The sequence below is a fragment of the Actinoplanes missouriensis 431 genome (assembly GCF_000284295.1).
GTDB lineage: Bacteria > Actinomycetota > Actinomycetes > Mycobacteriales > Micromonosporaceae > Actinoplanes > Actinoplanes missouriensis.
Map to the genome: position 1 here is coordinate 4,811,343 of NC_017093.1, position 57,033 is coordinate 4,868,375.

Below are 57,033 nucleotides of genomic sequence, written 5' to 3' on the forward strand. Positions count from 1 at the left end.
CTTCTTCGCCGGTTTCCTGCCGACGCCGGTGACGCCGGGGCCGCACGAGCGGATGTTCGCGGCCCGGTTCGGCGGCAGCGAGTCCAGCGGCCCGGACACGTTCGTCTTCGACGCCGCGGATCTGCCGTCCGGGCTGGCCGCCGCCGGCTATCACACGGTCTGCCTGGGCGGGGTGGGCTTCTTCAACCCGGCGACGCCGCTCGGGCGGGTGCTGCCGGGCCTATTCACCGAGTCGCACTGGTCGCCGGAGTTCGGGGTGACGGCGCCGGACTGTCTCGGCGCTCAGCTCGATCGCCTCGACGAGATCGTCCGGCGAACTGATGGACCGTTGTTCACCTTCGTCAACGTGGCGGCTCTGCACCAGCCGAACCGGCACTACGTGCCCGGCGCCGTCGCGGACGGTGTGGCGACCCACGCCGCCGCCCTGGAGTATGTCGACGGACAGCTCGATCGGCTGTTCACCCTGGTCGCCGGCCGGGGCCGCCCCTGCCAAGTGATCATCTGCTCGGACCACGGGACGCTCTACGGCGAGGATGGTCATGTCGGCCATCGGGTCGCCCATGAGACGGTGTGGACCGTTCCCTACGCTGACTTCATCCTGGATCCACGGTGACTTCTCCTTATCAAGGATATCTGTACGCTTATCCCCATAAAACGGCCTATAGGCGTCTGGAGCCTCGGCCGCTGTTGCGTGACGTATGGGCAGATCAGGATCAGAGCTCGCTCTTCGGGTACGTGCACCTGCCGTTCTGTGAGATGCGATGCGGCTTCTGCAACCTGTTCACCCGCTCCAACCCGCCCGCAGCCCAGGTCACTGCCTATCTCGACCAGTTGCGGATCCAGGCGCGGGAGATCCGGGAGAGCCTTGCGGACGACGCCGCGTTCTCCCGGATCGCGATCGGCGGCGGCACCCCCACCTATCTGACCGCGCCGGAGCTGACCTCCCTGTTCGCGATCGTCTCCTCGGTCTTCGGCGCCCGCGGGGTGCCGCTGTCGGTGGAGACGTCCCCGGCCACCGCCACCCCCGACCGGCTCGCGGTCCTGGCCGAGCACGGCGCCACCCGGATCAGCATGGGCGTGCAGAGCTTCCTGGACAGCGAAGCCCGCGCCGCCGGACGCCCGCAGCGCCTGACCGAGGTGCAGGCGGCCCTGCAGGCGATCCGGGACAGCCGGATCCCGGTGCTCAACGTCGACCTGATCTACGGCATCGACGGCCAGACACCCGAGACCTGGCAGCACTCGCTGACCGCCGCGCTGGCGTGGCGGCCCGAGGAGCTCTACCTCTATCCGCTCTACGTCCGGCCGCTGACCGGGCTCGGGCGCCGGCACGTCAGCCGCGACGACTGGGACCGGCAGCGGCTCGACCTGTACCGGCAGGCCGTTGAGGTGCTCACCGCCGCCGGGTACGTGCAGCACTCGATGCGCCAGTTCCGGCGCGCCGACGCCCCGGTCCCGGACGGGCCGGACTACTGCTGCCAGGACGACGGCATGGTGGGGCTGGGGTGCGGCGCCCGGTCGTACACGACCGAGCTGCACTACTCGTTCGACTATGCGGTGTCCGTCACCGAGGTCCGCGCGGTCATCGACGACTACCTGTCCCGCCCGGCGAGCGACTTCCGGTACGCCGAGATCGGCTTCCACCTCGACGCGGTCGAGCAGCGCCGCCGCTGGCTGCTGAAGTCCCTGCTGCGCGCCGAAGGGGTGGACGCTGCCGCTTACTCGTCCCGGTTCGGCAGCTCCTTCCCGGCCGACTTCCCGCAGCTCACGTCACTGGTGGACCGCGGATGGCTGGAACCCTCGCTCACCCGGCTGACCCCCGAAGGGCTCGCCCACTCGGACGCGGTCGGCCCGTGGCTGGTGTCCGGCCCGGTCCGCGCGGCGATGGAGTCCTATGTCGTCCGATGACCTCTACGTGCTCTACCGGGGGCCGCTCGCCAGCTGCAACTACGACTGCCCGTACTGCCCGTTCGCCAAGCGCGTCGACCCGCCGGAGCTGCTGCGCGCCGACCGGGCCGACCTGGAACGGTTCCTGGGCTGGGTGCGGGAGACCACCGACCGGCGGCTGTCGGTGCTGTTCACCCCGTGGGGCGAGGGCCTGACCCGGTCCTGGTACCGCGACGCCATCGTCGAACTGTCCCACCTGCCGCACGTGGCACGCGTCGCCATCCAGACGAACCTGGCCGCCCGCACCACCTGGCTCAGCGACGCCAACCCGCAGGTGGCGGCGCTGTGGGCGACCTATCACCCGGGTCAGGTGACTCCCGAACGGTTCCTGTCACGGTGCAGCGCGCTCTCCGAAGCCGGCATCCGCTACTCGGTCGGCGTCGTCGGCCTGCCCGATCACTACGCGCCGGCGCTGGCTCTGCGCGCCGCCCTGCCGTCCGACGTGTACCTCTGGGTGAACGCCGCCGACGGGCACGTCTACACCGCCGAGGAGGAACGGCGGTGGACGGCACTCGACCCCCGCTTCGGTGACAGCGTCCGGCCGCACCTGTCACTCGGCCGGCCCTGCCACGCCGGGGAGACGGCGATCTCGGTGATCGGCGACGGGACGGTCCGGCGGTGCCACTTCATCCCGGCGCCGATCGGCAACCTCTACGACGGCACGTGGCGGGCGGCCTTGCGGCCGCGGGCGTGCAGCAACGCGATGTGCGATTGCCACATCGGCTATGTGCACCTCAAGCCCTTGAAACTGCGCGACGTGTACGGGGACGGCCTCCTCGAACGCATTCCCACAGGCTGGCCGTCGTAGGGGTCGGCGGCCGCTCTCCGAGCCCGCGTGCCCCCGTGGCCGCGTGGCGCCTGGCCGCGTAGCGCCTGGCCGCGTAGCCCGCGCCCCCGTGGTCGCTTCGCTCCTGGCCGCGTGGCGCGTGGCCGCATAGCCCGTGGCGCGTGGCCGCGTCAGCTGGCCGACGCAGATGTGCTCGTGGGATTCAGCCAGCAGACAGCACCAGGAACCAGCCGGCTCCCAGCGTTACTGCACTCACCACCAGCCGGACCGGCCGGCTCCCAGCGTTACTGCACTCACCACCAGCCGGACCGGCCGGCTCCCAGTGACCGGCTGGTTCCTAGTGCGGTGACATGCCCGCGCCGACGACACTGAGGGCCAGCCGGCCCGCGCCGTTCCACGATCCACAGCCGGCGGAGCCACATCGGCGTCGAACGCAGCCAGCCATCGAGCGCGGTCCGACGTGGAGCGCCGCCGGACGTCGAGCGCGGCCGGACGTCGAGCGCGGCCGGACGTCGAGCGCGGCCGGACAGTGAACGGATCACCCCGGCGAACCCGTCGCACCGCCGGCAGCACGGCGCCGCAGCGTGTCTAAACGGGAGCCGGAGCGCGCCGGAAGTTCACACGCTCGCCCGCCGGGCGGAGGGGTCAGGTCTGGATCAGCGGGTGGTACTCCTCGGCGGTCAGGCCGAACGTCCATGCCACGCCCTCGCGTGCCGTCCGGGTCTCGGGTGGGACGCGGAGCCAGTAGACGCGGCTTGTGCCGTCCGGCTCGGGGGTGGAGTTGACCACCTCGACCATGACGAGGGGCTCGTCGCCGGGGAGGTCGAGCCACCACAGGGTGCCCGTCTCGTCGGTGCCGAGCCGGCGAGCACCGGCCTCGCGGAGGTAACGCTCGTAGCCGAAGTGCTCGAGCACCACGCGGCGGATCTCGGCGTTCTTCTCGCTGCGGATGCGGTCCAGCGTCAGGTGGGGCAGCTCGGCGGCGAGGCCGGGTGGGATCGGCATGCCGCGCCAGGCCCACAGACCGTACCCATCGGGGAACTGCATGGCTGCGCCCTCACCGCGGTGCAGGCGGCCGACGTTGTCGCGTTCCAGCAGGCCGGGGCGCTCGGTGAGCACGGCGACCCGCTCGAACGCCCACCACCAGCCGCTGTGCCGGGCCACCTCGGCGAGGCCGGTCAGACGCGTCATCAGACCCGCGTCGGGGCAGAGCCGGTCGGCGGCCTCGAACGTCGCCAGCCACGTGCCGTCGTGCTGGCCGTAGATCGCGTCGAGCACCGGCATCCGCACGGCCGGGGCGGCGTCTCCGAGGTCGGCGGTGATGTCCTCGCCGAGCCGCAACCGCAGCCGGCCGGCGATCAGGTCCATGACCAGTCCCCAGGAGCGGCGGCCGGCCGCCGCGCTGAGCTGCGCCCAGCCGTCGGCGCCGAGCGCTGCCAGGGCCGCCTTGCGCGCGGCAGCCCACGGCTCGGTCCGCACCTGCCGGCGCACCGCGGCGCCGCCGCTCTCCCCCGGCGCCCAGCCCTGCCGCCGCAGCTCGGCATGCACCCCGGCAACCCACTCCGGCCCCGCAACAGAAGCAGCCGGGCCCGACCCGGCCGCCGCATCCGAAGCCGCGCCGGCAGCCGGCGAAACAGGCCCGGCGTCAAGAGCCGCAACAGGCGAACCAGGGGTGGGTGCGCGGAGCAGGGACGCGGCCAGCGCGCCGGCTCGGGGGGAGCCGAGCCAGTAGATCCGCTCGGGCTCGGGGAGGCCGGCCAGCCGGTACGCCGCCCGTACCCCCGCCTCGGCCTCCTTGCGCCCCGCCGGGCCGGTCTGGACCGCCGCGGCCAGCCATTGGTCCTCGATGGCCGCGGCCATCGCCTCCTGAGCATGCGTGAGTCGCATCGGAACGCCCCCTCAGTCCGCGACCGGCCGGAAGGCGCCCGGCACATACTCCCGCTGGCGGACCACCCGGTAGTGCCCGGCCGGCAGCGAGATCGGTCCGTGCTCCTCGTGGGTGACCCGGCCGTGGGTGGGCACGTCGATGAACATCCGCTCCGGGTCGTCGAGGTCGGCGACGAGCGCGAGGCCCGGCCCGCCGACCACGTGGGCGTGGCCGGTCGCCTCGCCGCGGGCCAGGATCATCCGGCCGCGGCGGTCGCGGGGCACCGGGGCACAGGCCGGCACCTGCTCCTTCTCCACCGGAATCATCAGCACATCGCCCTGCCGGTACATCGGCCCTCCACCCTCTCGGCTCCAGTGGAAGGCACGCTACAACCGGGGTACGACACTTTTCAGGACGTGACCGCGACCAGCACGCCGACGGCATAGAGGACGGCGAAGAAGACCGGCAGCGCCTGTTGGACCGCCGACAGCGGGACGCCACGCAGGACCGGGTACTCCGCCCGCCAGAACGCCGCGTCCGGCAGCCGCTGCTCCAGCTCGCCGATCACCCGGGTCATCCACAGCCCCCCACACAGCGAGTCAGATTCTGATGACCTATGTCGAATGGTGTCTATGCTCTAGGCATCCGCGTGTCCGGACCGGACGAGCGTGCGTGCCGACTGCTAATCCCCGGGGAGACAGAGCGCCGTGGAAGAACCCACTATGCCCCTGCCCGTTCCGCTCGATCGTGGGGCTGGGCGGAACGTCACTGCGATCGTCGATCGGATTCTGCGCTCGGTCGTGCCGGACAAACCGGAGACCATGCCGGGGGAACCGGAAGAGCAGCGGCGGGAGCGGCCTTCTGAGGTCTCCGCTTTCCAGTCGGCCATCTGAGATCGCTGGCGCACCGGCTTCGGCACGACCGCTGCGCCAGTTCGTGCTCAAGGTACATGAGCTGTGCAATCTCGCCTGCGATCACTGCTATGTGTACGAGCACGCCGATCAGAGCTGGCGCCGCAAACCGCCGATCATGTCGGCGGCCGTCGCGCTGCGCACGGCCGAGCGGATCGCCGAGCACGCCGTCCGGCATCGCCTCGCCGGCGTCGGCGTGGTGCTGCACGGCGGTGAGCCGCTGCTGCTCGGCACGGCCCGGCTCGGCGAGCTTCTCACGATCCTGCGCGGGGCCATCCCCGTACCCGTTGATCTGCGGATGCAGACGAACGCGGTCCGCCTGACCGAGGCGACCGCCGAGATGCTGGAGACCTTCGGGGTACGCACCGGAGTGTCGCTGGACGGTGACCGGTCCGCCAACGACCGGCATCGGCGGTACCGCAACGGCGCGAGCAGCCACGAGCGGACCCTGCGCGGGCTGGCGATCCTGCGCTCGCATCCGGAGATCTACGCCGGGATCCTCTGCACGATCGACGTCCGCAACGACCCGATCGCGGTCTACGAGGCGCTGCTGGCCGAGGCGCCGCCCCGCATCGACCTGCTGCTCCCCCACGCCACCTGGGACAACCCACCGCTGCCGGGTCACGCGGACTGGCTGATCCGGCTGCACCGCCGGTGGCTGGCGGACGGCCGGCCGGTCCCGATCCGGCTCTTCGACGGGTTGCGCGACATCGCGGCGGGCGGGCACAGCGGCACCGAGGCAGTCGGCATCGACCGTGGTGAGGTGGCGGTCGTGGAGACCGACGGGTCGTGGGAGCAGCCGGACTCGATGAAGACGGCGTTCGACGGCGCGGCGGCGACCGGCCTGACCGTCTTCACGGCGTCCGCCGACGACCTGCTCACCACGCCGGTGATGCGGCACCGGCAAAGCGGGCTGGCCGCCCTCTCGGCGACCTGCCGCGCCTGTCCGGTCGTCACGCAGTGTGGTGGCGGGCTCTATGCGCACCGGTTCCGCACCGGGTCCGGGTTCGACAATCCGTCGGTGTACTGCGCCGAGCTGAAAGGACTGATCACCGCAATGGACGACGAGGTCACCGCGATGAGAGAAGCCCTTCCCGACCGGGTCTTCGACGATCTGGCGACCGGTGCGGGCGGCGCGTCGAGCGTCGCGTACCTGACCTCGGCCCAGGAGTCGATCACCCGGGCGTTGCTGGTGGCGGTCGCCGACCGGCTTTCCGGCACGGAGAGTCAGCCCTGGTCGGTGCTGAGCGCTCTGGACAAGCACGATCCCGGCGCGGTGCGCCGCATTCTGACCCACCCCTTCGTACGGGTCTGGGCAGTCAGGTTCCTGAGCGGGACGGACGGCCCGCACCGTCTGGCCGACCTGGCCGCCGCGGCCGTGATCGCCGGTGGCGCCGACGTCGACGTGCCGGTGACCGCCCGCGACGGCCGCGTGCACCTGCCCACCCTGGGCACACTCGCGGGCGGTGTGACAAGCGTGAACGGCGTCCGGCCGCCCGCCCTGGACCCGGCTCGGCGGATCGGCCCGGGACTGCTGCTCGAGGACGCCGACCCGTACCGGGACTGCCACGACTGGCCGGCGACCGGCCGGCTGACGCCGGAGCAGGTGCGCGCCTGGGACGAGGCGGTCACCGCGGCCTGGCGGGTGGTGGAGCGCGACGCCCCGGACCACGCCGCCGGGCTGACCGCCGGGCTCAGCACGATCACCCCGCTGACGCCGGACCCGGTGACGCTGCGCAGCGCCACGGCCCGGCAGGCGTCCGGCGCGCTGGGCATCGCGCTCACCCCGGACCCGGAAGCGCTCGCGGTGCTGCTGGTGCACGAGTACCAGCACACCAAGCTGGGCGCCGTCCTCGACCTGATCGACCTGGTGGACCCGGACTCCGGGGCGCTGCTGCGGGTCGGCTGGCGACCGGATCCGCGACCGGTGGAGAGCGCGTTGCAGGGCACTTACGCGCATCTGGCCGTCGCCGAGATCTGGCGGCAGCGCGCCGAGCGGGGTGTGCCGGGCGCAGCCGGGCACTACGCCCGCTACCGGGATTGGACCGTGGACGCGATCGGCGCCCTGACCGCCACCGGATCACTGACCGCGGCGGGCCGGCGGTTCACCGACGGCCTGGCCGCCACCGCCGCGAAATGGCCGGTGTGACGACAGCGGCCGCCCTCGACCTGCCCACAGTGGATTTTGCGGTTCGGTGGTTGACTGAGAATCGCAGGGAGAGGAGGACGCCCGGTGACCGACATGACCGCGGAGGATCCGGGCGCCCCGATGCTCTGGACGCCCGTCGACATCGACAAGCTGCCGGAGCCGATCGCCCGGGTCAACCTCTTCCAGCCGACCAGATCGCGATCTACAAGTCGATCGTCTGGAAACTGACACTGCACATCCGCAGCAATACCACGTCGAACCGGGTATCCCGGAGAGCATCGAGGGCCTGCGCACGAGCTTCACGGAGGGCACGTCATGAGCCGTTTCTTCCTCAGCTACGCGCACTCCGCGCCCCTGGCCACCTCCGGGCGGCGCGACACGGACACCGACGTGTGGGTGCGCCGCTGCTTCGAGAACCTGTCCCGGGCGGTCGCCGACCGGACCGGCGCCGAGCCGGCCGACGTGGGTTTCGCCGACTACCTGCTGGAGCCCGGGACCGACTGGAAAGCGCTGATCACCGAGCAGCTCGCCCGGTCCGCCGTGTTCGTGCCGCTCTACTCCCCCGGCTACTTCAACAAGTCCTGGCCGATGCGCGAGCGGGCCGTCTTCCTGGACCGGCTCGGCCGCGCGTTCCCCGGCCGGCCGGACCGGGCCCGCGCGCACATCATCGAGGTGCTCTGGATCCCGCTGCCCGCCGGCGACCGGATGGCCGAGGTGAGTGCCGCGCTTCCGCTCGGCGCCGGCATCGAGGAGTACGCCGAGAACGGTCTCCGCGTCCTCGGGATGCTCGCGTCCTACCAGCATCACTACCACCGGATCATCGACAAGCTCGCCCAGCAGATCGTCCACGTGGGCGCGCACAGTCAGCTGCCGCCGTCCCGGGCGGTGCCGATCGACGAGATCCCCGTGCCGGACACGCGCTCACCGGACACCCCGTTCGTGGTGGCGGTGCTCAGCGGGCGCGGCACACTGTGGAAACCGTACGGCGGGGTGCTCGATCCGCCGGTCGCCGAGTTCGCCGCCACCGTCGCGGAACGTCTCGGGCTGCCCACCCGGACCGTCGACCAGTCCGGCGACCTGAAATCCCTGGACGACTCGCCGGCGGTGGTCCTGGTCGAGCCGCGGCGCGAGGACCGGCTCGGGGCGCTGCGCGGTCACCTGCACCGGTGGGTGACCCCGATCGTGGTGACCGGCGCGCAGGACTCGGGCTGTAACGAGGTGACGGCGTCCCGGTTGGAGGCGCTCGGCGCGGCCCGGGTCTATCAGGTGTCCGACGTCGGGCAACTCGCTGATCTGATGCCGTCGGCGGTGAGCGAGGCCCGCCGCCACTATCTTCGGCGGGCTGCCGTGCACAGCCGGGACGCGGCAGCGCGGCCCACGCTGCACGGGTCCGTGATCCCCGCCACCGTCACGACCGGGAGAAGCAGCAGCGATGACTGAGCATCAGCACGGCAAAGTGGTGACGTTCTACTCGTTCAAGGGCGGCACCGGGCGCACCATGGCGCTGGCGAACGTCGCCTGGATCCTGGCCGCCAACGGCAAACGGGTGCTGGTCGCCGACTGGGACCTGGAGTCGCCCGCCCTGCACCGCTTCTTCGAGCCGTTCATGAAACCCGAGGCGCTGGAGACCACCGGCGGGATCATCGACATGATCCGGACGTACGAGATGAAGGCGGACCAGGCCGCCCAGCGCAAGGCCGGCTGGCACCGGGATTTCGCCAAGGTCCATCGGTACGCGTTCTCGCTGGAGTGGGAGAACTTCCCCGGCGAGGGCCAGCTCGACTTCATCTCGGCCGGCCGGCAGAACCAGGACTACGCGACCACGCTGACCGGGATGAACTGGGACGACTTCTACGGCCGGCTGGAGGGGGGCGAGTTCCTCGACGCGCTCGGCGAGGACATGCGCGCCCACTACGACTACACGCTGATCGACAGCCGGACCGGGCTCAGCGACGTCGCCGACATCTGCACGATCCAGCTCCCGGACACCCTCGTCGACTGCTTCACCTTCGCCGAGCAGGGCATCGACGGCGCCGCGAAGGTCGCCGCGTCCATCGAGCACAAACACGCCCGGCGCGGCATCCGGATCCTGCCGGTGCCGATGCGCGTCGACCCGGCGGAGAAGGAGAAGGCGGACGCCGGGCGGGCCTTCGCGATGCAGCGGTTCCCGGGTCTGCCGGCCGGGATGGGGAACACCGAGCGGCGGCGGTACTGGAATGCGGTGGAGGTGCCCTATCGGCCCTTCTACGCGTACGAGGAGATCCTCGCGACGTTCGGCGACTCCCCCGGTCAGGCCACGTCGCTGCTGGCCGCCTACGAGAGGCTGACCGCGGAGATCACCCGGGGCGAGGTCACCGCCCTGCCCGAGCTGGACGAGACGCTGCGCGCCCGGACCGTGGCCCGGTTCGTCCGCCAGGTCTCGCACACCGCGGAGAAGGTGACGCTGCACTACGCGCCGGAGGACTCCGCCTGGGCCGAGTGGGTCGCCGGCGCGCTGGCCGCGGCCGGGCTGCACGTGCACGAGCCGGACAGCCCGGAGGCCGCCGACGACGGCGGCACCCGGATCACGCTGATCTCGCACAGCAATCCGACCGGCCCGCCCGAGCTGGTGCCCCGCGACCGCAGCCGCCCGCGACCGGCGCGTGCCGTCTACGTCGACGACCTGTCGCCGCTGCCGAACTACCCGGCCGCGTCCTCGGCGTTCCTCAGCAACAAGACCGCCGAACAGGCCCTCGATCGGGTGTTGCGCCTGGTCGGGCGCACCCTGCACGACGTGGATCCGCAGGAGATCGGGGCCCGTTACCCGGGCAGCCCGCCGGTCGAGTTCCAGGCCCTGGCTCGCAACGCCCGGTTCACCGGGCGCGAGGCCGACCTGCGTGACCTGCGCTCCCAGCTGCGCGGCGAGAAGAAGGTGGTGCTCTCCGGCCCGAAACCGGTCGCGCTGCAGGGCATGGGCGGCATCGGGAAGACCCAGGTCGCGCTGGAGTACGCGCACCGTTTCAAGAACGCCTACGACGTGGTGTGGTGGATCGACGCCGAGCAGGCCACCTTCATCGACATCTCGCTCGCCGACCTCGGTGAGCGCCTGCAGCTGCCGCTGCCGCAGTCCAGCGTCACCGACAAGGCGATGTCCGTGATCAGCGCGTTGGAGCAGGGCGCGCCGCACCCGCGCTGGCTGCTCATCTTCGACAACGCCGAAGAGATCGAGCAGGTGCAGCGGTTCGTCCCGGACGGCACCGGCCACGTGCTGATCACCTCCCGGAACACGCAGTGGGGCGACTACGCCCGGCCGGTGCAGATCGACGTCTTCCAGCGCCGAGAGAGCATCGCCCACCTGCGGCAACGTGTCACCACGATCCGGCCGGACCAGGCCGACCAGGTCGCCGAGGCGCTCGGGGACCTGCCGATCGCGGTGGCGGCCACCGGTGCGTGGCTCGCCGAGACCGGCGAGGACGTCACCGGGTACCTGCGGCGGGTCGAGCAGGCCGGCCCGGACAGGGCGGTCGACGAGGTGTGGAACCTCTCGCTGGAGCTGCTGGCGAAGCGGTCCAAGGCCGCGTACCGGCTGTTGCAGCTCTGCTCGGTGCTGGCGCCGGAGATCTCCCTCGACCTGATCCAGAGCGACGAGCTGGCCGGCCTGCTCAGCAGGTACGACCGGCTGGTGTCCGAGCGCGCCTACCGGTTCACGCTGGTGCAGCACATCAACAAGCTGGCGCTGCTCAAACTGGACCGCAGCCGCAGCCAGATCCAGGTGCACCGGCTGCTGCAGCACGTGGTCCGCAAGCGGATGAGCGCGGCCGAACTCAGCGAGGCCCGGCACGACGTGCACCTGGTGCTGACCGGGCTGCGCCCGCGCTACGAGATCGACGACTCGCGGTCGTGGGAACGGTTCCGGATGCTCTGGCCGCACCTGGAGGTCTCCCAGGCGGCCACCTGCGGCGAGGAACTGGTCCGCCAGCTGATAATCGACCGGGTGCGCTACCTCTGGTACAACGGCGGCCTCCAGGAGGGCCGGGACCTCGGCGACCAGATCGACGAGCGCTGGACCCGGATGCTCACGACGATCACCGAGCCGGACACCCGGGAGACGCTGCACCGGCAGATCCTGCACCTGCGCTTCAACGTCGCGAACATCCTGCGGCAGATGGCCCACTTCGAGGAGTCGCTGGCCCTCGACGGCGAGGTGCTCGACGAGCAGCTCCGCCTGCTCGGCCCCACCCATCCGCACACCCTGATGACCGCCGGTGGTCTCGCCGCCGACCTGCGCGCCGTCGGACGCTACGCCGAGGCCCGAGACCGGGACGAGCAGACGTACGCGACGTGGATGGAGAACTTCGGCGACGACGCGCCGCGCACCCTGATGGCGCTGAGCAACCTGGCCGCCACTCATCGGCTCGCCGGTGACTTCCGGGCGGCCCGGGCGCTCGACCAGGATCTGTGGGAGCGCAACAAGGAGATCAGCGGCGAGACCCACCCGGTCACCCTGGGCAACGGCTCGGACCTCGGCCGGGACCTGCGCGAGGCCGGCGAATACCAGCGGTCCGTGGAGGTGCTCGAACAGATCGCCGGCCAGTACACCGAGGTGTTCGGGCCGACCACCTACCGGACCCTCAGCGCCCAGGCGAACCTGGCCGTCTCGCTGCGCAGCGCCGGCCGCCCGGAACAGGCCGCCAGACTGCTCGACGAAGTGTACGAGCAGCTCAACGAGGTGGTCGGGCCGTCCAACCCGGACACCCTGGCGTGCCGGCTGAGCCGCGCGGTCAGCCTGCTCGCGGTCGGGGCGGTGCCCAGCGCGATCAGCGAGTTCGAGGAGGTACGCCGCAACTACGGCGAAAGCCTCGGCCGGCGGCACCCGCACACGCTGATCTGCCTCAACAACCTGGCGGCCGCCCACCGCGCCGCCGGTGACCTGGCCACCGCGCTGGGGTTCGCCCGGGACGCCACCCGTGATCTCGGCGAGGTGCTCGGGGCGGATCACCCGTACACCCTGGCGGCCGGCCTCAACCTGGCGATCCTGTACGCCGAGACCGGCGAGATCCGCACCGCGCTGAACACCGTCGAACCGACCATGCGGGCGCACCGTGACGTGCTCGGCCCGGAGCATCCGGACACCCTGCGCTGCGCGGTGAACCAGGCGATGATGCGGCGCGCGGTCGGCGAGCAGGCGTCCGCCGAGGACGGTTACGCCGGTGAGCGGTTGATCGCCGCACTCGGCGCGCACCACCCGGCGGTCGTCGCGATGCAGGAAGGCAGGTACCTGCACCGCATGCTCGACCCGCACCCGTTCTGACCGCGTCCTACACCCATTCAGTGGTTCGCCCCTCTCTGGAGGGTCACACCGATCCGAAATCGCAGAATCTACCGGCGGGGTAGTCAACTGAGCGCTATCATGCGTGCGACGTGGCGGCGACCGTCATGAACGTCCGTTGCGTTGGCGCGACCGCGAGTCCGTGCCCGTAACCTTGTTCTGCCAGCGTTTCGTTGTATGATCGTGCACCGCCGGAACCCTGATGAACGTGCCGCCGGCATTGGCTCGCATTGACTTTATGGCTATTATCCCGGTCAACCTGATTTTGAGATTCGGTTACGTGAGTCACTCGTTGTGGGCACACGACGCCTGCGGCGATCCGGATTGGCAATGCCGTCGAGCAAGTCACGATCTGTCTACCTCGCCGGCACACTCGAATGCTTCTGCAGAAAGCTGATTAAATGGAAAGAATCGTTCGCCGGCTGGGTGTCGTGCCCAGGCAACGATGCGACCGGAATTATGCTTGCCCGGACGTCCTTCTTCTGGAGAGTGGTAACGTCTATGTGATCGGGCGCCGGGTGGATTCGGCCGCATACCGTGATCTGCTGTCCTGGGATGCGCGGGTCGGCGCTGACGAGGAAGTCGTCCTGCTACCCCGTGAGGTCTACCGCGCCGCGCTGCTCGCGGATGTCCGGAGTCGACCCCTGGAGCTGGCGAAAGATCTCGTTCGCGATTGGATGCTGTCAATCCGTCGCCTGATCCGGCAGTGGACGCTGTATAGCGAGGCCGTCTTCAGGTTCGGATAGCGAATGCCGGTCGGTCCGGCTCACGGACGCCGGTCCGACCGGACTTGAAACCGCCGATTCGGCATCGGCCGTGCCCGGAGATGCGATGCCCTCGGCCGGTGCGGCCGCAGAGTCCCGGAAGCTTTTCCAGGCTATTGCGAGGAAACGGTCGCGCCGGCGAGTTCGGTGACCGATCCAGAAGGCACCCACGTCGTGCCACCAATCACGTGCTATCTCATCCGCGAAGAGCTCGTCGAATGCGATTTTCAAGGATGACTCATCCAATTCCCCGAGATCCCAGAGTAAAAGCCAGTGGGAGCTCCAGAGATTGCAGGTCAGCCTGCGTCGCCAGCGCTGGCTCCCCGCACGGCCGGGCTCTCTCCTCTGATAGCTGAGGTCCGGCTCCGCGAGCATCAGTTTGATCAGCTCGAAGTGCCGTTCACGGGCGCTGGCGGTCCTCGCCCACATTACTTGACGCCACTGGAAGGTCACGGAAACCACTACTCCGCAGAGCGCCAGTCCGGATAGGACCGTCGATATCACGCCATAGGATTGCCCCATGTCGGAGAGGGTTTTCCAATCCTGTCCCGCCACCCCCCGGAGCAGGAACGGGAACGCCAGGATGACGGAAAGGAAGAGCGTCACCGTCACTGTGATCAGGAGCCCGATGGTCCATCGGGAACGCGGCAGCCGAGAATACATACGCTCAGTGTCGCATTGACTACACAGTGTTCCCTCGATCCGTTAGCCGGGTGCCAGGAACCCCGTGAGGGCGTCGGCCGTGTGCGCAGCGCCCTTGTCGGTCATGTGGATGAGGTCGTCGCAGTACAGGCCGAGCCGGTTGTCCGCGGACGGCGCGGGCTGCCGGGCCGACAGGTCGAAGTAGCTGACCGCGTCGTCCTCGGCGGCGACCTCCGCCCATGCCTGCGCCACCCGGCTGAAACCCCGGTCCCGCGCCGGGCCGACCCGTGGCGACCCGTAGATCACGAACGACGGATCCGTGCCGGCGTGCGCGCGGACCGCTTTGACGATCATTTGCAGGTTGCGCTTCACGGTGGCGGCCGGCACCCCGGTACGCCAGTCGTTCACGCCGAGCTGCAGGATCACCAGGTGCGGGCGGATCGTGGCCAGGCTCGGGGCCCACGCGTCGATGCGTGCGGCGAAACTGCCGGTGGTCCGGCCGCCGTGGCCGCCGTTCCAGACCTGGATGCCACGGCTCTCGTCGCCGTCGAACGTGACGAAGCCGGTGACCCGGCCACGCCCGGTGACCGTCACGGTGTGGCGGCCGGCCTCGAGCGGTCCGGACCCGGCCGGTGGCATCGGGCGGCCGTCGACGGTCACGGTCAGCGTGGCGCCGGGAGCGTGCCACACCCGTACGCTGGTGCCGGTGAACTCGTGGGTGAGCGAGCCGCCGTCCAGGTCGTACCCTTTCAGCGCCCAGCCGTCCTCGGGCGGCGCCGGCCGGCCGCCGGTCGCCGCCACCGGCCACTGCGGCGGGCGACCCCAGGCCGCCACGAAGTTCGCGCCGCCGGGCGCGCCGGCCACCGGGAAGGCGGACCGCAGGTTCTCCGCGAGCATCGTGACGTATCCACGGCCGTAGACCGAGCCCACGCCCTCCGTGCTGGACGAGCCGATCACGGCGACGACGGCGGGCTCGTACCGCCGGTTCGCCAGCGCGGCGTGCCAGGACAGCAGCGCCAGCCGGTCGGTCGGCGGGTCCGCCGCGCGGGCGGCCGGCGCGGTGGCCGCGCCCGCGGCGATCCCGGCCGCCACCGAGCCCCCGGCGACCGCCGCCGCGCGTATGAAGTTCCGTCGATCCGGCATGTCAGTCGCCCCCCGATCTACATGCGACTTGTCCGCAGTGTGGGCGAGGATGCCTCATCGGAGCAATAGACGGATCGGTTGGTTTGGGTGCGTTTGTTCTCATACATCCGGGTGTCTGCGGCGGCCAGCAGGACGTCCGGGGCGACGGTCTCCCGCTGGGTCCAGACGGTGGTGCCCAACGCGGTCGAGACGCGGAGCGTCTCGCCACGCCAGCTGATCGGCTCGGCCAGGGCGCGCACGATCCGGGAGCCCAGCGCGTACGCGGTGTCACTGTCCGCATCCGGACAGAAGATGAGGAACTCGTCACCACCGATACGGGCGACAACGTCACCCTCCCGGACCGCACCTGCGATCCGCCGTGCGGTGGCACGCAGCACCGCGTCGCCGGCCTCGTGACCGTACCGGTCGTTGATCGGCTTGAACTCGTTGAGGTCGCAGTAGAGCAGCGCGAGATCACCCCCGCGCCCGTCGGCGTGCCGCTCGATCGCCCGTTCCATCAGCGTGAACAGCTCGCGGCGGTTGATCAGCCCGGTCAGCTCGTCGTGCGCGGCCTGATGCGCCAGAGCCCGCTGGTCGCGGCTGCGCTGCACGTTGAGCCGCCCGATCCGGATCAGCACGAGCGGAATCGTCAGCATCGGGGCCAGGGTGAGCAGCAGGCCGTCGGGCGGTGAGCCGGTCAGCTGACCGATCGCGCCCACCACCGGGATCAGCAGCATGGCCGCGCCGAACATGCTCAGCTGCATCTTCGGCGTGCCGCCGGTGGCGCATCGCTGCGGGCTCATCAGGCGGACCGCGCTCGGGTGCAGCCCGGCCGCGCCGAGGCTGAGGTACCCGAGCGCGAACAGCAGCGCCGGCACCGACCCCTGCGAGCCCGAGCCGGCCGGCAGCATGTGCACCGCCGCCGTGCCGAGCAGGGTCATGCCCAGCGCGCCGAACAGGTACCAGAGGCTGACCTGTCCCCGGCCGCTGGTCCGGGCGACGCGCAGCAGGGCGCCGCAGATGCCGAAGAGCACCAGCAGCTGGGTCAGCACGAACAGTTGCGTCGCGGTGTCCTGACCGGCGGCCAGCAGCCGGGGACGGAACAGGAACTCCCAGACCGGCGTGGCGAGCGCGACGCCCCAGACCGCGGCGTCGATCGTGCCGCTCGCGTCCCGCGGGGTGTGCCGGAGCACGATCATCAGGCTGGCGGCGAGGAAGAAGACGTACCCCGCCATCTGCGGCGGCACGGCCATCCAGTCCGGCGGAGTCTGCGCGCCACCGGCGATCGCGGCGGGCAGGTACCAGGCCGCGTTGGCGATGCTGAGCATCGCCAGCGCGAGCACGGTGAGCATCCAGGGACGCCGGTCCGGCAGGGCGTTGATGCGTACGCCCAGCGCGATCGCGATCGCCGCGATGACCCCGGAGAGCAGGAGGAGCACCAGGCGTACCGGCTCGGGGCCGGTCAGATAGGCGCCGGCGAAGACCGCGGACAGCACGAGGAAACCGACCGGCATGCCGAGCCGGGCCCACCGGCCGTCAGGTTTCACGGCCGCCACCATCGCCCGGCACTGCGCGATCTTGAGGTTTTCCGAATATGACGGAACCTGTCATCTCCCTGTTAGCGCCGCTGCCATACCCTGTGGCTCCCGGTCGATGACCGGCGCGAATCCTTGAGGAGGGCCTGCGTGGCGACGGCGACAGTGGTGTTCCTGGTGATCGGCGGCGTGGGGCTGGCGATCCTGGCGTTCGCCCTGCTCGGCGGCGAGATCGCGCATCTCGGCAGCTTCGGGGCGGACGGCCTGGTCTCGCTCGAGGCGGTCGCCGGTTTCCTGGGCGCCCTCGGGTTCGCCGGCGCGATCACCGTGGAGCTGCTCGATGCCCGTACCCCCGGGTTGATCGCCGCATCCGCGCTGGTCGCGCTCATCGCCGCGTTTGTGGCCGCCTGGCTCGCGCTGCGCTTCTCGCGCGCCGCCCGGGACATGCCCACCGACGCCACACCCACCCGGGCCCACCTGGTCGGCACGATGGGCGTCGTGGTCACCGCGGTGCCCGCCGGCGGTGGTTACGGCGAGGTGCGCGTGCGCCTCGGCGGACAGCCGGTCAAGCTCAACGCCCGCGCCGAGCAGGCCCTGCCGGCCGGCACCCCGATCTTCGTGGTGGAAGCACCCACGGACACCAGCGTCGTCGTCGAAGCGACCCCGCACACCGGAAAGGCATAGATGTCACCCCTTCTCATCTCCATCGCAGGCGTGGTCCTGCTGGTCGTTCTGCTGGTTTTGTTCGTCCTGTCCCGGATCAAGGTCGCCGGGCCGAACGAGGCGTTCATCATCACCGGCCGCAAGGGCCGGGTCACCCAGTCCGCCGACGGCACCAGCAGCACCGACCTGTCCGGGCAGAAAGTCGTGATGGGCGCCTCGGTGTTCGTCATGCCGGTCGTCCAGCGGCTGCAGTCGCTCGACCTCTCCAGCCGCCGCATCGACGTCAGCATCAAGGGCGCCGTCTCCAAGCAGGGCATCCGGGCCGAGCTGCACGGCGTGGCGATCGTCAAGGTCGGCGGCACCGAGGACGCGATCCGCGCCGCCGCCCAGCGGTTCCTGCACCAGCAGGACGAGATCGAGGACTTCACCCGTGAGGTGCTGGCCGGCGCGCTGCGCTCGATCGTCGGCCGGCTCACCGTCGAGGAGATCATCCGTGACCGGGCGGCGTTCGCCAGCGCGGTCGCCGAGGAAGCCGAGCACTCGATGACCAATCAGGGTCTGGTGCTCGACACCTTCCAGCTGCAGGACATCCTGGCCGAGGGGTCGTACCTTCAGGACCTGGGCCGTCCCGAGGCCGCGCGCGTGCTCAAGGACGCGGCGATCGCCGAGGCCCGCGCCCGGCAGGCCGCCGAGCAGGAGCGGCTGCTCGCCGAGGAGGCGATCGCCGAGGCCGAGCGGAACCTCGCGCTCAAGAAGGCCGGCATCCAGGCCGAGATCGACGCCGCGAAGGCGAAGTCCGACGCGGCCGGCCCGCTCGCCCAGGCCGAGCGCGACCAGGCGATCCTCGCCGAGCAGCAGAAGGTCGCCGAGCGCAACGCCGAGCTCAAGCAGCGCCAGCTCGACACCGAGGTGCGCAAGCCCGCCGACGCCGCACGGTACAAGGTGGAGCAGGAGGCCGAGGCCGCCCGCAACGCGTCGGTCATCGGCGCCGACGCGCAGCGGCAGGCCACGATCGCGGCCGCGCAGGCCTCCGCCGAGCAGGCCCGCCTGACCGGTGAGGGTGAGCGGGCCCGCCGTGCCGCACTCGCCGAGGCGCACGCCATCGAGGGCGCCAAGGAGGGTGAGGCGGAGCAGCGCCGCCGGACCGCTATCGCCGAGGCGATCGAGCGCGAGGGTGCCGCCGAGGCTGCGGCCATCCTGGCCCGCGGTCAGGCCGAGGCCGAGGCGATGGCCCGCAAGGCCGACGCCTTCGCGGCGTACGGTGAGGCTGCCGTCCTCGACCTGCTGGTCAAGGTCCTCCCCCAGGTCGTCGAGGCCGCCGCCGCTCCGATGGGCGCCATCGACAAGATGACGGTCATCTCGACGGACGGCGCCTCGTCACTGACCAAGTCGGTGGCGAACAACGTGGCCCAGGGACTTCAGCTGGGCACCGACCTGACCGGGGTCGACCTGGCGGGGCTGCTCGCCAAGCTTGGCTCCGCCGGTGTGGCTGCCAAGTCCGGGGCTGCCATGTCCGGGGCTGCCACGTCTGTGGCTGACGAGAACGGGCGGACGTTGGATTCTGAGGTGCGCTAGCGAGACGGTTGTGGGGCGGGGAGTGCCCACTCCGGGCGGTCAGGCTTGATCCCTGCGTGGGCCCTCCCCGCCCCAAAACCTTGCCTGGTCGGCCTGGTTGCCGCGTGGTGCGATTCGGATTCGGATCCGCCATCCTGCTCGGCCGGGGGCAGCTCCGGCTTCGGCGGCCGACCAGGTGCCGACGGGAATTTGCCGGCGGTCCGCGCCGTCCGGAGCGGCGTCGTGCAGCCGGGTGGTGGCGGCGGTCCGTCCGGTAGGGCCGCGCCAGCGGGGACCAGCCAGCTGGGTGCGCGGGGTCGGTCACGTCGTCCAGCACGATGAGCCAGTTCGGATCGGTGGCCCGCAACCACTCCAGCAGCGCAAATCACATCAGCTCGCAGATACACATCGCCCGAGTCAAAAGCACCGCCACCCGAGCCGACGCGCCACCCGAGCCGGAAGCGCCACCCGAGCCGACGCGCCACCCGAGACTGAAGCGCCACCCGAGCCGACGCGCCACCCGAGACTGAAGCGCCGCGCAAGCCGACGCGCCGCGTGGTCCGTGTGTCGGTGGGGATGGTCTGCTCCGGGGAGTGCGCGGTCACCCCGGTGGCGAGATCCAGAGCGGCTGCCCCGGTGGGCGAATCGGGGGCCGGCTGCGGTTTCCTGACGCCACCGTCGGTGGTCGTTGCCGCGGTGGCGGGGGTCGGCGTCGCGGCGGTAGCGGCGGGCGGCGTAGCGGCGGGCGGCGTAGCGGCGGCGGCGAGCGGTGCCGCGGCGGCGAGCGATGCCGCGGCGGCGGGGGCGGCGGGCGGCGTAGCGGCGGCGGCGAGCGGTGCCGCGGCGGCGGGGCGGCGGTCGGGCAGGTTAGGCGAGCATGCGGGCGAACTCCTCCGGGTCCAGGACCGGGATGCCGAGCTGGGCTGCCTTCTTCGCCTTGCTGGTGCCGGTCTCGGCGGTGACCAGCGCCGTCGTCTTCGCGGAGACGCTGCCGCTGGCGGTGCCGCCCAGGGCCTCGATGCGCTCGCTCACCGTGGTGCGGGTGTAGCCGGGGACGCTGCCGCTCACCACGTAGACCTGGCCGGCCAGCGGTTTCGCGGCGCCGTCGTCGGCGACCGCCATGGCCAGGCCGGCGGCTGCCAGGCGGTCGATCACGCCGGACATCGCGGCCAGGCCGTCCACCACGTGCTGCGCTTTGATCAGGCCCATCTTGTCGATCTCGGCGATCTCCTCGACGGTGGCGGCGCGCAGGGCGTCCATCGTCTTGAAGCGGGACGCCAGCCAGCGGCCGACCGAACGGCCGGTCATCCGGATGCCGAGGGCGGTGATGACGCGGTTGAACGGCTGCTGGCGGGCGTGCTCCAGACCGGCCATGATGCGGGCCGCGGTGGAGGCGCCGACCTGGCGGTTGCCCTCGCCGGTGCGGGTGGTCGCGAACTGCTCGGCGGTCAGCGTGAAGAGGTCGGCCAGGTCACGGACGAGACCGGACTCGACCAGGGCGATCACGATCTCCTCGCCGAGGCCGTCGACGTCGAGGCAGTCCCGGCCGGCGGCGTAGGTCACGGCGCCGACCAGGGAGCAGGACGGCGTGTGACAGCGCCACAGCAGGCTCGACTTGTCCCACGCCTCGCCGCACTGCGGGCACACCTCGGGCGGCGCCCACGGGAGCAGGTCGTGAGGCTGCTCGCCGATCGGGGTGGTGACCCGCGGGATCACGTCACCGGCCCGCCACACCGCGACGGTCTGGCCGATCGCCAGACCCTGGTCGAGCACCCACTGCGGGTTGTGCAGGGTCGCGCGGGTCACCGTGGTGCCGGCGACGTAGACCGGGTCGATGACGGCGCGCAGCGTGATCCGCCCGGTCCGGCCGACCCGCACCTCGATGTCCCGCAGCACGGTGGCGGCGGTGTCCGGCGGGTACTTGAAAGCGGCCGCCCAGTAGGGCGTGCGGCTCGCCAGGCCGAGCCGGCGGCGGGTGCTGTCCCGGTTCGCCTTGATCACCGCGCCGTCGATCGGGAAGTCGAGGTCGTCGCGGTGGGCGCCGATCTCCTCGATCGCGGCGGTGACCTCCTCGGCGGTGTGGCGTTCGCCGGCGACCGACGGGATCAGGCCGCAGGCGGCCGGGAAGCCGAGCGTGCCGGCGAACGCCATCCGCTCCAGGTGGGTGTCGAACTCGCCGCTGATCTCGTAGGCCGCGAAGGTCATCGGGCACTCGTAGACCCGGTCGACGCTGCGGATCGCGCCGGCGACCGCGCCCCGCGAGTTGACGAACGCCTTGCCGCCGGCGGCGACCCGGTTGGCGCTGGAGGCCTCGAAGTCGGCGACGGTCATGTAGACCTCGCCGCGCACCTCGCCGGTCCAGTCGCTGCCGAGCGCGACCGGCAGGCCGGCGATGCCGCGCCGGACCTGACCCGTGACGTCCTCCCCCGTGCTGCCGTCGCCGCGCAGCGCAGCGAGCGTGAGGGCGCCCGACACATACTCCGCGCGGATCGCCAGGCCGTCGAGTTTCACCTCGACCAGGCAGCCGTCGCCGCCGAGGGTGGCGACGAACGCGGCCACCTCCTCCGGCGTGGTGATCTTGTCGAGGGAGAGCATCGGCGTGGGGTGCCGCACGTCGCCACCGGCCGAGGACCCGGCCGCCACCGCGGTGGTCACGCCCTGGTCGTCCCACTCCGGGTGGGTGGCCGTGGCCGCGGCGATCCGGTCGGCGAGCGCGTCGTAGTCGGCGTCGGTCATCAGCACGTCGCCGCTGTCGTAATAGGCCCGGGCGGCCCGGCGCGCCTCGGCCACGGCCTGGTCGAACTCGTCACGGCTGGCGAACGTCTCGGTCATGCGGGAAGCCTAGAACAGAGGTACGACAGTTCTCACGCCTGCAGGAACGCGACAAGCCCCTCAAGCTCGGGCTGTTTCGTCGCCTCCGCCAGCGACTCGGTCAGCGTCTGGTCATGGGTGGGGCGGGCCTGGTCGAGCAGCGCCTGCCCGGCCGGGGTGAGCTCGGTGTAGATGCCGCGCCGGTCGTCGGCGCAGAGGATCCGGGTGAGCAGGCCGCGGTCCTCCAGCCGGGTGACCAGCCGGGTGGTGGCGCTGCTGGAGAGCGCGGCGGCCCGGGCCAGCTGGCGCATCCGCATGTGCCAGCCGTCCTGCCGGCTCAGCGCGTCGAGCACCGTGTACTCCACCACCGACAGCTTGTGTGACGCCTGCAGCCGGCGCTCCAGCTCGGTCTCGATCAGGCCGTGCAGCGCAGCGAGCCGGCGCCAGCCCTGCGCCCGCACCTCGATGGCGTCATCCCGGATCCCCACGTGGCCCACGATACACGCCGGTAGCCGACTTGCGCCGATATAGCGCGCGTGCAACTATCGGCAAGTCGTTGCGCACGCGGCATATCTGCGTCCGCACGCCAACCAGAGGGGGAACACCACCATGCCCATCGCGCTCTACGCGCTCGCCATCGGCGGGTTCGGCATCGGGCTGACCGAATTCGTCATCGCCGGCCTGCTGCCCGAGGTCGCCGCCGACTTCCGCGTCACCGAGTCCGTGGCCGGCTACCTGATCTCCGGATACGCCCTCTCGGTGGCCGTCGGCGCGATCGCCCTGACCGCCGCCCTCGGCCGCGTCGACCGGAAGAAGGCGCTGCTCGGCCTGATGATCCTGTTCATCGCCGGCAACCTGCTCTCCGCGGTCGCCGCGAACTACGAGCTCATGCTGCTCGGCCGGATCCTCGCGGCCCTCTGCCACGGCGCCTTCTTCGGCATCGGCTCGGTGGTCGCCGCCGACCTCGTGCCCGCGCACCGCAAAGCCGCCGCGATCTCCATCATGTTCGCCGGCCTGACCGTCGCGAACGTCCTCGGCGTCCCGCTCGGCACCTTCCTCGGGCAGGCAGCCGGCTGGCGTGCCACCTTCTGGGCGATCGCCGCGGTCGGTGTGATCGCGTTCGCCGGGATCGCCCTGCTCACCCCGCCCACCCCGGCCGCCGAGCGCTCGGCGGACAGCGAGTGGCGAATCTTCGCGAACCGCCAGGTCTGGCTTTCCATGATCGTGACGGTGCTCGGTTACGGCGGCATGTTCGGCGCCTTCAGCTACATCGCCTACACCCTCACCGGCGTCAGCGGGTTCGCTGCTTCGACCGTACCGTGGCTGCTTGTTCTTTTCGGGGTCGGGCTTTTCGCCGGGAACATCGCCGGCGGCAAGGCCGCGGACAAGAACCTCGGGGGTACGCTCGTCGCCCTGCTCACCGGGCTCGCGGTGGTCCTGGCGGTCTTCGCCGCGACCGCGGGCAGCCAGATCGCGACGGTCGCCGGGCTGATCCTGATGGGCGGCTTCGGCTTCGCCACCGTCCCCGGCCTGCAGATGCGCATCCTCGGCCACGCTCAGGGCGCGCCCACGCTCGCCTCCGGCGCCAACATCGCGGCGTTCAACGTGGGCAACGCGTTCGGCGCCTGGATCGGCGGTCTCACCCTCGCGGCCGGCCTCGGCTACACCGCGCCGCTCTGGGCCGCCGCCGCCGTGACCCTGGCCGGCCTGCTCGTCTTCGTCATCGCCGCGCGCCTGCCCGGCGGCGAGTTCCACCGTCCCACCGGCGTGGCGAATTCCACGATCGCCGCCTGAAGCGCAACCAGCGAAACAGCAACAGGAGAAACACCGTGAACATCACCCTCAACGACGGCGTCGTCATGCCGCAGCTCGGCTTCGGCGTCTTCCAGATCCCCGACGCCGAGACCACCGCCGCGGTCAGCACGGCGCTGGCGACCGGGTACCGCAGCATCGACACCGCCGCGATCTACGGCAACGAGGCCGGCGTGGGCACGGCGATCGCCGCGTCCGGCATCCCGCGCGACGAGCTCTTCGTCACCACCAAGCTCTGGATCAGCGACCTGGGCCGGGCGTCGGCGCGCGACGCGCTGCGCGCCAGCCTGGACCGGCTCGGCCTGGACCACGTCGACCTCTACCTGATCCACTGGCCGGCCCCGGCGACCGACGCGTACCTGGAGGCCTGGCAGGGTCTGGAGGACCTGCGCGCGGACGGGCTGACCCGCAGCATCGGCGTGTCCAACTTCGAGCCGGCGCACCTGAACCGGATCGCCGGACTCGGCGGCACCGTGCCGTCGGTCAACCAGATCGAGCTGCACCCGCTGCTGCGCAACCGGGCGGCCGAGGCCGCCGCATCCCGGCACGGGACCGTGACCGAGGCGTGGAGTCCCCTGGCGCAGGGCGGCGCCCTCGACGCCGCCCCGATCGTCGCGGCGGCGCGGGCGCACGGCGTCACCGCGGCGCAGGTGGTGCTGCGCTGGCACCTGCAGCAGGGCCGGGTGGTGATCCCGAAGTCGGTGACACCGCACCGGATCGCGGAGAACTTCGACGTCTTCGGTTTCGAGCTGTCGGCGCCGGAGCTGGCCGCGATCGACGCCCTGGACGCGGACGGCCGCACCGGCCCGCACCCGCTGACCTTCAACGGCTGACCTGACCGTGGGATGACAAGCGGTCGCGGGACGCTGTCGGCATGACCACAGCGAACCCCGGTTCGCGGCCGGCTCAACGCCGCGATCTTCCACACCCATTCCGGGTACGGGGTGATCCAGCGTGCCCTGGCCCGCCCGTGGCGGTGGCTCTCCGAGGGTCGCGAGGCCGGCCGGGGCATCGAGGCTCTGCTGCGGGCGGGCGGTTTCGCGGAGCTCACCGTGGGCCGTTACCGGATTCCGTCGGTGTCCCTGCCGATCAACCCCGCGCGCCGACGGCAGGTGCTGCGCGCGGCCGATCTGGACCGGGTGGCCGGCCTGATCGGGGACTTCCTGACCGGCTGACAGTGATCGGCTCACGGAATCGATCGGACTTATGGCTGGTTCGGCACGTACTCCTGGCTGTTTATCCCGTATGAAATGAGCCCATCTCAGAATCGGGTCATTCTCGGTTGTGTACCGGGTGGTCCCCTTCCGCGGCTCCTGGTCAGGTTGCTGCTTCTGCGGCGACCGCCAATGAAATAGTCTGGCGGCGTCGCGGGTCGCGACGGCGATCGATGTTCAGGGAGTTCGCGTGTCCCACGACCGAGTCAGTCACCATGAGACGAAGACCCCTGACGGACGGGTGCTCACCTACGACGTGACCGGTCATCCCGACGGCGAGCCGGTCTTCCTGCTGCACGGTTCCCCGGGCAGCCGCCTCGGCCCGAAACCCCGCGGCAGCCTCCTGTACCGCCTGGGCGTCCAGCTGATCTGCTACGACCGTCCCGGCTACGGCGGCTCCACCCGCGCCGAGCACCGGACCGTGGCGGACGCCGCCGAGGACATCCGGGCGGTGGCCGCGGACCTGAACCTCAGGCGGTTCGCGGTGGTGGGCCGCTCCGGGGGCGGCCCGCACGCGCTTGCCGCCGCCGCGCTGCTGCCGGAGATGGTGACCAATACGGCCGTGCTGGTCGGTCTCGCGCCGTCGGACGCGGACGGCCTGGATTGGCTCGGCGGAATGACGGACGGAAATGTCCGGGAATATGAGACCGCGCACAACGACTGGCCGAAACACGTCGAACGTTTACGCCTTAAAGCCGACCAGGCCCGCCGTAATCCGGAAATAATGCTTGATTCCCTGCGGGGTCAGATGACCGACCCTGATCGCCGGGTCGTCGACGACATCGGGATCCGCCGGCTGCTCACCGCCACCTATGTCGAGGCGTTCGCCCAGGGGCCGTACGGGTGGATCGACGACGTGGCGGCGTTCCGCTCGCCCTGGGGCTTCGACCTCGACGCCGTCACCGGGCCGGTCCTGCTCTGGCACGGTGCCGAGGACAACTTCTCCCCGGTCAGTCACGCCCGCTGGCTGGCCCAGCGGATCCCGCAGGCCGAGATCCAGGTGCAGGCGTCCACCGCCCACTTCGGAGCGGTGGAGATCCTCTTCGAGGTCCTCAACTGGCTGATCGCCGACCGGACCCGGATCTCCGCAGTTCCGGGAATCCGGGGACGGCGGCGAGCCGCATGTCACGCGCGCTGAACACGCTGACCCCGGCCAGATCGACCTCGACACCCCGTGATGACCCTGTCTGCGGTGCGGGACGAGCCGACGACCGGCGTGGGCGCGACTCCCTCTTCTGACGCGTCCTCGGCCGCCCGGACCGCATCGACCCGTACGCTGAACTCCTCCAGGGTGAGCCGGCCGTCGCCGCAGGCGCGGTGGAGCAACTCGGCCACCCGCTCGCGGTCACCGTCGGAGACGGGGCGGGCACAGGAACCGCCACGCGCGGAACCCCTAACCGAAAAGACGCCGATCCCCTCTGAGAGACTTGGCGGATCATGACGCTGACCGATCGCCTCCCGGGCACCTCCGAACCCGATGCCGTCTTCGATGCCTTCCAGGCGTGGGTGGCGGAACAGGGCCTGACGCTCTACGCGCATCAGGAGGAAGCGCTCATCGAGATCGCCACCGGGGCGAACGTCATCCTGAACACGCCCACCGGCTCCGGCAAGAGCCTGGTCGCGACCGGCGCGCACTTCGCCGCGCTGGCCGGCGACCGGACCACCTTCTACACCGCGCCGATCAAGGCCCTGGTCAGCGAGAAGTTCTTCGCCCTCTGCGCGGTCTTCGGCGCGCAGAACGTCGGCATGCTGACCGGTGACGCCAGCGTCAACGCGGACGCCCCGATCATCTGCTGCACCGCGGAGATCCTGGCGAACCTGGCGCTGCGCGAGGGCGCGGACGCCGACGTCGGCCAGGTCGTGATGGACGAGTTCCACTTCTACGCCGAGCCGGACCGGGGCTGGGCGTGGCAGGTGCCGCTGATCGAGCTGCCGCAGGCCCAGTTCATCCTGATGTCGGCGACGCTCGGCGACACCACCCGCTTCGTCGACGACCTCTCGCAACGGACCGGGCGCGAGACCGCGGTGGTCAGCAGCGTCGAGCGGCCGGTGCCGCTTCTCTTCGAGTACGCCATGACACCGCTCCACGAGACGATCGAGGAACTGCTCTCCACCAGGCAGTCGCCGGTCTACATCGTGCACTTCACGCAGGCCGCCGCCCTGGAACGCGCGCAGTCCCTGATGAGCATCAACATGTGCACCCGCGAGGAGAAGGACAAGATCGCCGCGGCGATCGGCAACTTCCGGTTCACGGCGGGTTTCGGGCGGACGCTCTCCCGGCTGGTCCGGCACGGCATCGGCGTGCACCACGCGGGCATGCTGCCGAAGTACCGCCGGCTCGTCGAGACGCTCGCCCAGGCCGGCCTGCTGAAGGTCATCTGCGGCACGGACACCCTCGGCGTCGGCATCAACGTGCCGATCCGCACGGTGCTCTTCACCGGCCTGTCGAAATACGACGGCGTGAAGACCCGCCTGCTCAAGGCGCGTGAGTTCCACCAGATCGCGGGCCGGGCCGGCCGCGCCGGGTACGACACCATCGGCACCGTCATCGTGCAGGCCCCCGAGCACGTCATCGACAACGAACGAGCCCTCGCTAAAGCCGGCGACGACCCGAAGAAGCGCCGCAAGGTGGTCCGCAAGAAGCCCCCGGAGGGCCAGATCGGCTGGGGGCGGCCCACGTTCGACCGGCTCGTGGAGGCCGACCCGGAGCCGCTGACGTCGTCGTTCCAGGTGTCACACGCGATGCTGCTCAACGTCATGAACCGGGGTGGCGACCCCTATCAGGCGATGAAGCACCTGCTCACCGAGAACCACGAGGAACGGCCCTCGCAGCGCCGGCTCATCCGGCGCACGGTCGCGATCGCCCGGGCGCTGATCGCGGGCGGCGTCATCGAACGTACCGAAAGCGGGGTTTATCGGCTTGTCGAAGATCTCCAGCTGGACTTCGCGCTGAACCAGGCGCTGTCACCGTTCGCCCTGGCCTGCCTGGAGCTGCTCGACAAGGAGTCCCCGGAGTACCCGCTCGACGTCGTCAGCGTCATCGAATCCACCCTCGAGGACCCGCGGCAGGTCGTCTCCGCGCAGCGTCAGAAGGCGCGCGGCGAGGCCGTCAACGCCATGAAATCCGAGGGCATCGAGTACGAGGAGCGGATGCAGCTCCTCGAGGACGTGACCTGGCCCCAGCCGCTGAAGGAGCTGCTCGACGCGGCCTACGAGACGTACCGGCGGGGACACCCGTGGGTCGCCGACTACGAGCTCAAGCCGAAGTCCGTGGTCCGCGACATGTTCGAGCGGGCCATGACCTTCACCGAGTACATCTCGTTCTACGGGCTGTCCCGCTCCGAGGGCCTGGTGCTGCGCTACCTCGCGGACGCCTACCGCGCGCTGCGCCAGACCGTCCCCGAGGACGCCCGCACCGAGGAGCTCACCGACCTGATCGAGTGGCTCGGCGAGCTGGTCCGCCAGGTCGACTCCAGCCTGCTCGACGAGTGGGCCCGGCTGCAGAACCCGGGGGCGGACCCGGAAGAGGTACGCCTCGACGACAAGCCGCCGGCCGTCACCCGCAACGCCCGCGCGTTCCGGGTCCTGGTCCGCAACGCGATGTTCCGCCGGGTCGAGCTGGCCGCGCTGCGCCGCTGGGACCTGCTCGGCGAGATGGACGCCGAGTCGGGCTGGCCGGCCGAGCGCTGGCAGAAGGCGATCGGCGAGTACTTCGAGGAGTACGACGAGCTGGGCACCGGGCCGGCGGCGCGCGGGCCGGCGTTCCTGGACATCGAGCAGGGCCCGGAGGTGTGGACGGTCCGCCAGGTCTTCGAGGACCCGGAGGGCGACCACGACTGGGGCATCGACGCCACGGTGGACCTGGCGGCGTCCGACGAGGCCGGCACCGCCGCGATCACGGTGACGGCGGTGGGCCCGCACTGAGCGGCCTGATTGATCGTCCAGCGTCGCGAATTCGCGGTGATCACCCCATGATCACCGCGATTTCCACCGCCCGTCGATCATCTCCGGCGGAGCGTTCGCCCGGGCGGCCTAGGGTGGGGCCCATGGGAGACGGTGACGTGGATCGGGACGCTCTGCTGCGGCGTGCCGCCGAGCTGCGGCAGGCGGCTGCGGCGGCCGGGCGGGACGACGTGGTGACCAAGGTGGACGAGGTTGTCCTGCTGATCGCCGGAGATCGTGTCGCCCAGCAGCAAAACGAGAGCAAGGCCAACACGGTGCTCAGGATCCTGAACGGCTTAGGCTTCTGAACATGGGTACGACAAAGCTCGGCGCCGCCCTGACCGGCTTCGCCGCCTTCGTGGTCTTCACCATCGCCTTCGCCGTGACCCGGGGCGACATCGGCGCGGGCCTGCAGACCGGCGCCATGATGGGGATCGGGGTCCTGGTCGCGCACTGGTTCGCCGCGACGCCGCGCCGGCGCCCGGTCAAGCAGTGCGGCGCGCCCACTCCTCGGCCGTGATCTCGTACTCGACCTCGCCCTCCTCGGCCCCGGGCAGCGGGTCCTCCCACACCGGGTGGAAGGTGCGCACATAGCGCATGCCGACCGCCCGCATGACGCCGCGCGACCCCCGATTGACCGCCATCGTCTGCGCGAACACCCGCTCCAGCCCGACCGTCTCGAACCCGTGCCGCAGCAGCTCGCGCGACGCTTCGGTGGCGATGCCCCGGCCCCAGTGCGTGCGGCGCAGCCGATACCCCAGCTCCGCCGCCCCGGGCTGGTCCACCGGTGGCAGCATCATCAGCCCGGCGAAGTCCGGGCCGGCATACAGGATCCAGTACCCGAGGCCCTCCACCGTCGCGCCGAGTTCCATCCGCCGCAGGTGCGACTCCCACACCTCGTCCGGGGTCCGCGCCCGCCCGTACAGGTAGCGCAGCACTTCGGGATCGGAGTCGAGGTCCCGCTCCAGGCTCAGGTCGTCGTCCTCGAGGGGCCGCATCATCAGGCGTTCGGTCGTCAGCACGGGCACCCGCCCACCCTGTCACAGCCGTTCACGCCGCCCTGGCCGCACGGCTCTCAGTCCGCATCCTTGAGATCATTCCGGAGACGTTCGTACAGGTCACGGTAGTCGGATCGAGCCATCAGCTCGCGCTCGTCACGGGGGCGGCCGTACGGCACCGCCACGTCGGTGCGCACACCGTCGCGGGTGAGGGTGACGACCCGATCGGCCAGGACGAGCGCTTCGGTGAGATCGTGGGTGACGAACAGGACGGTCTTGCGGTGCGCCCGGGTGTCCCAGATGTCGAGGAACATGTCCCGGATGGACGAGCGCGTGAGCGCGTCCAGGGCAGCGAACGGCTCGTCCATCAGCAGCAGCTCGGGGTCGGACGCCAGCGTCCTGGCCAGCGCCACCCGCTGACGCATGCCGTGCGAGAGCTGGGACGGATACCTGTCGGCCGCTGCCGGCAGGCGGACGAGATCGAGCATCCGGAGGGCGTGTTCCCGCCTGACCGGCGTCGCCCTGCCCCGGAACTCCAGTCCCAGCTCCACATTTCGGCGTGCGGTGCGCCACGGCAGCAGCGCGTCGCGGGCGAACATGTGGCCGACGTCCGCCCGTCCGGCGCGCGCCGGCTCACCGAAAACGCCGAGACGCCCGGAGGCGACCGGGACGAGTCCGGACACGGCGTTGAGCAGGGTTGATTTCCCGGATCCGCTGGCGCCGACGATCGCGACGAACTGTCCCCGCGGGATGGAGAGGGATATGTCGCTGAGCACCCGGTGCCGAGCGAACTCCACCGAGACCGACTCGAGCCGCACGACAGGCGTCGCGGCCGCTCCGTCGTGGCCGGTGACGGACGGGGGCGTACGCCCGGTGGGCTTTCCCCGGCTTCCGCCGGGTCGTGGCCGCGCGCGATCGGTTCTCTGCCATCCCAGCAGGGCGCTCTCGGTGGCGCCGACGAGCATGGTGAGGATCGAGGTGCAAGCCGCCAGGACGATCAGGAGCGCATATACCGGCGCCATCGACAGCGTGGCCGAGTAGGTCGTGATCAGCTGGCCCACGCCCACCCTGGACGCGATGATCTCGGAGCCGACCACACCGAGCAGCGCGAGGACCAGGCCCAGCCGCAGCGCGGTGAAGACGGCCGGGACGGCGACCGGCACGTAGAGCTTGCGGAACAGCTGGGACCGTGACGCGCCCAGCGCGACGCACACCCGGAGGTGTTCCTCGTCGGTGCTGAGCACGCCGATGCGCGCGTTCATCAGGAAGACGAAGAACGCGATGCTGAACCCGAGAGCGACCTTGGAGCTCTGCCCGATGCCGAACGCGACGACGAAGACCGGCGCGAACGCGATACGGGGCATGCTGTTGACCGCGTTGAGGTAGGGCGCGAGCACGGCCCAGGTCCGGGGCAGCATGCCGAGCAGGATCCCGAGGGGGACGCCGGCGACCGCCGACAACGCGAGCGCTTCGAGTGCCGCGAGCAGCGTCGACCACAGGTTCGGCCAGAGAACGCCGGAGTCGTGCAGCTGCAACCCGGCGTCCCAGACGGCGCGCGGGCTCGGCAGCAGGACGCGGTCGACGCCGCCGAACCGGTACACCAGGTACCACAGCCCGACGACGAGGAACGGCACCGCGACGCGCCACAGCCACACGCGCGATCCCCCGCGGCCGACGCGCACCTCGATCATGCCGTCGAGCAGCCGTCGACGACGTACTCGGAGAAGGCCGGCGCCGTGCCGTGGGGAGTGAACATCGTCTGGTGACGCCAGTTCTCCTCGGTGAGTGGGGGGACCTCCACGACCGGGGTCTTGTACCTGTCCCAGAGGCTTCTCGCCTGGCCGGGATTCGATCCGAGGCCGAGGTGGGCGAACGCTTGCGGCCCGGCGTCGGGCTGTTGCTCGAGTGCCCGGACTCCCTGGTTGAGCGCGTGACAGAACTTCATCACGAGGTCGGGGTGGTCGTCGGCCCACTCGCAGTTCGCGACCGCCACCGACTGCCAGAACTCGCCCAGCGGGGAGTTCGCGCCGGCGAGGTCCACCAGCTTGTCGAAGGCGGCGCCGGTTGCCCGGAGGTTGACCTCGAGCTGTGGGTACGACATCGCCGCGTCCACCTGCCCGGCGGCGAAGGCGGAGACGGCGGCGGCGCCCCCGCCGATCGCCACCCACGTGACGTCGGTGTCCGGATCCAGACCGGCCTCGGTCAGCAGCGACCGGAGGACGAGCTCCTGAGCGGCGCCCCGTGCGGCGACACCGACCGTCCTGCCGCGCAACTGGGTGAGGACCCGCGGGTAGGGCAGGGTGGTGTCGAGGCCGAGCCCGGTCTGCGCGATCACCCCGTAGGCCGCGCCCTGGGTGGGGCGGAGCACCCGGGCACAGGCGCCGTTCCGGATGGCTTCGTAGAGCTGCGCCGGGCCGAGGTTCGCCACGTCGAAGTCCCCGCTCGCCACTCCCTGCATGAGCACCGTTCCGGACGTCGCCCAGGTGGGCGAGACCGTCAGCCCCTGCTGCGTGAAGAAGCCCTTCAGCTCGGCCACGGCGTACCCGCTCGAGCCCTGGTCCCGGACGCCTCCGAAGGAGACGGCCGGGGTCCGGCTCTCGCCGGAACCACCGCACCCGGCCGTCCATGACAAGAGCAACACCATGACGAGCACGACCACCCGGCGTACGCCCGACCCGGTCCCCGTCACGCGAGCCCCTCCCCGGCCGGGACCGCCGGGCTCCGGGTCGGCAGAGCGTCCCGGAGCCCGCGCCGCGAGGTGATGCCGAGCTTGGTGAAGACCTTGCGCAGGTGCCACTCCACCGTGCGGGCGCTGATGAAGAGTTCGCCCGCGATCTCCGGGTTGGTCCGGCCGTCCCGGGCCAGCCGTGCGATGTGTTCCTCCTGCGGTGTCAGCTCGGCACGACTGGCGACCTGTTTACGGCGTACGTGTTCGCCGGTCGCGAGGAGCTCCCGGCGGGCCCGTTCGGCGAAGCCGTCGGCCGACATCGCCGTGAACATGTCATGAGCGGTCCGCAGGTGTTCCCGGCACTCGCCACGCCGGCTCTCCCGGCGCAGCCATTCGCCGTACACCAGATGGGTGCGGGCCAGCTCGAGGCGGACCCCGGCCCGGCGCAGGTGCCCGGCCGACTCCCGGTACAGCCCGTCCGCCACGTCGCCGTGGCTGAGCAGTGCCCGCGACCGTGCCGCGATGCCCCGGCCCCAGCCCTGCGTGCCGGGGTTCGCCGTGGACTCGAACTCCTCCAGTGCGGCAGCGGCCACGTCGCGTTCCCCGCACCGGACCGCCGCCTCGATGCGCTCGGGCAGCATCCAGGCGGAGACGAGGAGCGGGGGCGCCGCCGGATGGGCGGGATGGGCAGCCGCCATCGCTTCCGGGTAGTGTCCCGCGCCGTTGTGCAGGATCGCGGTGCACCATCGGGCGTGGTCCACGCCGAGCCCTTCCCCGCGGCTGATCGAGTCCTCGGTGGTCGCGGTGAGGAACGCGAGCGCGTCCTCCGTGCGCCCCCGGTAGCCGGCGAGCAGCATGGCGCCGTACGGCGCGATCCGTGTCCCCGTCGCTTCGGTGACCGCCTCGTGCTCGGCCGTCAGCCGGGCCGCCGCCTCGAAGTCGCCCCGCCACGTGGCGACGGCGGCCATCCCGCTCAGGGCGGTGGGCAGCACGGCGAGCGCGCCGGATTCCCGCGCGAGCCGCGCCTGCCGCTCGGTGACCGCGCTCCAGCTGTCCAGGTCCCAGACCGCCGCCGCAGCCGTCGCGGCCAAGGCAACGTGGTGCAGCCAGTTCTCGGGGGGCAGGTCAGTGACGAGCAGGCTGTCCAGCGCTTCGCGGAGCATCGGCTCCGCGGCCACGCGACCGTCGGTCGCGAGGACGAGCAGGCCCTCCAGGATGCGGCCGAACGGGCGCAGCGGGACGTCCGGCTGAGGACCGGCACGTGCCGTCCGGGACACCTCGAGCAGGCCGCCGCCGGGCTCGGCGAGGTGGCCGGCGAACATCGCGGAGTTCCAGGCGTCCGCATAGGTCCGGCGCGACAGGGCGGTGTCCAGGCGTTCCAGGCGTCTGGCGGCCCGGACCAGCTGGAGCGGCGCATCCCCTCCGGCGTCGGAGGCCGACGCCACCTGACCGCGCAGCAACGCGACGCGAGCCCCGGCCAGCTCGTCCGGCGTCTCCGACTCGGCCGCCGCCAGCAGGGCCAGCGCGATGTCGAACGCGCCGGCGCGCAGGTGCGACCGGGCGGCCGCCAGCCGGCGCTCGAATCGGGCGACCGGTTCGAGCGTCAGACCCGCTGATCGTTCCAGCAGTGCGGCGGCCGCGGCGTACCCGCCGCGGGCCCGGGCCCGGTCGGCGCTTCGCGCGAGTTCCAGCGCTATCTCCTCGTCGGGGCCCGAGCTGGCGTGGGCGCGGTGCCAGGCGCGGCGATCCGGGTCCGCGGCGGCGTCGATCGCCTGCGCCAGCGCCTGGTGTGCCGCTCGGCGCTGCGGCGCCGAGGCGGAGCGGTACACGGCGGATCGGACCAGGGAGTGCCGGAACCGGACCTGGGCGCCGATCTCGAACAGCCCGTCGGTCACCTCCGGCCGGGCCGCGTCGAACCCGATGCCGAGGTGTGCGGCGGCGCGCCAGAGGGTGGCGGCGTCTCCGGCGCCGTCGCAGGCGGCCAGCAGCATGAGCTGCTGCGTCGGCGCCGGAAGCCCTTGAACCCGGCGTACGTAGTGACTCTCCACGCCGGCGGCGGTCCCGCCGGCGGCCGGCAGCCCGAACCCGGCGGCGAGCTCGGCCTGGCTCATCCCGCGGGGCAACTCCAGCATCGCCAGCGGATTGCCGCCCGTCTCGGCCACCGCCCGATCGGACACCCGCGGGTCGAGCCGGCCCGGCACCACGGTGGCCAGCAGGGCGCGCGCGTCCTCACCGGAGATGCCCTTCAGCGGCATGACGGGCAGGCCGGCCAACCGGCGGAGGTCCGCGCGGTCCCCGTCATCACGGACGGCGAACACCATGGCCACCGACTCCGCGGCCAGCCTGCGGGCGACGAAACCGAGGATCTCGCCCGACGCCTCGTCCAGCCACTGCACGTCGTCGACGAGGCAGACCAGCGGCCGGTTGCCGGCGACCTCGGCGAGGAGGCCGAGGGTGGCCAGGCCCACGAGGAAGCGATCCGGCGCGGCGCCGGCGGCGAGTCCGAAAGCGACACGCAGCGCCGACTGCTGGGGTTCCGGAAGGGCCTCGAGACGGCCGAGCATCGGTGCGCAGAGCTGGTGGAGGCCGGCGTAGGCCAGCTCGACCTCGGACTCGACACCGGTGATGCGGGTCACCCGGAAATGCGGCAGCGCTCGCCGGGCCACGTGCTCCAGGAGGGCGGTCTTCCCCACCCCGGCCTCGCCGCGGATCACCAGCACGGCGCTCTGACCGGCTTGCACACCGTCACAGAGCAGGTCCAGCCTGCGAATCTCGTCGTTCCGGCCGCGGAGCTGAACAGAGTCGCCGGACACGTCGCCAGCATAATGCGTGATCCAGTGACGGTCTGCCCTCGCATCGACTCGCGTACTGGTCCACGCCGGCCAGTGCGGTACCCGGGTGCGGTGCGGGCGGACGGTGCGCGATGGTCTGCCGATGACACCGATCGATGCGATGAGCGGCTATGACGTCATCGTGCTCGGTGGCGGCGCCCCGGGCCTGCACTGCGCGGAGGTTCTCGCCGAGGGAGGCGCACGCGTCGCCGTGGTGGAGCTGGAACTCCTCGGCGGCACGTCGTTCTACTGGGGCTGCATCCCGTCCAAGACGCTGCTGCGTCCCGGCGAGGCGCTGACCGCGGCACGCCAGGTTCCGGGAGCGGCGGAAGCCGTCGGCGCGACGCGACCGGATGCCGCCGCCACGCTCGCCTGGCGGGACTTCATGGTCTCCCACTACCACGACCGGGTCCACGCCGCGCGGGCCCGGGACGCCGGTGTGGACGTTCTCCGGGGTCACGGCCGGCTCGCCGGCCCCCGGGTGGTCGACGTCGGCGGTACGGCGTACCGAGCCGAGCACATCGTGATCGCCACCGGATCCGACGCGCTGGTTCCCGACGTCCCCGGCCTGCGGACCCTCCCGGGGATCTGGACGAACCGGGAGGTCACCGCGTTCACCGAGCTCCCCGGCCGGCTCGTGGTGCTCGGCGCCGGGCCGTTCGGTGTGGAGACGAGCCAGGCACTGGTACGGCTGGACGTGCCGGTCGTGCTGGTGGACAGGGGTGAGCGGGTGCTGCCCCGCGAGCCCCGTCCGATGGCGGAGGCGATCGGCTCGGCCTTGATCAGCGACGGCGTGGATCTGCGGCTCGGGCAGGAGCCGACGGGTGTCCGGTCGGACGGCGGGGAGTACGTGGTCGAGTTCGCCGGCGGCGATGCCGCGCGGGGTGACCGGCTCCTGGTCGCCGCCGGCCGGCGCCCGCGCGTGGGCCGCGTCGGTCGGCGCGATGACCGGGGACTTCACCGCCACGGTACGGCTGTCCGACGTCGCCCGCACCGCGACCTACACCCGGGCGTACGAGGCCCGCCCCGGCTTCGTCACCCTGGTGTCGGACGGTGAACGGCTGATCGGCGCCTACGCCGTCGGCCCGGAGGCCGGCGAGTGGCTCCAGCAGGTGACCCTGGCGATCCGGGCTCGTATCCCGCTGGTGGTGCTCCTGGACGTCGTCCAGCCGTTCCCGACCTTCTCGGAGGCGCTGTTCCACGCCTTGCGGGACCTGTCCACTCAGCTCAGCGGCTCACGGTGACCCCCTGGCCAGGAAGTCGCGGATCAGGGCGGCTGTCTCACCGGCGCAGGTGTCGAGCAGGAAGTGGCCGCCGTCGAGAAGGTGCACCTCGGCGTCCGGCAGGTCGGCGCGGTACGCCTCGGCCTCGCTCGCCTCGAAGGAGGCGTCGTGGCGTCCCCAGAGGATCAGGCTGCGCGGCCGGTGCTCGCGCAGCCAGCGCTGCCACCGGGGGTAGGCGGCCACGTTGGTGCGGTAGTCGTAGAACAGTTCGATCTGGATGTCGGCTTGGCCGGGGCGGTTCAGGAAGGCGTACTCGTCGGTCCAGGAATCGGGGTCGTACCGGTCGGTGGCCGGGTCGGCGCCGAGATGCCGGCGGCGGGTCGCGGCGAGTGACAGGAGGTTGTCGCGCAGCGCGGGCTCCTGGGTGACGCGGTCGGCCCAGAAGGCACGCCGCGTCTGCCAGAGCGGGCCGAGGCCGGTCTCGTGGGCGACCGCGTTCTGGATGATGAGCGCCTCCACCGCCTCCGGCCGGGCCATCGCCAGGCGCAGGCCGACCGGGCCGCCGTAATCCTGCAGGACGAGGGTGTACCGGCGAAGGCCCAGGGCCTCGGTGAAGCGGCCCATCACCGCCGCCAGGGTGTCGAAGGTGTAGGTGAAATCGGTCGGCGGCGGGGCGCTGCTGTGCCCGAAGCCGGGGTAGTCGGGTGCGATGAGACGCCACCGGTCGGCCAGCCGGGTCAGCAACGGCTCGTACATGCGCGAGGAGGACGGGAACCCGTGCAGGAGAAGCACCACGGGCGCGCCGGCCGGCCCGGCCTCACGGTAGAAGATGTCCAGGCCGTCGACGGCGACGGTGCGGTAGCGGGTCATTTGCGCAACGCCTGGAGCGCGGCGACGTAGATCTCGGAGAAGGTGGGAAACGGCTGGATGGTGTCGCGCAGCACGTCGAGCGGGACGCGGGCGCGGATCGCCAGCGTGGCCTGCTGCAGCCACTCCCCCGCCTCGGGACCGACGGCGTACGCGCCGGTGAGCGTGTCGCCGTCGCTGAGCAGGGTGAGGAAGCCGTTCTGCTCGGCGTAGGCACGGGTGTAGGTGGCGGTCCGGGCCACGTCGGCTATGCCGACGGTGGCGCTGAGCGGCGCGTCGGCGGCGCCCACCGACGCCGCCTGCGGGTCGATGAAGACGACGCGGGGCACCGCGGTGTAGTCGGCTTCCCGGACCGTGCCGAGGATGTTGTCCGCCACCACCCGTGCCTGGTATTTGCCGACGTGGGTGAGCATCCACAGCCCGGTGACGTCGCCGACGGCCCACACGCCGGCGGCGGCCCGGAGTCGCCGGTCGACCGGGATGCCGCTGTCCTCCGCGCGGACGCCGATGGTCTCCAGGCCGAGGTCGTGGACGCGAGGGCGGCGCCCGGTGGCGACGAGCAGCCGGTCGCCGCGCAGTTCCCGGCCGTCGTCGAGGGTGAGCACATAGTCGTCGCCGTCGCGACGGGCGCGCGTGGCGCGCGGGCCGAGTTCGAGTTCGACGCCGTCGCGGCGCAGCGACGCGCCGACGGCCCGGCCGAGTGGGGCCGGTTCGCGGGGCAGCACATGGTCGCCGTGGGCGGTGAGCACCACCTCGCCGCCGAGGCGGCGGACCGCCTGTGCCATCTCGACGCCGACCGGGCCGGCGCCCAGGATGATCAGCCGGCGCGGCACCCGCGTCATGCCGGTCACCTCCCGGTTGGTCCAGATGCCGTCGAGCTCCCGCAGACCGGCGACGGGCGGGATGATCGGGGCCGCGCCGCCCGCGATCACGATGTGCTCGGCGGTGAACCGTTCGCCGTCGACGTCGACCGTGCCGAAGCCCGCGATCCGGCCGGTGCCCCGCAGCAGGGCGATGCCGTTGCCGGCCAGCCAGCGCTGCTGGCCGGCGTCGGAGTACCCGGAGACCATGAAGTCCCGCCAGCGCAGTGCCCGCTCCACGTCGACCCGGGCGGTGCTCTCCGCCTCCCGGGCCGCGTGCACCGCCTCGCCGGGGCGCAGCAGCGTCTTGGACGGGATGCAGGCGTAGTACGAGCATTCGCCGCCCACCAGCTCCCGCTCGACGACCGCGACGCGCAGGCCGCCGGCGGCGAGGGCCCCGGCGCAGTGCTCGCCGGGAGATCCGCCGCCGATCACGATGACGTCGTAGTCACTCATCGATCCTCCCTGACCCGCTCAGGCGCTCATGTCGAGAACGATCCGGAACCGGGCGTCTCCGTTGATCATCCGGTCGTAGGCCTTCGGCGCCTCGCTCAGCGGCAGGACCTCGTTCCAGGAGCGCACGTCGTGGCGCAGCGCGAACGCGATGTTGTCCTCGTTCTCGACGGCGGTGCCGGTGAGGCTGCCCCGCACCGCGTGCCCGCCGAAGATGAGGTCGGTCGGCGCGATCCGCAGCGGGTCCGGGCCGGCGCCCACGACGATCAGCTCCCCGCGCGGGAGGAGGCCTTTGACCAGGCCGGACATGCCGTCACCGGCGGCCGCGGTCGCCACGATCACCGATGTCCCGCCGAGCCGCTGCAGCGCGGCGCCCGGGTCCTCGGCGGTGCTGTCGAGGTAGAACTCCGCGCCGAGCCGGTGCGCGAGTTCCGCTTTGGCGGAACCCCGGCCGATGGCGGCGACCCGGTGACCGAGGGCACGGGCGTACTGGATGCCGAGGTGCCCGAGCCCGCCGATGCCCTGAATCGCGACGAGCGAACCCGGGCGGACCCGGGCACGCAGCAGGGGGTTGTAGACGGTCAGCCCGGCGCACAGCAGCGGCGCGCCGTCCACGGCGTTCAGCTCGGGCGGGATCCGGACCAGGCCGGTCGCGCGGGCGTAGGCCACCTCGGCGTACCCGCCGTCCACGGAGGTGCCGGTCAATGGCTGGTCGGCGCAGTTGAGGAAGTCGCCGCGCCGGCACGACTCGCAGGTGTTGTCCTGTCCACCGAGGAAGCCCACACCGACGCGGTCGCCGATCCGCCAGGACGGATCGACCCGGTCGCCGGCCGCGCTGATCACACCGATGATCTCGTGGCCGGGCACCAGCGGGACGCTCGGGTCGGCACGCTGCCCGTCCACGGCGAGGGCGTCGGTGTGGCAGATCCCGCATGCCTCGACCTCGATCCGCACCTCGTCCGGCGCCGGCGCACGCCGGACGCGTTCGACCATCTCGAACCGGCGGTGCCCGGTGACGGTCATCGCCCGGTAGGCGCCGGTCATCGCGGGAGCTCCGTTCCGGCCTGTTCCGCCACCAGGTAGCCGGCGTACCAATCCGGCCAGTCCGGGTCCTCGGCGCCGGTGCGCGCCTCGTGCTCACCGTGTGCCGCGGCGGCTCGGCGCAGCGCCGCCGCCAGGTCGCCGGCCGACGCGTACGTGGTGGTGCCCGGGTCGACCCGTCCCGGCAGCCGGGAGGTGATCTCCTGCAACAGCCAGCCGTTGCCGTCCGGGTCGCTGAACGACAGGAACGACCCGTAGCTCGTCCGCTGCGGGTCCGGCCCGGGCACGCGGGCGCCGGTGCCCGCGTGGTGGAAGACGCCGCCCTCGTCGTGGAAGACCTCGCTCGGCTCGGCGCCGAGCCGCTTCAGCTCGTCACGGGCCGCCTCGACGTCGGTGACGATCAGGTGCAGTCCCTGTGCGGTGCCGGGCTGCTGGGCGGTGACCGAGGTGCCGAAGATGACCGAGGCCGGAGAGCCGGGTGGTGTCACCTGAACCACCCGGAAGCTCTCCGACGTGGCGACATCGGCGTCGAGCCGCCAGCCCAGGGCGGTGTAGAACTCCTTGGCCCGGTCGACGTCCGACACCGGTATCACGACGACTTCCAGCTTCATGTCCATGACTCGCGCCTCCTGGCTCGTGTTGCGGATGCCTCGAGACTGGCCGCCCGGCGTACCCGGTCACACCCGGGAGAGTCCCTGGTCCGGGCGCGCCAGGGACTGCCCCGGGTGTGCCGGGGGTGGCCGAGGCTCCATCGTGGTGCGAACCCGAAGTTCTCGTGATGTGAGGAGTGCGTGTGCCATGAACGCTCTGGACGGCACCACCGTCGTGGTGATCGGCGGCACCGCCGGAATCGGACTGGCGACCGCCCGCCAGGCGCATGCGGCCGGCGCCCGGCTCATCGTCACCGGCCGGGACGAGGCCCGGCTGACGCGGGTGCGCGACGAGCTGGGCGCCACCACCGTGGTTCTCGACCTGTTCGACACCGCCGCGCTGACCACGTTCTTCGCCGGGTTGCCGGAGCCCGTCGACCATGTGCTGCTCAGTGGTCCCGGCCCGGCCTACGGCCCGATCCGGGAGATCGACTTCGAGGACGCCCGCCGCGAGCTGGACGCGCACCTGCTCACCCCGCTGCGCGTTGCCCGCGAGTGCGCCGACCGGGTCCGGCCGGGTGGTTCCCTCACCCTCATCTCCGGTACGGGGGCGCGCCGCCCCGGGCACGGCATGGCCCTGATCGCCATCGGCACGGCCGGACTGTCCTCGATCACCGCCAACGCCGCCCTGGAGCTGGCCCCGCTGCGGGTCAACACGGTCGCCGCCGGTTTCGTCGACACAGCGCTGTCGGCGCGACTGCTCGGCGACCAGCTCGACCAGCGCCGTGACGAACTGCGCCGGACCCTGCCGACCGGCCGGGTCGTCGGGCCGGACGACGTGGCCGCGCTGATCCTGCATCTGATGGGCAACCCCGCCCTGACCGGCGGGGTCCACGACGTCGACGGCGGCCAGAAACTCGTCCGCTGACCCGCGCCGGCTCTCGATCAGCCCGGCTGACGCTCGGCGATGGCGGTGCCGAGGTCGTCCTCGATGCCCCCGGGTCGCTGCAGACCGTTGTCGAGCAGCGCCCGGACGAAGGGCCGGTGCTCAGGGCGGCCCGCGGTGGCGAAGTAGGCGGCGAGCCCGTCCGCCAGCTCGTCGTCGGAGGGCAGCGTCGCGATGTCGACGAGCCGCTTGATCCCGGCGACGGCCACCCTGTCGAAGGCGGCGATCCGGCGGGCGAACGCGTCGGTGACCGCCTCGATGTCGGCGTCGGGGACGAGCCGGTTGACGTAACCGTACTCAGCGGCCCGCCCGGCCGGGATGTCGTCGCCGCCGAGCAGGATCTCCAGGGCCCGGCCCCGGCCCACCAGCCGGCCGAGCCGGGCCATCGATCCGCCGCCGGGCACGGCGCCGACGCCCACCTCGAACTGGCCGAGAATCGCCTGTTCGGAGGCGAAGCGGATGTCGGTGGCGAGGACGAACTCGCTGCCCGCGCCACGCGTACGGCCGCGGATCTCGGAGATCGTGGTGACCGGCAGGCGGCTGAGCCGGATGAAGTTGTCCAGGTAGGGGTGCAGGCCGGTGGGCCCGGGCGCCATCCGGGCCACCCGGGCCGGATCGGTCAGCAGATCCCAGTGGGCCATGAAATAGCCGGGTGTCTCACTGCGGAAGACCACGACCGTGAGGTCCCGGTCGTTCTCGATGCGCTCGATCAACTCGGCGAGCTGTTCGACGGTGTCGGCGTCCAGCAGGTTCACCGGGCCGTTGTCGAAGGTGACCCGCCAGTACGAGGGCGAGACTTCGTTGAGGTGGAACTGTTCTGCGGTGGACATACCGTGACTATCGGATGACCGGCGCCCCGCCCGACCCCGGGAGACACCCGGGTCGTGACGGGCCAGGGAGCGGCCCGGTACGGGCGCCGGCACGCCGGTGGGAGCCCGGCGTGCCGGCGCCCGTGAGCCACGGGACGCCGTGTCAGCGGACGGACCGGAAGGCGGCACGGAGTTCCCGGGTGAAGATCAGGGGTTGCTCCCAGGCCGCGAAGTGCCCGCCGCGCGCCGGCCGGTGGTAGTAGCTCAGGGTCGGGTAGCTCGCCTCGGCCCAGCTGCGGGGCGCCTGGAAGATCTCGCCCGGGAAGGCGCTGAAGGCGACCGGCACGGTCACCGGTGCCGTTGCCGGACCGGCGGTTCGTGTTCTCTCCCAGTACGCCCGGGCGGCCGACTCCCCCGTGCCGGTCAGCCAGTAGAGCGAGATGTTGTCCAGGACGTGCTCGCGGGTGAGGTTGCCCGTCGCCCGGCCGTCGCGGAAGGCCCGCGAGATCTTGAGGTAGCTGTCGGTGTCGTGATCGAGCATCCAGGCCGCGAGCGCGACCGGCGAGTCCAGCAGCGCATAGCCGATCGTCTGGGGCCTGGTCGACTGCTCGACCAGGTAACCCTTCCCGCTCGACGAGAACGTCCGGAGCGCGTCGGCCGCCGCCCTCTCCTCGTCCGTGTTCACCGGCAGGCCGCCGGTGCCGGCCAGCGCCGGGACCAGCAGGTTGAGATGGATGGCGAGGAGCCCGGCCGGCGCCAGCCGGCCGATGTCGTCGGTCACGGCGGCGCCGACGTCGCCACCCTGAGCGACGTAGCGGCCGTAGCCGAGGCGGCGCATCAGCTCCGCCCAGGCGCGCGCCGTCCGGGCGGTGTCCCAGCCGAGCTCGGTGGGCTTGCCGGAGAAGCCGAATCCGGGCAGCGACGGCAGGACGAGGTGGAAGGCGTCCGCCGCGGTCCCGCCGTGCGCGGTCGGATTCGTGAGCGGGCCGACGGTTTCGAGCAGTTCCACGATCGAGCCGGGCCAGCCGTGGGTCATGACGAGCGGCAACGCGTCGCGGTGCGGGGACCGGACGTGGACGAAGTGGATGTCCACACCGTCGATCTCGGTGGTGAACTGCGGCAGCGCGTTGAGTCTGTCCTCGCATCGGCGCCAGTCGTATCCGGTCGTCCAGAACCGGGCGAGAGCCTGAGCGGTCGCCAGTTGCACACCCTGCGAGCGGTCGGCGACCAGCTCGCGGGACGGCCAGCGGGTCGCGGCGATGCGGCGGCGCATCTCGGCCACCCGCTCGCGGGGGATCGCCGCCCGGAACGGGCGGATCCGGGCCGGCGCCTGGGGTGACGCCGCACCGGCCGGCGCCGATCCGAGCACGGTGGACGCGGCGGCGGTGAGGCCGGCGGCCACGCCGCCGGCCAGCAGCTGCCGCCGGGTGGGATGGGACGCGGACGAAGTCATTGGTGGTTCACCTCTCGGCTCGTCGGGCGGTGGGTGAGGAGAGCGGTGGGTGAGGAAAGCGGTGGGTGAGGAGAGCGGTGGGTGAGGCGGGCGGCGCGGTCATCGCAGCGGACGGAACGCCGCCCGCACCTGCGCCGCGAACAGTTCCGGCTCCTCCCAGGCGGCGAAGTGGCCGCCCCGCTGCGCCACCCCGAAGTAGTTGAGCGTGGGGTAGGCCTTCTCGGCCCAGCTGCGCGGCGTTCGCCAGATCTCGCCCGGGAACGTGCTGAAGCCGACCGGAACCCGGGGGTCCGGAAGGGGCGGGCGGCCCGCGGCGGGAGCGTCCGGGCCGTAGGCCTCCCAGTACGATCGGGCCGTGCTGGCCCCGGTGCCGGTCAGCCAGTACGTGGTGATGTCGTCGAGGACGTTGTCGCGGGTCAGGTTGCCCGACGGTGTGCCGCCGACGAACGCGCCGGCGATCTTGTAATAGGCGTCGGTGTCGTGGTCGATCATCCAGGCGGCGAGCGCGGCGGGCGAGTCGAGCAGCGCGTACCCGATCGTCTCCGGCCGGGTGGCCATCTCCACGAAGTAACCGTTCCCGCTGGTCTGGAACACCTTGATCGCGGCGAGCGCCGCCTGTTCCTCCTCGGTGTCGTCCGGCAGCGCGGAGGGGTCGTTGAGCGCCGGCACCAGCAGGTTGGTGTGGATCCCGGCCAGGCCTCGCGGCCCGAGGCGACCCATCGCGTCGGTCACACCGGCGCCGACGTCACCGCCCTGTGCCACGTACCGGTCGTAGCCCAGCCGGCGCATCAGCTCCGCCCAGGCCCGGGCGGTGCGCACCAGGTCCCACCCGACCTCGGCGGGCTCGGCCGAGAACCCGTACCCGGGCAGGGAGGGCAGCACGAGGTGGAAGGCGTCCTCGGCGCTGCCACCGTACGCGGTGGGATCGGTCAGCGGGCCGACGGTGTCGAGCAGTTCGATCACCGAGCCCGGCCAGCCGTGCGTCATGATCAACGGCAGGGCGTCGCGATGCCGCGACCGGACGTGCACGAAGTGGATGTCCACACCGTCGATCTCGGTGGTGAACTGCGGGAGCCGGTTCAGCCGGGCCTGCACCCGCCGCATGTCGTAGTCGTGGCGCCAGTACTGCCCCAGTGCCCGCATCGTGGCCAGTTGCACGCCCTGCGAACGGTCGGCGACGAGTTCCGGGGTCGGCCAGCGCGTCGTGGCGAGGCGGCGGCGCAGGTCGTCGATCGTCTCCTCGCGGAAGTTCACGGTGAACGGTCTGATCGCATGGCTGGTCCGCTGGTCGAGTGTGGTCATGACACCGTGGCCTTTCGGTCGGGATCAGGCGGGACGAGGTCCGGGATCCGGCAAGACGAAGTGCGGGATCCGGCAAGCGCCATGAGCCTGGCAAAACCCGGGGCCCGCTCGCCCCCGTGATGACCCTGGTCGGTGCCCTGGCGTTTCCGCGCCCGGCGCGTGCCGAGGCCCACAGCCGTTCACCTGCCCTTGACCGCCGGGGCACGGTGATTCCGCGCGTCGTTACCCGCCACATTGCACGGTGACCCTCGTGAGATCTTCCTTAGCCGCGCTCCTGGCCGGCGCCCTGATCATCGCTGCCCCGGCACCCGCTGACGCGACACGACAGACGACCGCGTCCTGCTCACCGGACGCGAGTCTGCTCGGTTTCTCCGACGCCCTCGACAAGACCACCTTCGACGGCACCCCGGTGGCGGGTCTGTCCGCGCTGGCCCTGACGGCACGCGACAGGGGCCTCGCCCTCGTCGACAACATCGGCGCCACCCCGGCCCGCGTCTACTCCGTGACCGGCCTCGGCTCGACCCCGAGGATCACCGGCATCACCCGGCTCGGCTCGTACACCGGCGCCGACTTCGACGGCGAGGGCCTGGTCGCCGAGAGGGACGGCCGGACGATCCTGGTCAGTTCGGAGAAGGAGCCGTCGATCCGCCGGTTCCGCCTCTCCGACGGCAAGGAGCTCGCGTCGCTGCCGGTCCCGGCCCGTTTCCGGGTCACCCCGGCCGGCGAGGCCGCGGTCAACCAGACGTTCGAGGCGCTCACCGTCACCCCGGACGGACGCCGGCTCTACGCCGGCATGGAGGGGGCACTCGCGGCGGACGGCGCCGGCTTCAACCGCATCATCGGGTACGGGGGTAAGCCCGGTTCCGCCTACACCCCCCAGGAGCAGTTCGCCTACCGTACCGACGCGAACCTCGGCCTGGTCGAGCTGATCGCGCTCGGTGACGAGCAGTTCCTCTCGGTCGAGCGCGGTTTCACCGCCGGCGTCGGCAACACGGTCCGCGTCTTCCGGGTGTCGGCGACCGGCGCCCCGGACGTCAGCGGCGTGGCCGGCCTGTCCACGCTGACCGACCCGCGCGCCTGGCTCGGCAAGGAGCTGCTCTTCGACGTGGCGGACTGCCCGCCGTCGGGCGCCACCGCGAAGCAGCCGCAGCCGAACCCGCTGCTCGACAACATCGAGGGCGCCGCGCTGGGCCGCTCGCTGCCCGGCGGCCGGCGGGTGCTGCACCTGATCTCGGACGACAACGGCAGCGCCACCCAGGTCACCCGGGTCTACAGCTTCGCGGTGACGCTGCGCGGCGAGGCCACCCTGGACAAGCGGGCGATCATCCCGGCGACCGCGTACCAGCCGGGCCCGGTCTCCGGCACGCAGCTCTCCACCGAGCCGGTCCTCGGCATCACCGCGCCGTTCCCGGGTCAGCCGATCCCCGGTTTCTCCGCGGTCATCCCCGGCTCGTCGCGGGGACGCTACCTGGCGATGCCGGACAACGGGTTCGGCACGAAGACCAACTCGGCGGACTTCCTGCTGCGCGCCTACGACATCAAACCCGATTACGGTACGGGCCGGGTCGCCATCAAGGGACACATCAATTTCCGCGACCCCGACCGCCGGGTGCCGTTCCCGATCGTCAACGAGAACACGGCGGACCGGTTGCTCACCGGCGCCGACTTCGACGTCGAGTCGCTCGCCCGGGACAGCCGGGGCAACCTGTGGATCGGTGACGAGTTCGGCCCGTACCTGATCAAGGTGGACCGGACCGGGAAGGTCCTGCAGGCGCCGATCCCGCTGCCGGACGGCGGGAAGTCGCCGCAGTCGCCGGACCTCGCCGCCGGGGAGACCCCGACCGTGCCGGCCAGCCGCGGGTTCGAGGCGCTCGCCGTCAGCGGGGACGGTAAGACGCTCTACCCGATCCTGGAGGGCGCCCGCACCGACGACGCCGATCAGCGCCGCCGGATCGTCTACGAGTTCTCGGTGCCCGCCAACCGGTACACCGGGCGGACCTGGTCGCTGCGGGTCGACGACCCGTCGCTGGTCGTCGGCGACGCGGCCGTGCTGGACTCCCGGCGCATCCTCTTCATCGAACGGGACAACGCGATGGGCGTACAGTCCCGGGTGAAACGCCTGGTGGTCACCGACCTGGACCGGGCCTCCGACGCCGGGGTCCTGCCCCGGCGGACCGCCGCCGACCTGCTGCGCATCGCCGACCCGACGGGCGTGTCCACGCCGGCGCGGCCCGGTGAGTACGGCGTCGGCGAGCTGTTCTCGTTCCCGCTGCAGTCGGTCGAGTCGGTGCTGCCGCTCGGCGGTGACCGGGTGCTGGTGGCGAACGACAACAACTTCCCCGGCAACGACGGCCGCATCCCCGGACGGGCCGACGACACCGAGCTGATCGAGATCACCGTCCCCGGTCTGTGATCTCTACCGGGTGATCTTCCGAGGAAACGCCCCGGTCGCGCGTTGATCCACTCATGAGACGGAAGATCGGCGCCGTGCTGACGGCCGGCGTGCTCGCCCTGTTCCCCGCGCCCGCCCGGGCCGATCCCGGTGCGGCGGGCGCGGGGATCACCGTCGGTCACCCGGCGGACGGGCAGATCGTCCCCACCGGACCGCTCACCGTGACCGGTTCGGCGCAGGCCGGTCCGGTGGGGATCCGCTCGGTGACGGTGGAACGGGACGGGCGGCCCCCGTTCCCGGCGACCGTCGGCGACCGCGGTGACTTCACGGCGGCGGTCGGCACGATCGGGGCCGGGGTGCACCGGATCGTGGTGCGGGCGGTCCTCGCCGACGGCCGGACCGTGGAGCACGAGCAGTGGTTCACCGGACGGGCGACGAGCCGTTACGTCGCACTCGGCGACTCCTGGACGGCGGGGGTGGGCGCCGGGCCGTACCGTGATCGGGGTTGCCGCCGCGCCGCGAAGGGCTGGCCGGCGCGGGTGAAGGCGCCCGGCCGCGCCGCGCTCACGGTCGAGGCGTGCGCGGACTGGACCGGGACACCCGATCGGCTGCGCCGGCTCGACGCCGACACCGACCTGGTGACCGTCACGTTCGGCGGCGACGACGTGGGCCTCACCGAGCTGGCCGCGTTCTGCGCCACCCGGACGGCCTGCGCCACCCGGCCGTTCGTGGGCCGCGACGTGTCCCTCGACGAGTGGGCCCGCGCCCGGATCGGGTTGCTGCGCGCCAAGCTCGACGACCTCTACCGGCAGATCCGTGCCCGGGTGCGGCCGGACACCACGATCGTCGCCGTGACCTATCCGCACCTGCCCGCCTGCGCGGACCGGCCCGGGATCACCCGGGGTGAGCGGCGCTGGCTGAACGACCGGATCGACGACCTCGACGCGCTGATCATCGAGCGGGCGGCGAAGGGCGGTCTCGTGGTCGCCGACGTGCGCGGCGGCTGCGGCTCGTTCCCACCCGATCGACAAGGCGCGATCCGGTACGCCGAGACGGTCTCCCGCGCGATCCGGACCGGCACACCCGCCGCGCCCGCGGCCGGCACCGCGCCCATGACCGGCACCGTGCCTGCGACCAGCGCCAGGCCCACGACCAGCACCACGCCCACGACCAGCACCACACCTGCGGCCGGCACCGCGCCGGCACGACCCGCCGGCCGCGCCGCTGTCGCGCTGCCCCGCACCGGTATGCCCGGCTGGGCCCTGCCGGCCACCGGTGCCGGAATCGTCCTGATCCTGCTCGGCGCGGCCCTCATCCGGGTCACCCACCGTGATTGACCAGGGACGATAAGGTGTCCACCATGGAGTTCCTGAAGCCGATGGTCCTGCCCGTCCCGATCCGTGCCGCCGAGCGTCACGGCGCCGTCGACCTCTACGTCCCGCCCGCCGCCGAGCCGCTGCCGGCGATCCTGTTCGTGCACGGTGGCCCGCTCCCGCCCGGCCTGGAGCCGCTGCCCCGCGAGTGGCCGCTCTTCCAGGCGTACGCGTCCCTCGCCGCCGGCCATCAGGTCGTCGGCGCCGTGGTCGACCACCGGCTGCGGGGCCCGGACTCCTACCCGACCGCCTTCGACGACGTGGCCGGCGCCCTCGACACGCTGCGCGCCGACCCGCGGGTGGACGCCTCCCGGGTGGCGATCTGGTATTTCTCCGGCGGCGGCCGCCTCAGCGCCGACTATCTGCGGGCGGTGCCGTCGTGGCTGCGGGCGGTCGCCCTCACGTACCCGATGGTCACGCCGTTCCCGGGCTGGCCCGACGACCCGCGCTTCCGCCCGGCCGAGGCCGTGGTGTCGGCGGGCGACCTGCCGATCGTGCTGACCCGCGTCGGCGAGGAGAACCCGGCGGTCGCCGAGGGCGTGGCCGCGTTCGTGGCCGCCGCCGAGAAGGCGAACCTGACCATCGTCGACGTCCCGCACGGCCGCCACGGCTTCGACAACCAGAACGACAGCGACGAGTCCCGGGAGGCGATCATGGCGGCCTTCAACCGGGTCCTGGCCGCTCTCGCCTGACCGCCGTGCCGGTCCGGCTGCCTAGCCTGACCGCCGTGCCGGTCCGGCCGCCCTAGCCTGACCGCCGGCTCAGTCCAGCAGCCAGCCCAGGACCGAGATCCCGGCCGGGCTGAGCGCGACCAGGACCATCAGCAGCGACGCGACCGAGCCGGCGATCAGGGGTTTCCGCTGGCGTGACCCGAATCGGAGGAGCACGGCCACCCCGACGACGCCGACGATCAGCCCGCCGACGACCGGGGCCACGCCTAGCGTCAGCATGACCACCGCCGCCCACGCCCATCCGCCGGTGATGTCGGCCGACTCGGTGTACTGATCACCTTGCGACGGGATGTACCAGTGCCCGGAGAAGGTCCGGGCATGGGCGAGCGCCAGGAAGAGGCAGACGAAGTACAGAACGGCGAGACCGATCTGGAAGGCGGCCAGCGGCCACCCCTCGGTGGATCTGCGGTTCGCCGTCATGGTCATCCGCGCATCGTAGCGTCAGGCATCGATCCGGGTCGCGAACACGCGCCATCCGCCGTGCGGTTGCCCGGCCGCCGGGATTCTTGCGGGAGTACGTCAAACTGTCGCCGTGACCAGCGCGCCATCGATGTACCCGTGCCCGTACTGTGGCGCGGCCGCCTCCGCCGCGAGCGGTTGTCCCGGCTGCGGCCGGGCGCCGGATCCGGACGCGCTGGAGGTGATGCGGCTCGACGGTGAGCTGGCGGGTCTGAAGCGGGAACTCGACGCGGCCGTGGCCACGGTGACGACGCTGCAGCGCCGCATCACCGACACGACGACGCAGCGCAACACGGTGGCGTTCCGGGTGACGAGCGCGGTCGCGGCGCAGAGCCGGCTGAATACCGCCGGGCTCGCGGGAGCCGCTGAAACAGCGCACCCTGTAACCGCGCCCGCTGGAACGGCACCCGCTACAACCGCGCCCGCTGGAACGGCACCTCCTGGAGCCGCCTCCGCTGGAGCCGCGCCCACCAGCGCCCCCGCCGGTTCCGAGCCCCGCCTCACCACCCTGACCGTCCAGAATGTCCTCTTCACCCTCGGTGGCCTGCTCCTCATCGTCGCCGCCGCCGTCTTCACCGCCGTCGCCTGGGCGCAGGTCGGCGTCACCGGCCGCGCCGCGATCCTGGCCGCCGCGACCGCCGCCGTCCTGGCGGTCCCCCCGTTCGCGGCGCGGCGCGGCCTGACCGCCGCCGCCGAGACACTGGCCGCGGTAGGCCTGCTGATGATCCTGCTGGACGGTTACGCGGCCTGGGCCGTCGACTTCCTCCAGGTCCAGGACCACGATCCGCTCCGGTACGCATCCGCTGTCTGCGCCGTCACCGCCGCGACGGCGTTCGCCTACGCCCGGCTCACCGGACTCCGCGGCCCGAAGATCTCCGCCCTGCTCGTGGCCCAGCCGATCCTGCCGCTGCTGGCCACCTCCGCCGACGCGTCGCTGACCGGCTGGTCGCTCACCCTCGCCGGCGTGACCGCGCTGAACCTGGCAGTCGTCCACCGCCGCCGCTACGCCCCCACCGGCATCGGCCTGGCCGCCTACGTGTGCGCCTACACCGCAGGCATCATCGCCGCGCTGATCGCGATCGTCGCCCTCGCCGCCGCGGACTCGGCGACCTCGGCGGCCGCGGCGGGCGGCGCGCTGGCGCTTGTCGCGGCCCTGGCCACGGCCTCCGCGACGCTCGCCCGGAACTCCGAGGCGCAGACCATCACCACCTGCCTGCTCACCCTCGCGGTCGCCGCCGGGGCGGGCGGCTGGTCACTCTGGGTGCCGGACGGCACGCCTACGTCACTTCCCGGGGGTACGGTCATTCTGCGCCTCTCCCTCGTGGCACTCCTGATCGCTGCCGTGGTCGCAGGGGCGGGACGTCGCCTTCCGGGCCCGGTCGGCCGGGGCCCCCGGGCGGCGGCGCTGCTCGTGACGGCGGTGCCGGGGCTGGGCGTGGCGGGCGCGGCAGTCCGGGCTGCGGCCGCCGGTGCGGAGGCGGCACTGCCGCTGCTGGACGCCCCCTTGGGCGCTGTCGTGGCCGGGCCCGGCTGGGAGTCGCCGGTGGCGGCGGGCGCGGTGCTCGGGGCGTACCTGATGGTGGTCCCGGCCCGGCTCCGCACGGACCTGGCCCTGACCGCCCTGGCCGGGATCGCCCTGCTGGCGCCGGCGGCGTTCCGGCTGCCCTGGTGGACCGTCCCGATCCTGAGCCTGGCCGTCGCCGCGCTCGCCCTGGCCCTGGCCACCCGGCGCCCGCGCCGGCCGGTCGTGCCGCTCACGGTGGCCGCGCTGCTCACCGGGTATGCGCTGGTCGTGAGCCTGGGCGACGCGGGGGTGGGCGCGGCGGCCTTCGCGGTGGTCGCGGTGATCGGTGCGGCGACCGCCCATCGGGTGCGGCCGGGACCGCTCCGCACCGGCCTCGGCGCCTGGTCGGCCACCGTCGGGCTGCTGGCCGTCCCGCCCGCGGTCTGGCTGACACTGCTGGCCGCCGACGCCTCGGTCACCTGGCAGATCCGCGCCGAGCTGGTCGTGGCCGCGCTGTTCGTCGCGGCGGTGCGGTTGGTCCCGTGGTACCGCTCGCCGGTCCTCGGGAGCGCCCTGCTGCTCACGGCGGTGGTGCCGGTGGTCGCGTATGCCGGTCCGGATTCGCCGGCGCTGTACGCGGCGGCGTGTCTGTTCCTGATCGCCGTGGCGCTCCCGGGTGGTTCCCCGGCGCGCGCTGGTGTTCCGGGCGATGGGGCTGTCGCGGGTGCCGTGCTTACCGCCGTCGTGCCCGCGTCGGCGCTGCTGTATGCGACCGGGGCGGACCTCGCCGTCGTGTTCGTGGCGCAGTACCGGGCGGTCGGCTCCTTCTGGTCCGACGTCGTTCCGGTGACTCCGGCCGTCTCATGGACGTCGGTGGTCGCGCTGGTGATCGCCGCGGGCGCGGCCGGGCTGGCGGCCTACCGCCTGCGGGCGGCGTCTCGGTTGCGGGGCGCCGTGTGGTTCGCAGCGCCGGTGATCGCGGTCGTCGTGCCACTCGCCGCCGCGTCGGCCGAAGCACCGTGGCCGTCGGTGCCGCTGGCTGCCCTCGCAGCCGGACTTGTCGGACTTGTCGCGCTGGCGGTGCTGCCGGGCTCGGTGGGCGTCAGGGTGGTCGGCGAGCGGTGGGGTGGGCCTGTCTTCGCCGCGCTGGGGCTCGCTGGACTGATCGGCACCACGTCCGTGGCCGGCGCGATGCTTGCGGCGTTCGCGCTGGTCGCGGTGGCTGCCACGGCCGCCGGAGCAGGCGGACGCGAGGGACCCGTCCGCGTAGCCGGCTGGAGTTTCGGCGCGGTGGCGGTGGTCGTCGTCGCGTACACCGCAAGCGAGATCGCCGGTCTCCCGGCCGGCGGCGCGGCGCTCAGCGTGCTCGCCGCCGCGGCCGTCGCCGCCGTGGGCGAAACCCTCCTCGCCGCGCGCCGCCCCCGCGAAGCGCCCGCCGTCGCCGCGGTCGCGCACACCTCCGCGCTGGTAGCTCTGCTGATCGCCGGCACTCCGGGCCGCGCCGCCCTGATCGCCACGCTCTGGTCGGTGGTGCTCGGGCTGCGGGCGCTGCGGCCCGGCAACCGGTTCGGGCATCTGCTCGCCGCCGGCGGTACCGTCCTGCTCGGCTGGTGGCTGTTCCTGGCGTCGCGGGACGTCGGTGTCGTCGAGGTCTACACACTTCCGGCGGCGGCCGTCGCGCTCGGCGCCGGCTGGCTGGCCCGCCGCCGGTGGCCCGAACTGCCGTCGTGGACGGCGTATGGCCCGGCCCTCGCCGCCGGGTTCCTGCCCACGCTCGCGCTGATCGGCGGGGACGGCACGCAGTACCCGCGCCGGCTCCTGCTCGGCGCTGCGGCCGTGGTGGTGGTGCTGGTGGGCGCGCGGTTCCGGCTGCAGGCGCCGGTGGTGACCGGTGGCGTGATGCTGGTGCTGACGGCGTTGCACGAGGTGGCGCAGGTGTGGGACCTGGTGCCCCGGTGGGTGCCGCTCGCGGTCGGCGGGCTGCTGCTGGTGGGCATCGCGACCACGATGGAACAACGCCGCCGCGACGTGACCCGCCTGCGGGACGCGGTGGGGCGCTTGGGGTAGCCGCGCGGGCGCGAGCAGGCACGGGGGGCGCACGCAGGCACGGGGCGCAAGCAGCGCGGGGCGCAAGCAGCGCAGGGCGCGAGCAGTCCCGGCGCACGAGCGGGCCCGGCGGCGTTGCGAGCCGTAGCTGAGACAGGCAAAAAGGCCTTGATCACGGGTCCGAGCTACGGCTGAGGCCGGCGAGCCGTAGTTCGCGCAGGTCAAACGCGCGTGATCACCGGCCTGAGCTACGGCTCGGACCTCCCAGCCGTAGCGGGCGCAGGTCATTGCGCGCCGAAACCTGCCTGCGCTACGGCTCGGGCGGCGGCTGCAGCGGCGAGAGCGGGACGAGGGCTAGATCCAGCCTCGGTTGCGGGCGGTTCGGGCTGCCTCGTGACGGTTCGCGGCGCCCAGCTTGCCGGCCGCCGCCGACAGGTAATTGCGGACCGTGCCCGGCGACAACGACGCCCGCCGGGCGATCTCCTCGATCGGCGCGCCCTCGGCTGCCAGCTGCAGGACGTCGGCCTCGCGGGCGGTCAGCGGGCTGTCCCCGGCGCTGATCGCTTCGGCGGCCAGCTGCGGGTCGACGTAACGGCCGCCACCGTGGACGGTGCGGACCACCATCGCCAGGTCGGCGGAGGAGACCGTCTTGGGCAGGAAGCCGCGCACCCCGGCGGTCAGGGCCTGCTTGAGGTGGCCGGGACGGCCGTGACTGGTCACGATCATGACTCGGCAGTCCGGGGCTTCGGTGCGCAGACGGCCGGCGACGGTGACACCGTCCAGGTCGGGCATCTGCAGGTCGATGACTGCCACGTCGGGTTGCAGGGCGCGGGCGGCCGCGATCGCCTCGGCGCCGGTGGCGGCCTGACCGACGACGATCAGGTCGTCCTCGAGGGCGAGGAGCGCGGCGAGCGCGCCACGGATCAGGTGCTCGTCGTCGGCGAGCAGAATCCTGATCACGCCACTGCCTCCGACTCCGATGCAGGAGAGGGATCCTGCAGGCGCACCACCACCCGGAACCGATCCGGCGGCAGCGGGCCGGCCTCGACCGTACCCCCGGCCTCGCGCACCCTCTCCGCCAAGCCGGTCAGCCCGTTGCCGGCCGGCGCCGTCACCCCACCGGCCCCGTCGTTGGTCATCGTGAGGGCCACCGAACCCGCCGCACGGTCCAGCTCGATGGTGCACTCCCCCGCCCGGCTGTGGCGCAGCACGTTCGTCGTCGCCTCCCGGATCGCCCAGCCCAGCGTGCTGCGGGCCCGCGGGCCCAGCCCGTCGGCGTCCCCGATCACCCGGCAGGTGATGCCCGCCGCGTCCAGCAGCGACCGCGCGCCGGCCAGCTCCTCGTCGAGCCGCGCGGAGCGCAGGCCGCTCACCACGGCGCGCAGCTCGGCGAGCGAGTCCTGGGCGATCCGGCGCACCTCGAGCATTTCCGCCACCGCTTCCGGCCGCCCGCGTTTGCCGAGCTGGGCGGCGAGTTCGGCCTTCAAGGCGACCACCGACAGGGTACGCCCGGCGACGTCGTGCAGGTCCCGCGCGAACCGCAGGCGCTCCTCGGCGACGGCGAGTTCCGCCTTCACGTGCTGGGCGTCGTCGAGCTGCCAGATCACGTCGACGGTCCACACCGTGAACCGTTCGGTCGACAGCAGGACCAGCGGGATCGCCAGCAGTCCCAGATACCTGCCGAACGCGCTGCCGTCCGCATGGATCACCGGCCCGGTCGCGACCAGCCAGCCGAGCAGCGCGATCGTGGTGACCGACAGGGTGGAGAGCAGCGGATCCAGTGCCACCAGCAGCGACGCGATCAGGACCGTCGTGACGAACGTCCACGAGCCGTCGGTGAGGTCGCTGACCGGGACGGCCGCCGCCACGGCTGCCACGGTCAGCACGACCGTGACCACCACGCGGATCCGGGGCTTCGGGCCTTTGCCGAGACGGTGGTCGATCGACTGGTGCATCAGCAGGGCCGCGGCCAGGCCCTGCGCGGCGGCCAGCACGGCGGCGATCAGCGCGAGCATCCCGCCCGCCGCGTCGAGCTGGCCGAACACGCCGAGCGGCACGGCGGCGAAGAGCACGTAGAGCGAGGCGCGCATGGTGAGGTCGACGCGGGCGGGGCGGGACGTCGGCATCATGACTGTCAACCTATCCACGTGGTCTATCGGCGCGGTTCCCACCGGAAGCCGCGCCGGACGGCGACCAGCAGAGCCACGATCCAGGCGGCCAGGATCGCGGCGGGCAGCAGCGCGTCGCCGAGCACCGCGGTGAACCCGGCCGGCGTCCCCTCGCCGGTGGTGCCGAGCCAGCCGAGCCGCATCAGGTCCACGACCGGGCTGAGCGGCAGCGCCCGCAGCGCCGCGGACACCACGGCCGGCGCGTCGTCGAGCACCGGGTGGAGCATCGACCCGATCAGGCAGCCGAGCAGCACCGGCAGCGTGGTCACCTGGGCCGACTCGGTGGTCCGGGTGACCACCGCGGACGCCGCCGCGAGCAGCACGAACACCACGACACCGCCGATCACACCCAGCAACAGCAGGGGTACGTTCACGGGGGCCGGCAGTCCGAGAAGGATCGCGCCGGCCCCGGCGAACACGACCATCTGCGCGGTCGCGACGGCCACCATCGGCGCGGCGATGCCGACCAGGATCGCGGCGTCGCTGAGCTCACCGGCGCGCAGCCGTTTCAGGACCAGTTCCTCGCGGCGCGACACGTACGCGGTGACCAGGTTGTAGTAGACGGCGGCGAGCAGCACGTACCCGAGCAGCGCCGTGACGACCAGCGCGGCCGCCGACGCGCCGCCATCGGAGGTGATGCCGGAGGTGGAGACCGCCGCCGCGATGATCAAGGGGACGGCCAGGGCGCTGAACATCGCGCTGCGGTTGCGCCCGAACAGCTTCAGCTCGGCGAGACCGACGGAACGGACCTTGACGGTGCTCATGCGTGTGCTCCCTCGTCGGCCACGGCCAGGAACGCCTCTTCCAGGGACGCCGGGCGGGCTTCCAGACCGGCCAGCTCGACGTCGTTCCGGCGGGCCCAGCCGAGCAGCTCGGTCAGTGTGGTCTGCAGCGCGTCGGTGCGCAGCGTCACGGGACCGTGCTCCGGCCGTACCCCCGGAAGGTTGTGCCGCAATCCCGGCAGAGCCGGCAGCGTGACGCCCGCGGGCAGCGCGAACGTGATCCGTGCCGGATGCGCGGCCACCACCTCGGCCGTCGAGCCGGCCGCCACCACCACGCCGTGCTGCATGATCGCCAGCCGGTCGGCGAGCTCCTGCGCCTCGTTGAGGTAGTGCGTGGTCAGCAGCACGGTCACCCCGTCGGCGAGCAGCGAGCGCACCAGCTGCCAGGCGTTGCGGCGGCTCTCCGGATCCAGTCCGGTGGTCGGCTCGTCGAGCAGCAGCACCTCCGGGCGGCCCATCACCGCGAGCGCCAGGTCGAGCCGCCGCCGCTCGCCGCCGGAGAGCTGCCGCAC

Annotated in this window: 48 protein-coding genes (2 of these 48 running past the window's edge); 23 read left to right on the forward strand and 25 right to left on the reverse strand. The window is 72.2% G+C overall.

The genetic code is table 11. The annotated features are described in order from the left end of the window. The 3 genes in view from AMIS_RS22595 to AMIS_RS22605 are tightly spaced (each overlapping or abutting the next) and all read left to right on the forward strand, a layout consistent with a single transcriptional unit that may run on beyond the window. A protein-coding gene (locus tag AMIS_RS22595) for an STM4013/SEN3800 family hydrolase (RefSeq protein ID WP_014444704.1) crosses the window boundary here: on the forward strand, positions 1-613 show its 3' portion. 179 nt of this gene lie to the left of the window's left edge; the window shows 613 of its 792 coding nt (coding positions 180-792); its start codon lies beyond the left edge, outside the window; its stop codon occupies positions 611-613. Further along, positions 610-1,905 (forward strand): STM4012 family radical SAM protein, encoded by a 1,296-nt coding sequence (locus AMIS_RS22600; RefSeq protein ID WP_014444705.1) that lies wholly within the window; start codon positions 610-612, stop codon positions 1,903-1,905. Before AMIS_RS22595 ends, AMIS_RS22600 begins: the two co-directional genes overlap by 4 nt. Next, on the forward strand, positions 1,892-2,752 hold the full coding sequence (locus AMIS_RS22605) for an STM4011 family radical SAM protein (protein WP_014444706.1): 861 nt from the start codon (positions 1,892-1,894) through the stop codon (positions 2,750-2,752). The genes AMIS_RS22600 and AMIS_RS22605 overlap by 14 nt, the downstream gene beginning before the upstream one ends. A gap of 624 nt (positions 2,753-3,376) precedes the next feature. Here AMIS_RS22605 and AMIS_RS22610 read toward each other — a convergent pair. From AMIS_RS22610 to AMIS_RS42870, 3 genes are read right to left on the reverse strand one after another with little or no spacing between them, the layout of a single operon-like run. Beyond that, on the reverse strand, positions 3,377-4,618 hold the full coding sequence (locus AMIS_RS22610; RefSeq protein WP_014444707.1) for a DUF6745 domain-containing protein: 1,242 nt from the start codon (positions 4,616-4,618) through the stop codon (positions 3,377-3,379). 12 nt (positions 4,619-4,630) lie between these two features. Beyond that, complete coding sequence (locus AMIS_RS22615) at positions 4,631-4,948, reverse strand: hypothetical protein (RefSeq protein ID WP_014444708.1); 318 nt, start codon at positions 4,946-4,948, stop codon at positions 4,631-4,633. A gap of 59 nt (positions 4,949-5,007) precedes the next feature. Further along, on the reverse strand, positions 5,008-5,175 hold the full coding sequence (locus tag AMIS_RS42870) for a hypothetical protein (protein WP_014444709.1): 168 nt from the start codon (positions 5,173-5,175) through the stop codon (positions 5,008-5,010). Between the two features lie 359 nt (positions 5,176-5,534). Here AMIS_RS42870 and AMIS_RS22620 point away from each other — a divergent pair, with 359 nt between their 5' ends. The 4 genes from AMIS_RS22620 (at position 5,535) to fxsT (ending at position 12,948) form a co-directional block, all read left to right on the forward strand. Then, positions 5,535-7,658: an FxsB family cyclophane-forming radical SAM/SPASM peptide maturase gene (locus AMIS_RS22620; protein WP_014444710.1), complete on the forward strand. Its 2,124-nt coding sequence runs from the start codon at positions 5,535-5,537 to the stop codon at positions 7,656-7,658. Between the two features lie 84 nt (positions 7,659-7,742). Continuing rightward, entirely contained in the window at positions 7,743-7,886 is a 144-nt protein-coding gene (locus tag AMIS_RS42875) for a hypothetical protein (RefSeq protein ID WP_014444711.1), read from the forward strand. A gap of 87 nt (positions 7,887-7,973) precedes the next feature. Continuing rightward, the gene (locus AMIS_RS22625) at positions 7,974-9,098 is read left to right on the forward strand and encodes a TIR-like protein FxsC (RefSeq protein WP_014444712.1); all 1,125 of its coding nucleotides are present in this window, start codon (positions 7,974-7,976) and stop codon (positions 9,096-9,098) included. Beyond that, complete coding sequence (fxsT, locus tag AMIS_RS22630) at positions 9,091-12,948, forward strand: FxSxx-COOH system tetratricopeptide repeat protein (RefSeq protein ID WP_014444713.1); 3,858 nt, start codon at positions 9,091-9,093, stop codon at positions 12,946-12,948. Before AMIS_RS22625 ends, fxsT begins: the two co-directional genes overlap by 8 nt. Positions 12,949-13,649: 701 nt before the next feature. On the opposite strand, the gene AMIS_RS42880 is transcribed toward fxsT, so the two are convergent. Genes AMIS_RS42880 through AMIS_RS40740 form a run of 3 tightly spaced genes read right to left on the reverse strand, consistent with a single transcriptional unit; the run spans position 13,650 to position 17,041 of the window. Beyond that, positions 13,650-14,393 (reverse strand): DUF6082 family protein, encoded by a 744-nt coding sequence (locus AMIS_RS42880; protein ID WP_014444714.1) that lies wholly within the window; start codon positions 14,391-14,393, stop codon positions 13,650-13,652. A 42-nt stretch (positions 14,394-14,435) separates the two neighbouring features. Then, on the reverse strand, positions 14,436-15,515 hold the full coding sequence (locus tag AMIS_RS22640) for an SGNH/GDSL hydrolase family protein (protein ID WP_014444715.1): 1,080 nt from the start codon (positions 15,513-15,515) through the stop codon (positions 14,436-14,438). Between the two features lie 17 nt (positions 15,516-15,532). Further along, positions 15,533-17,041: a GGDEF domain-containing protein gene (locus tag AMIS_RS40740; protein WP_172666612.1), complete on the reverse strand. Its 1,509-nt coding sequence runs from the start codon at positions 17,039-17,041 to the stop codon at positions 15,533-15,535. A 138-nt stretch (positions 17,042-17,179) separates the two neighbouring features. On the opposite strand from AMIS_RS40740, the gene AMIS_RS22650 reads away from it, so the two are divergent. Both AMIS_RS22650 and AMIS_RS22655 read left to right on the forward strand, forming a co-directional pair. Beyond that, the gene (locus AMIS_RS22650) at positions 17,180-17,713 is read left to right on the forward strand and encodes an NfeD family protein (protein ID WP_014444717.1); all 534 of its coding nucleotides are present in this window, start codon (positions 17,180-17,182) and stop codon (positions 17,711-17,713) included. Beyond that, entirely contained in the window at positions 17,714-19,267 is a 1,554-nt protein-coding gene (locus AMIS_RS22655) for a flotillin family protein (RefSeq protein WP_014444718.1), read from the forward strand. An 846-nt stretch (positions 19,268-20,113) separates the two neighbouring features. Here the strand turns inward: AMIS_RS22655 and ligA are convergent. Further along, on the reverse strand, positions 20,114-22,078 hold the full coding sequence (gene ligA / locus AMIS_RS22660; protein WP_014444719.1) for an NAD-dependent DNA ligase LigA: 1,965 nt from the start codon (positions 22,076-22,078) through the stop codon (positions 20,114-20,116). A 32-nt stretch (positions 22,079-22,110) separates the two neighbouring features. Then, on the reverse strand, positions 22,111-22,545 hold the full coding sequence (locus AMIS_RS22665; protein ID WP_014444720.1) for a MarR family winged helix-turn-helix transcriptional regulator: 435 nt from the start codon (positions 22,543-22,545) through the stop codon (positions 22,111-22,113). 121 nt (positions 22,546-22,666) lie between these two features. Here AMIS_RS22665 and AMIS_RS22670 point away from each other — a divergent pair, with 121 nt between their 5' ends. From AMIS_RS22670 to AMIS_RS22685, 4 genes are all read left to right on the forward strand, one after another. Then, entirely contained in the window at positions 22,667-23,851 is a 1,185-nt protein-coding gene (locus AMIS_RS22670; protein ID WP_014444721.1) for an MFS transporter, read from the forward strand. Positions 23,852-23,886: 35 nt separating this feature from the next. Then, a complete protein-coding gene (locus tag AMIS_RS22675) occupies positions 23,887-24,702 on the forward strand; it encodes an aldo/keto reductase (RefSeq protein ID WP_014444722.1) in 816 nt (271 codons plus the stop codon). A gap of 111 nt (positions 24,703-24,813) precedes the next feature. Next, a complete protein-coding gene (locus AMIS_RS22680; RefSeq protein WP_014444723.1) occupies positions 24,814-25,044 on the forward strand; it encodes a hypothetical protein in 231 nt (76 codons plus the stop codon). Between the two features lie 229 nt (positions 25,045-25,273). Further along, positions 25,274-26,221 carry an alpha/beta fold hydrolase gene (locus tag AMIS_RS22685; protein WP_014444724.1) on the forward strand — a complete coding sequence of 316 codons (948 nt, stop codon included), beginning with the start codon at positions 25,274-25,276 and terminating at the stop codon, positions 26,219-26,221. Here AMIS_RS22685 and AMIS_RS41840 read toward each other — a convergent pair. After that, positions 26,209-26,622 carry a DUF1707 SHOCT-like domain-containing protein gene (locus AMIS_RS41840; RefSeq protein WP_157434978.1) on the reverse strand — a complete coding sequence of 138 codons (414 nt, stop codon included), beginning with the start codon at positions 26,620-26,622 and terminating at the stop codon, positions 26,209-26,211. The two genes, AMIS_RS22685 and AMIS_RS41840, sit on opposite strands and share 13 nt — an antisense overlap. On the opposite strand from AMIS_RS41840, the gene AMIS_RS22690 reads away from it, so the two are divergent. From AMIS_RS22690 to AMIS_RS22700, 3 genes are all read left to right on the forward strand, one after another. After that, complete coding sequence (locus tag AMIS_RS22690) at positions 26,521-29,007, forward strand: DEAD/DEAH box helicase (protein WP_014444726.1); 2,487 nt, start codon at positions 26,521-26,523, stop codon at positions 29,005-29,007. The two genes, AMIS_RS41840 and AMIS_RS22690, sit on opposite strands and share 102 nt — an antisense overlap. A gap of 122 nt (positions 29,008-29,129) precedes the next feature. Next, positions 29,130-29,333: a hypothetical protein gene (locus AMIS_RS22695; protein ID WP_014444727.1), complete on the forward strand. Its 204-nt coding sequence runs from the start codon at positions 29,130-29,132 to the stop codon at positions 29,331-29,333. Between the two features lie 2 nt (positions 29,334-29,335). Further along, positions 29,336-29,545, forward strand: a complete 210-nt coding sequence (locus tag AMIS_RS22700) for a hypothetical protein (RefSeq protein WP_014444728.1) — start codon at positions 29,336-29,338, stop codon at positions 29,543-29,545. Here AMIS_RS22700 and AMIS_RS22705 read toward each other — a convergent pair. From AMIS_RS22705 to AMIS_RS22725, 4 genes are all read right to left on the reverse strand, one after another. Then, positions 29,511-30,026 (reverse strand): GNAT family N-acetyltransferase, encoded by a 516-nt coding sequence (locus tag AMIS_RS22705; protein ID WP_041831160.1) that lies wholly within the window; start codon positions 30,024-30,026, stop codon positions 29,511-29,513. The two genes, AMIS_RS22700 and AMIS_RS22705, sit on opposite strands and share 35 nt — an antisense overlap. Before the next feature lie 74 nt (positions 30,027-30,100). Further along, complete coding sequence (locus tag AMIS_RS42885) at positions 30,101-31,678, reverse strand: ATP-binding cassette domain-containing protein (protein WP_172666613.1); 1,578 nt, start codon at positions 31,676-31,678, stop codon at positions 30,101-30,103. Positions 31,679-31,710: 32 nt separating this feature from the next. Further along, complete coding sequence (locus AMIS_RS22720) at positions 31,711-32,712, reverse strand: ABC transporter substrate-binding protein (protein ID WP_014444731.1); 1,002 nt, start codon at positions 32,710-32,712, stop codon at positions 31,711-31,713. After that, the gene (locus tag AMIS_RS22725) at positions 32,709-35,504 is read right to left on the reverse strand and encodes an AAA family ATPase (protein WP_014444732.1); all 2,796 of its coding nucleotides are present in this window, start codon (positions 35,502-35,504) and stop codon (positions 32,709-32,711) included. The genes AMIS_RS22720 and AMIS_RS22725 overlap by 4 nt, the downstream gene beginning before the upstream one ends. A gap of 121 nt (positions 35,505-35,625) precedes the next feature. On the opposite strand from AMIS_RS22725, the gene AMIS_RS22730 reads away from it, so the two are divergent. Both AMIS_RS22730 and AMIS_RS44210 read left to right on the forward strand, forming a co-directional pair. Beyond that, the gene (locus AMIS_RS22730; RefSeq protein ID WP_014444733.1) at positions 35,626-36,579 is read left to right on the forward strand and encodes an FAD-dependent oxidoreductase; all 954 of its coding nucleotides are present in this window, start codon (positions 35,626-35,628) and stop codon (positions 36,577-36,579) included. After that, positions 36,566-36,766, forward strand: a complete 201-nt coding sequence (locus AMIS_RS44210; protein ID WP_014444734.1) for a hypothetical protein — start codon at positions 36,566-36,568, stop codon at positions 36,764-36,766. The genes AMIS_RS22730 and AMIS_RS44210 overlap by 14 nt, the downstream gene beginning before the upstream one ends. Here AMIS_RS44210 and AMIS_RS22740 read toward each other — a convergent pair. Genes AMIS_RS22740 through AMIS_RS22755 form a run of 4 tightly spaced genes read right to left on the reverse strand, consistent with a single transcriptional unit; the run spans position 36,758 to position 40,583 of the window. Then, positions 36,758-37,615, reverse strand: coding sequence for an alpha/beta fold hydrolase (locus AMIS_RS22740; RefSeq protein WP_014444735.1), 858 nt, complete (start codon positions 37,613-37,615; stop codon positions 36,758-36,760). The two genes, AMIS_RS44210 and AMIS_RS22740, sit on opposite strands and share 9 nt — an antisense overlap. Then, the gene (locus AMIS_RS22745; protein ID WP_014444736.1) at positions 37,612-38,928 is read right to left on the reverse strand and encodes a dihydrolipoyl dehydrogenase family protein; all 1,317 of its coding nucleotides are present in this window, start codon (positions 38,926-38,928) and stop codon (positions 37,612-37,614) included. The genes AMIS_RS22740 and AMIS_RS22745 overlap by 4 nt, the downstream gene beginning before the upstream one ends. A gap of 18 nt (positions 38,929-38,946) precedes the next feature. Beyond that, positions 38,947-39,969 (reverse strand): alcohol dehydrogenase catalytic domain-containing protein, encoded by a 1,023-nt coding sequence (locus AMIS_RS22750; RefSeq protein WP_014444737.1) that lies wholly within the window; start codon positions 39,967-39,969, stop codon positions 38,947-38,949. Beyond that, a complete protein-coding gene (locus tag AMIS_RS22755) occupies positions 39,966-40,583 on the reverse strand; it encodes a VOC family protein (RefSeq protein ID WP_014444738.1) in 618 nt (205 codons plus the stop codon). Before AMIS_RS22755 ends, AMIS_RS22750 begins: the two co-directional genes overlap by 4 nt. 181 nt (positions 40,584-40,764) lie before the next feature. Here AMIS_RS22755 and AMIS_RS22760 point away from each other — a divergent pair, with 181 nt between their 5' ends. Beyond that, complete coding sequence (locus AMIS_RS22760) at positions 40,765-41,484, forward strand: SDR family oxidoreductase (RefSeq protein ID WP_014444739.1); 720 nt, start codon at positions 40,765-40,767, stop codon at positions 41,482-41,484. A gap of 17 nt (positions 41,485-41,501) precedes the next feature. Here AMIS_RS22760 and AMIS_RS22765 read toward each other — a convergent pair whose 3' ends face one another. The 3 genes from AMIS_RS22765 to AMIS_RS22775 all read right to left on the reverse strand — a co-directional run bounded on the left by AMIS_RS22765 (position 41,502) and on the right by AMIS_RS22775 (position 45,066). After that, the gene (locus AMIS_RS22765; protein ID WP_014444740.1) at positions 41,502-42,332 is read right to left on the reverse strand and encodes an enoyl-CoA hydratase/isomerase family protein; all 831 of its coding nucleotides are present in this window, start codon (positions 42,330-42,332) and stop codon (positions 41,502-41,504) included. Positions 42,333-42,474: 142 nt separating this feature from the next. Continuing rightward, positions 42,475-43,764, reverse strand: coding sequence for an epoxide hydrolase family protein (locus AMIS_RS22770; RefSeq protein ID WP_014444741.1), 1,290 nt, complete (start codon positions 43,762-43,764; stop codon positions 42,475-42,477). 99 nt (positions 43,765-43,863) lie between these two features. After that, a complete protein-coding gene (locus AMIS_RS22775) occupies positions 43,864-45,066 on the reverse strand; it encodes an epoxide hydrolase family protein (protein WP_014444742.1) in 1,203 nt (400 codons plus the stop codon). Between the two features lie 250 nt (positions 45,067-45,316). On the opposite strand from AMIS_RS22775, the gene AMIS_RS22780 reads away from it, so the two are divergent. From AMIS_RS22780 to AMIS_RS22790, 3 genes are read left to right on the forward strand one after another with little or no spacing between them, the layout of a single operon-like run. Next, positions 45,317-47,479 carry an esterase-like activity of phytase family protein gene (locus AMIS_RS22780; RefSeq protein WP_231859057.1) on the forward strand — a complete coding sequence of 721 codons (2,163 nt, stop codon included), beginning with the start codon at positions 45,317-45,319 and terminating at the stop codon, positions 47,477-47,479. 53 nt (positions 47,480-47,532) lie between these two features. Beyond that, complete coding sequence (locus AMIS_RS40750; protein ID WP_014444744.1) at positions 47,533-48,795, forward strand: GDSL-type esterase/lipase family protein; 1,263 nt, start codon at positions 47,533-47,535, stop codon at positions 48,793-48,795. Positions 48,796-48,818: 23 nt separating this feature from the next. After that, positions 48,819-49,523, forward strand: a complete 705-nt coding sequence (locus AMIS_RS22790; protein WP_041829986.1) for an alpha/beta hydrolase family protein — start codon at positions 48,819-48,821, stop codon at positions 49,521-49,523. A 69-nt stretch (positions 49,524-49,592) separates the two neighbouring features. On the opposite strand, the gene AMIS_RS22795 is transcribed toward AMIS_RS22790, so the two are convergent. Next, positions 49,593-49,988 carry a hypothetical protein gene (locus tag AMIS_RS22795; RefSeq protein WP_014444746.1) on the reverse strand — a complete coding sequence of 132 codons (396 nt, stop codon included), beginning with the start codon at positions 49,986-49,988 and terminating at the stop codon, positions 49,593-49,595. Between the two features lie 106 nt (positions 49,989-50,094). Here AMIS_RS22795 and AMIS_RS22800 point away from each other — a divergent pair, with 106 nt between their 5' ends. After that, the gene (locus AMIS_RS22800) at positions 50,095-53,592 is read left to right on the forward strand and encodes an SCO7613 C-terminal domain-containing membrane protein (protein WP_157434979.1); all 3,498 of its coding nucleotides are present in this window, start codon (positions 50,095-50,097) and stop codon (positions 53,590-53,592) included. A gap of 333 nt (positions 53,593-53,925) precedes the next feature. Here AMIS_RS22800 and AMIS_RS22805 read toward each other — a convergent pair whose 3' ends face one another. The 4 genes in view from AMIS_RS22805 to AMIS_RS22820 are tightly spaced (at most 23 nt apart) and all read right to left on the reverse strand, a layout consistent with a single transcriptional unit that may run on beyond the window. Next, positions 53,926-54,531, reverse strand: a complete 606-nt coding sequence (locus tag AMIS_RS22805; RefSeq protein ID WP_014444748.1) for a response regulator transcription factor — start codon at positions 54,529-54,531, stop codon at positions 53,926-53,928. Further along, on the reverse strand, positions 54,528-55,700 hold the full coding sequence (locus AMIS_RS22810) for a sensor histidine kinase (protein WP_014444749.1): 1,173 nt from the start codon (positions 55,698-55,700) through the stop codon (positions 54,528-54,530). The genes AMIS_RS22805 and AMIS_RS22810 overlap by 4 nt, the downstream gene beginning before the upstream one ends. Positions 55,701-55,723: 23 nt before the next feature. Next, the gene (locus tag AMIS_RS22815; protein ID WP_014444750.1) at positions 55,724-56,503 is read right to left on the reverse strand and encodes an ABC transporter permease; all 780 of its coding nucleotides are present in this window, start codon (positions 56,501-56,503) and stop codon (positions 55,724-55,726) included. Continuing rightward, on the reverse strand, positions 56,500-57,033 hold the 3' portion of the coding sequence (locus AMIS_RS22820) for an ABC transporter ATP-binding protein (RefSeq protein ID WP_014444751.1). It continues 393 nt past the right edge of the window; only the last 534 of its 927 coding nucleotides appear in the window; its start codon lies off the right edge, out of view; its stop codon occupies positions 56,500-56,502. Before AMIS_RS22820 ends, AMIS_RS22815 begins: the two co-directional genes overlap by 4 nt.

Excerpts from the sequence above, each read along its gene's own strand:
- AMIS_RS22625 (WP_014444712.1), top strand. The coding sequence starts at position 7,974 with ATGAGCCGTTTCTTCCTCAGCTACGCGCACTCCGCGCCCCTGGCCACC.
- AMIS_RS22655 (WP_014444718.1), top strand. The coding sequence starts at position 17,714 with ATGTCACCCCTTCTCATCTCCATCGCAGGCGTGGTCCTGCTGGTCGTT.
- AMIS_RS22690 (WP_014444726.1), top strand. The coding sequence starts at position 26,521 with ATGACGCTGACCGATCGCCTCCCGGGCACCTCCGAACCCGATGCCGTC.
- AMIS_RS22705 (WP_041831160.1), bottom strand. The coding sequence starts at position 30,026 with ATGATGCGGCCCCTCGAGGACGACGACCTGAGCCTGGAGCGGGACCTC.
- AMIS_RS22740 (WP_014444735.1), bottom strand. The coding sequence starts at position 37,615 with ATGACCCGCTACCGCACCGTCGCCGTCGACGGCCTGGACATCTTCTAC.
- AMIS_RS22765 (WP_014444740.1), bottom strand. The coding sequence starts at position 42,332 with ATGTCCACCGCAGAACAGTTCCACCTCAACGAAGTCTCGCCCTCGTAC.
- AMIS_RS22700 (WP_014444728.1), top strand. The coding sequence starts at position 29,336 with ATGGGTACGACAAAGCTCGGCGCCGCCCTGACCGGCTTCGCCGCCTTC.
- AMIS_RS22695 (WP_014444727.1), top strand. The coding sequence starts at position 29,130 with ATGGGAGACGGTGACGTGGATCGGGACGCTCTGCTGCGGCGTGCCGCC.
- fxsT (WP_014444713.1), top strand. The coding sequence starts at position 9,091 with ATGACTGAGCATCAGCACGGCAAAGTGGTGACGTTCTACTCGTTCAAG.
- AMIS_RS22605 (WP_014444706.1), top strand. The coding sequence starts at position 1,892 with ATGTCGTCCGATGACCTCTACGTGCTCTACCGGGGGCCGCTCGCCAGC.
- AMIS_RS22810 (WP_014444749.1), bottom strand. The coding sequence starts at position 55,700 with ATGATGCCGACGTCCCGCCCCGCCCGCGTCGACCTCACCATGCGCGCC.
- AMIS_RS22670 (WP_014444721.1), top strand. The coding sequence starts at position 22,667 with ATGCCCATCGCGCTCTACGCGCTCGCCATCGGCGGGTTCGGCATCGGG.
- AMIS_RS22775 (WP_014444742.1), bottom strand. The coding sequence starts at position 45,066 with ATGACCACACTCGACCAGCGGACCAGCCATGCGATCAGACCGTTCACC.
- AMIS_RS22755 (WP_014444738.1), bottom strand. The coding sequence starts at position 40,583 with ATGGACATGAAGCTGGAAGTCGTCGTGATACCGGTGTCGGACGTCGAC.
- AMIS_RS22815 (WP_014444750.1), bottom strand. The coding sequence starts at position 56,503 with ATGAGCACCGTCAAGGTCCGTTCCGTCGGTCTCGCCGAGCTGAAGCTG.
- AMIS_RS41840 (WP_157434978.1), bottom strand. The coding sequence starts at position 26,622 with ATGCGCGTAGAGCGTCAGGCCCTGTTCCGCCACCCACGCCTGGAAGGC.
- AMIS_RS22730 (WP_014444733.1), top strand. The coding sequence starts at position 35,626 with ATGACACCGATCGATGCGATGAGCGGCTATGACGTCATCGTGCTCGGT.
- AMIS_RS40750 (WP_014444744.1), top strand. The coding sequence starts at position 47,533 with ATGAGACGGAAGATCGGCGCCGTGCTGACGGCCGGCGTGCTCGCCCTG.
- AMIS_RS22750 (WP_014444737.1), bottom strand. The coding sequence starts at position 39,969 with ATGACCGGCGCCTACCGGGCGATGACCGTCACCGGGCACCGCCGGTTC.
- AMIS_RS42870 (WP_014444709.1), bottom strand. The coding sequence starts at position 5,175 with ATGACCCGGGTGATCGGCGAGCTGGAGCAGCGGCTGCCGGACGCGGCG.
- AMIS_RS22795 (WP_014444746.1), bottom strand. The coding sequence starts at position 49,988 with ATGACCATGACGGCGAACCGCAGATCCACCGAGGGGTGGCCGCTGGCC.
- AMIS_RS22745 (WP_014444736.1), bottom strand. The coding sequence starts at position 38,928 with ATGAGTGACTACGACGTCATCGTGATCGGCGGCGGATCTCCCGGCGAG.
- AMIS_RS42880 (WP_014444714.1), bottom strand. The coding sequence starts at position 14,393 with ATGTATTCTCGGCTGCCGCGTTCCCGATGGACCATCGGGCTCCTGATC.
- AMIS_RS22790 (WP_041829986.1), top strand. The coding sequence starts at position 48,819 with ATGGAGTTCCTGAAGCCGATGGTCCTGCCCGTCCCGATCCGTGCCGCC.
- ligA (WP_014444719.1), bottom strand. The coding sequence starts at position 22,078 with ATGACCGAGACGTTCGCCAGCCGTGACGAGTTCGACCAGGCCGTGGCC.
- AMIS_RS22640 (WP_014444715.1), bottom strand. The coding sequence starts at position 15,515 with ATGCCGGATCGACGGAACTTCATACGCGCGGCGGCGGTCGCCGGGGGC.
- AMIS_RS22615 (WP_014444708.1), bottom strand. The coding sequence starts at position 4,948 with ATGTACCGGCAGGGCGATGTGCTGATGATTCCGGTGGAGAAGGAGCAG.
- AMIS_RS22760 (WP_014444739.1), top strand. The coding sequence starts at position 40,765 with ATGAACGCTCTGGACGGCACCACCGTCGTGGTGATCGGCGGCACCGCC.
- AMIS_RS22610 (WP_014444707.1), bottom strand. The coding sequence starts at position 4,618 with ATGCGACTCACGCATGCTCAGGAGGCGATGGCCGCGGCCATCGAGGAC.
- AMIS_RS22770 (WP_014444741.1), bottom strand. The coding sequence starts at position 43,764 with ATGACTTCGTCCGCGTCCCATCCCACCCGGCGGCAGCTGCTGGCCGGC.